Annotated in this window: 57 protein-coding genes, 2 tRNA genes and 1 CRISPR repeat array (1 of these 60 cut by a window edge); of the genes, 12 read left to right on the top strand and 47 right to left on the bottom strand. The window is 65.8% G+C overall.

Features of this window, described 5'->3' with window-relative positions; all coding sequences use genetic code 11:
• Positions 1–1,017, top strand: the 3' portion of a protein-coding gene (locus GGD90_RS04800; RefSeq protein WP_153114660.1) for a DHA2 family efflux MFS transporter permease subunit. 597 nt of this gene lie to the left of the window's left edge; 1,017 of the gene's 1,614 nt are visible here — the last part of the coding sequence; its start codon lies off the left edge, out of view; it ends in the stop codon at positions 1,015–1,017.
• Here GGD90_RS04800 and GGD90_RS04795 read toward each other — a convergent pair whose 3' ends face one another.
• From GGD90_RS04795 to fliD, 7 genes are all read right to left on the bottom strand, one after another.
• Complete coding sequence (locus tag GGD90_RS04795) at positions 1,018–2,295, bottom strand: TRAP transporter large permease (protein ID WP_153114659.1); 1,278 nt, start codon at positions 2,293–2,295, stop codon at positions 1,018–1,020. It lies immediately after the preceding gene.
• Between the two features lie 39 nt (positions 2,296–2,334).
• The gene (locus tag GGD90_RS04790; protein WP_153114658.1) at positions 2,335–2,829 is read right to left on the bottom strand and encodes a TRAP transporter small permease; all 495 of its coding nucleotides are present in this window, start codon (positions 2,827–2,829) and stop codon (positions 2,335–2,337) included.
• A gap of 68 nt (positions 2,830–2,897) precedes the next feature.
• Positions 2,898–3,875 (bottom strand): TRAP transporter substrate-binding protein, encoded by a 978-nt coding sequence (locus tag GGD90_RS04785; RefSeq protein ID WP_153114657.1) that lies wholly within the window; start codon positions 3,873–3,875, stop codon positions 2,898–2,900.
• A gap of 150 nt (positions 3,876–4,025) precedes the next feature.
• On the bottom strand, positions 4,026–4,913 hold the full coding sequence (locus GGD90_RS04780) for a ketopantoate reductase family protein (RefSeq protein ID WP_153114656.1): 888 nt from the start codon (positions 4,911–4,913) through the stop codon (positions 4,026–4,028).
• Positions 4,914–5,165: 252 nt separating this feature from the next.
• The gene (infA, locus tag GGD90_RS04775; RefSeq protein WP_153114655.1) at positions 5,166–5,432 is read right to left on the bottom strand and encodes a translation initiation factor IF-1; all 267 of its coding nucleotides are present in this window, start codon (positions 5,430–5,432) and stop codon (positions 5,166–5,168) included.
• 398 nt (positions 5,433–5,830) lie between these two features.
• Positions 5,831–5,906 (bottom strand) — tRNA-Lys (locus tag GGD90_RS04770).
• A 136-nt stretch (positions 5,907–6,042) separates the two neighbouring features.
• Complete coding sequence (gene fliD / locus GGD90_RS04765) at positions 6,043–6,828, bottom strand: flagellar filament capping protein FliD (RefSeq protein WP_184414930.1); 786 nt, start codon at positions 6,826–6,828, stop codon at positions 6,043–6,045.
• A 7-nt stretch (positions 6,829–6,835) separates the two neighbouring features.
• Here fliD and GGD90_RS04760 point away from each other — a divergent pair, with 7 nt between their 5' ends.
• Complete coding sequence (locus tag GGD90_RS04760) at positions 6,836–7,195, top strand: hypothetical protein (protein ID WP_184414928.1); 360 nt, start codon at positions 6,836–6,838, stop codon at positions 7,193–7,195.
• Positions 7,192–8,646: a type II toxin-antitoxin system HipA family toxin YjjJ gene (yjjJ, locus tag GGD90_RS04755; protein WP_221227656.1), complete on the top strand. Its 1,455-nt coding sequence runs from the start codon at positions 7,192–7,194 to the stop codon at positions 8,644–8,646. The genes GGD90_RS04760 and yjjJ overlap by 4 nt, the downstream gene beginning before the upstream one ends.
• A gap of 62 nt (positions 8,647–8,708) precedes the next feature.
• Here yjjJ and GGD90_RS04750 read toward each other — a convergent pair.
• Positions 8,709–8,784, bottom strand: a tRNA-Lys gene (locus GGD90_RS04750).
• Positions 8,785–9,063: 279 nt separating this feature from the next.
• Here GGD90_RS04750 and GGD90_RS04745 point away from each other — a divergent pair.
• On the top strand, positions 9,064–10,377 hold the full coding sequence (locus GGD90_RS04745; protein WP_153114653.1) for a phenylacetate--CoA ligase family protein: 1,314 nt from the start codon (positions 9,064–9,066) through the stop codon (positions 10,375–10,377).
• A 63-nt stretch (positions 10,378–10,440) separates the two neighbouring features.
• Here GGD90_RS04745 and queC read toward each other — a convergent pair whose 3' ends face one another.
• From queC to tolB, 6 genes are all read right to left on the bottom strand, one after another.
• On the bottom strand, positions 10,441–11,133 hold the full coding sequence (queC, locus tag GGD90_RS04740; RefSeq protein ID WP_153114652.1) for a 7-cyano-7-deazaguanine synthase QueC: 693 nt from the start codon (positions 11,131–11,133) through the stop codon (positions 10,441–10,443).
• A 66-nt stretch (positions 11,134–11,199) separates the two neighbouring features.
• Positions 11,200–11,562, bottom strand: coding sequence for a PilZ domain-containing protein (locus GGD90_RS04735; protein WP_153114651.1), 363 nt, complete (start codon positions 11,560–11,562; stop codon positions 11,200–11,202).
• Between the two features lie 17 nt (positions 11,563–11,579).
• Positions 11,580–12,266, bottom strand: coding sequence for a 7-carboxy-7-deazaguanine synthase QueE (gene queE, locus GGD90_RS04730; RefSeq protein WP_228273586.1), 687 nt, complete (start codon positions 12,264–12,266; stop codon positions 11,580–11,582).
• Positions 12,263–13,075: a tol-pal system protein YbgF gene (gene ybgF, locus GGD90_RS04725; RefSeq protein ID WP_153114650.1), complete on the bottom strand. Its 813-nt coding sequence runs from the start codon at positions 13,073–13,075 to the stop codon at positions 12,263–12,265. Before ybgF ends, queE begins: the two co-directional genes overlap by 4 nt.
• A 2-nt stretch (positions 13,076–13,077) precedes the next feature.
• Positions 13,078–13,623: a peptidoglycan-associated lipoprotein Pal gene (gene pal, locus GGD90_RS04720; RefSeq protein WP_153114649.1), complete on the bottom strand. Its 546-nt coding sequence runs from the start codon at positions 13,621–13,623 to the stop codon at positions 13,078–13,080.
• A 32-nt stretch (positions 13,624–13,655) separates the two neighbouring features.
• On the bottom strand, positions 13,656–14,969 hold the full coding sequence (tolB, locus tag GGD90_RS04715; protein ID WP_153114648.1) for a Tol-Pal system beta propeller repeat protein TolB: 1,314 nt from the start codon (positions 14,967–14,969) through the stop codon (positions 13,656–13,658).
• Positions 14,970–15,285: 316 nt separating this feature from the next.
• On the opposite strand from tolB, the gene GGD90_RS04710 reads away from it, so the two are divergent.
• The 6 genes from GGD90_RS04710 (at position 15,286) to GGD90_RS04685 (ending at position 22,685) form a co-directional block, all read left to right on the top strand.
• Positions 15,286–16,461, top strand: a complete 1,176-nt coding sequence (locus GGD90_RS04710) for a M20 aminoacylase family protein (protein WP_153114647.1) — start codon at positions 15,286–15,288, stop codon at positions 16,459–16,461.
• A 182-nt stretch (positions 16,462–16,643) separates the two neighbouring features.
• Entirely contained in the window at positions 16,644–18,476 is a 1,833-nt protein-coding gene (ycaO, locus tag GGD90_RS04705) for a 30S ribosomal protein S12 methylthiotransferase accessory factor YcaO (RefSeq protein ID WP_153114646.1), read from the top strand.
• A 29-nt stretch (positions 18,477–18,505) separates the two neighbouring features.
• Entirely contained in the window at positions 18,506–18,730 is a 225-nt protein-coding gene (locus GGD90_RS04700) for a hypothetical protein (protein WP_200385728.1), read from the top strand.
• A 182-nt stretch (positions 18,731–18,912) separates the two neighbouring features.
• Positions 18,913–20,175 (top strand): Coenzyme F420 hydrogenase/dehydrogenase, beta subunit C-terminal domain, encoded by a 1,263-nt coding sequence (locus tag GGD90_RS04695; RefSeq protein WP_221227655.1) that lies wholly within the window; start codon positions 18,913–18,915, stop codon positions 20,173–20,175.
• Positions 20,176–20,305: 130 nt separating this feature from the next.
• Positions 20,306–21,535, top strand: coding sequence for an ATP-grasp domain-containing protein (locus GGD90_RS04690; protein WP_153114645.1), 1,230 nt, complete (start codon positions 20,306–20,308; stop codon positions 21,533–21,535).
• 46 nt (positions 21,536–21,581) lie between these two features.
• Positions 21,582–22,685, top strand: coding sequence for a phosphoserine transaminase (locus GGD90_RS04685; RefSeq protein ID WP_153114644.1), 1,104 nt, complete (start codon positions 21,582–21,584; stop codon positions 22,683–22,685).
• A 33-nt stretch (positions 22,686–22,718) separates the two neighbouring features.
• On the opposite strand, the gene GGD90_RS04680 is transcribed toward GGD90_RS04685, so the two are convergent.
• The gene (locus tag GGD90_RS04680) at positions 22,719–23,273 is read right to left on the bottom strand and encodes a flavodoxin family protein (RefSeq protein ID WP_153114643.1); all 555 of its coding nucleotides are present in this window, start codon (positions 23,271–23,273) and stop codon (positions 22,719–22,721) included.
• Positions 23,274–23,306: 33 nt separating this feature from the next.
• Positions 23,307–24,008, bottom strand: a complete 702-nt coding sequence (locus GGD90_RS04675) for a pirin family protein (RefSeq protein ID WP_153114642.1) — start codon at positions 24,006–24,008, stop codon at positions 23,307–23,309.
• A 103-nt stretch (positions 24,009–24,111) separates the two neighbouring features.
• On the opposite strand from GGD90_RS04675, the gene GGD90_RS04670 reads away from it, so the two are divergent.
• Positions 24,112–25,071, top strand: coding sequence for a LysR substrate-binding domain-containing protein (locus GGD90_RS04670; protein WP_153114641.1), 960 nt, complete (start codon positions 24,112–24,114; stop codon positions 25,069–25,071).
• A gap of 127 nt (positions 25,072–25,198) precedes the next feature.
• On the opposite strand, the gene GGD90_RS04665 is transcribed toward GGD90_RS04670, so the two are convergent.
• The 10 genes from GGD90_RS04665 to GGD90_RS04620 form a co-directional block, all read right to left on the bottom strand.
• The gene (locus GGD90_RS04665) at positions 25,199–25,879 is read right to left on the bottom strand and encodes a DUF799 domain-containing protein (protein ID WP_153114640.1); all 681 of its coding nucleotides are present in this window, start codon (positions 25,877–25,879) and stop codon (positions 25,199–25,201) included.
• 13 nt (positions 25,880–25,892) lie between these two features.
• Positions 25,893–26,258, bottom strand: coding sequence for a DUF4810 domain-containing protein (locus GGD90_RS04660; RefSeq protein ID WP_153114639.1), 366 nt, complete (start codon positions 26,256–26,258; stop codon positions 25,893–25,895).
• A gap of 16 nt (positions 26,259–26,274) precedes the next feature.
• The gene (locus GGD90_RS04655) at positions 26,275–26,949 is read right to left on the bottom strand and encodes a CsgG/HfaB family protein (protein WP_153114638.1); all 675 of its coding nucleotides are present in this window, start codon (positions 26,947–26,949) and stop codon (positions 26,275–26,277) included.
• 135 nt (positions 26,950–27,084) lie between these two features.
• A complete protein-coding gene (locus GGD90_RS04650; protein WP_153114637.1) occupies positions 27,085–27,486 on the bottom strand; it encodes a carboxymuconolactone decarboxylase family protein in 402 nt (133 codons plus the stop codon).
• Positions 27,461–27,892 carry a MerR family transcriptional regulator gene (locus GGD90_RS04645; RefSeq protein ID WP_153114636.1) on the bottom strand — a complete coding sequence of 144 codons (432 nt, stop codon included), beginning with the start codon at positions 27,890–27,892 and terminating at the stop codon, positions 27,461–27,463. The genes GGD90_RS04650 and GGD90_RS04645 overlap by 26 nt, the downstream gene beginning before the upstream one ends.
• A 245-nt stretch (positions 27,893–28,137) precedes the next feature.
• A CRISPR array of direct repeats spans positions 28,138–31,466; the repeat unit is 28 nt; unit sequence CTTCTCAACCGCCTGCACGGCGGCAAAC.
• 97 nt (positions 31,467–31,563) lie between these two features.
• Positions 31,564–32,517, bottom strand: a complete 954-nt coding sequence (gene cas1f / locus GGD90_RS04640; protein ID WP_153114635.1) for a type I-F CRISPR-associated endonuclease Cas1f — start codon at positions 32,515–32,517, stop codon at positions 31,564–31,566.
• Positions 32,514–33,065, bottom strand: coding sequence for a type I-F CRISPR-associated endoribonuclease Cas6/Csy4 (locus GGD90_RS04635; RefSeq protein ID WP_153114634.1), 552 nt, complete (start codon positions 33,063–33,065; stop codon positions 32,514–32,516). Before GGD90_RS04635 ends, cas1f begins: the two co-directional genes overlap by 4 nt.
• Positions 33,062–34,138: a type I-F CRISPR-associated protein Csy3 gene (gene csy3 / locus GGD90_RS04630; protein ID WP_153114633.1), complete on the bottom strand. Its 1,077-nt coding sequence runs from the start codon at positions 34,136–34,138 to the stop codon at positions 33,062–33,064. The genes GGD90_RS04635 and csy3 overlap by 4 nt, the downstream gene beginning before the upstream one ends.
• A 12-nt stretch (positions 34,139–34,150) precedes the next feature.
• The gene (locus GGD90_RS04625) at positions 34,151–35,023 is read right to left on the bottom strand and encodes a type I-F CRISPR-associated protein Csy2 (RefSeq protein ID WP_184414926.1); all 873 of its coding nucleotides are present in this window, start codon (positions 35,021–35,023) and stop codon (positions 34,151–34,153) included.
• A complete protein-coding gene (locus tag GGD90_RS04620) occupies positions 35,020–36,117 on the bottom strand; it encodes a hypothetical protein (RefSeq protein WP_184414924.1) in 1,098 nt (365 codons plus the stop codon). The genes GGD90_RS04625 and GGD90_RS04620 overlap by 4 nt, the downstream gene beginning before the upstream one ends.
• 235 nt (positions 36,118–36,352) lie before the next feature.
• Between GGD90_RS04620 and GGD90_RS04615 the strand changes: the two genes are divergently transcribed.
• Positions 36,353–39,361 (top strand): P-loop NTPase family protein, encoded by a 3,009-nt coding sequence (locus GGD90_RS04615; RefSeq protein WP_153114631.1) that lies wholly within the window; start codon positions 36,353–36,355, stop codon positions 39,359–39,361.
• 161 nt (positions 39,362–39,522) lie between these two features.
• On the opposite strand, the gene GGD90_RS04610 is transcribed toward GGD90_RS04615, so the two are convergent.
• The 21 genes from GGD90_RS04610 to GGD90_RS04510 form a co-directional block, all read right to left on the bottom strand.
• The gene (locus tag GGD90_RS04610) at positions 39,523–39,933 is read right to left on the bottom strand and encodes a hypothetical protein (RefSeq protein ID WP_153114630.1); all 411 of its coding nucleotides are present in this window, start codon (positions 39,931–39,933) and stop codon (positions 39,523–39,525) included.
• 14 nt (positions 39,934–39,947) lie between these two features.
• Positions 39,948–40,934 (bottom strand): tail fiber protein, encoded by a 987-nt coding sequence (locus GGD90_RS04605; RefSeq protein WP_153114629.1) that lies wholly within the window; start codon positions 40,932–40,934, stop codon positions 39,948–39,950.
• Positions 40,935–41,537, bottom strand: coding sequence for a YmfQ family protein (locus tag GGD90_RS04600; protein WP_153114628.1), 603 nt, complete (start codon positions 41,535–41,537; stop codon positions 40,935–40,937).
• Entirely contained in the window at positions 41,528–42,598 is a 1,071-nt protein-coding gene (locus GGD90_RS04595; protein ID WP_153114627.1) for a baseplate J/gp47 family protein, read from the bottom strand. The genes GGD90_RS04600 and GGD90_RS04595 overlap by 10 nt, the downstream gene beginning before the upstream one ends.
• Position 42,599: 1 nt before the next feature.
• A complete protein-coding gene (locus GGD90_RS04590; RefSeq protein WP_153114626.1) occupies positions 42,600–43,052 on the bottom strand; it encodes a phage GP46 family protein in 453 nt (150 codons plus the stop codon).
• Positions 43,049–43,648, bottom strand: coding sequence for a phage baseplate assembly protein V (locus GGD90_RS04585; RefSeq protein ID WP_153114625.1), 600 nt, complete (start codon positions 43,646–43,648; stop codon positions 43,049–43,051). Before GGD90_RS04585 ends, GGD90_RS04590 begins: the two co-directional genes overlap by 4 nt.
• Positions 43,645–44,772 (bottom strand): phage baseplate assembly protein, encoded by a 1,128-nt coding sequence (locus tag GGD90_RS04580; RefSeq protein WP_153114624.1) that lies wholly within the window; start codon positions 44,770–44,772, stop codon positions 43,645–43,647. The genes GGD90_RS04585 and GGD90_RS04580 overlap by 4 nt, the downstream gene beginning before the upstream one ends.
• Positions 44,773–44,854: 82 nt before the next feature.
• Positions 44,855–46,123 carry a DNA circularization protein gene (locus GGD90_RS04575; protein ID WP_184414923.1) on the bottom strand — a complete coding sequence of 423 codons (1,269 nt, stop codon included), beginning with the start codon at positions 46,121–46,123 and terminating at the stop codon, positions 44,855–44,857.
• The gene (locus GGD90_RS04570; protein ID WP_153114622.1) at positions 46,120–47,907 is read right to left on the bottom strand and encodes a phage tail tape measure protein; all 1,788 of its coding nucleotides are present in this window, start codon (positions 47,905–47,907) and stop codon (positions 46,120–46,122) included. The genes GGD90_RS04575 and GGD90_RS04570 overlap by 4 nt, the downstream gene beginning before the upstream one ends.
• Before the next feature lie 124 nt (positions 47,908–48,031).
• Entirely contained in the window at positions 48,032–48,382 is a 351-nt protein-coding gene (locus GGD90_RS04565) for a phage tail assembly protein (protein ID WP_153114621.1), read from the bottom strand.
• Position 48,383: 1 nt separating this feature from the next.
• The gene (locus tag GGD90_RS04560) at positions 48,384–48,734 is read right to left on the bottom strand and encodes a phage tail tube protein (protein ID WP_153114620.1); all 351 of its coding nucleotides are present in this window, start codon (positions 48,732–48,734) and stop codon (positions 48,384–48,386) included.
• A gap of 17 nt (positions 48,735–48,751) precedes the next feature.
• Positions 48,752–50,230 carry a phage tail sheath subtilisin-like domain-containing protein gene (locus tag GGD90_RS04555; protein WP_153114619.1) on the bottom strand — a complete coding sequence of 493 codons (1,479 nt, stop codon included), beginning with the start codon at positions 50,228–50,230 and terminating at the stop codon, positions 48,752–48,754.
• Positions 50,231–50,245: 15 nt separating this feature from the next.
• Positions 50,246–50,443, bottom strand: a complete 198-nt coding sequence (locus tag GGD90_RS04550; RefSeq protein ID WP_153114618.1) for a DUF2635 domain-containing protein — start codon at positions 50,441–50,443, stop codon at positions 50,246–50,248.
• Positions 50,444–50,447: 4 nt separating this feature from the next.
• Positions 50,448–50,813, bottom strand: coding sequence for a Gp49 family protein (locus GGD90_RS04545; RefSeq protein ID WP_153114617.1), 366 nt, complete (start codon positions 50,811–50,813; stop codon positions 50,448–50,450).
• Positions 50,814–50,819: 6 nt separating this feature from the next.
• On the bottom strand, positions 50,820–51,431 hold the full coding sequence (locus GGD90_RS04540) for a phage protein Gp37 (protein ID WP_184414921.1): 612 nt from the start codon (positions 51,429–51,431) through the stop codon (positions 50,820–50,822).
• On the bottom strand, positions 51,421–51,924 hold the full coding sequence (locus GGD90_RS04535) for a phage virion morphogenesis protein (RefSeq protein WP_153114615.1): 504 nt from the start codon (positions 51,922–51,924) through the stop codon (positions 51,421–51,423). The genes GGD90_RS04540 and GGD90_RS04535 overlap by 11 nt, the downstream gene beginning before the upstream one ends.
• Positions 51,924–52,424, bottom strand: coding sequence for a gp436 family protein (locus tag GGD90_RS04530; RefSeq protein ID WP_153114614.1), 501 nt, complete (start codon positions 52,422–52,424; stop codon positions 51,924–51,926). The genes GGD90_RS04535 and GGD90_RS04530 overlap by 1 nt, the downstream gene beginning before the upstream one ends.
• Before the next feature lie 2 nt (positions 52,425–52,426).
• Positions 52,427–52,597, bottom strand: coding sequence for a hypothetical protein (locus tag GGD90_RS04525; protein WP_153114613.1), 171 nt, complete (start codon positions 52,595–52,597; stop codon positions 52,427–52,429).
• Positions 52,598–52,662: 65 nt separating this feature from the next.
• Positions 52,663–53,598 carry a major capsid protein gene (locus tag GGD90_RS04520; protein ID WP_153114612.1) on the bottom strand — a complete coding sequence of 312 codons (936 nt, stop codon included), beginning with the start codon at positions 53,596–53,598 and terminating at the stop codon, positions 52,663–52,665.
• A 40-nt stretch (positions 53,599–53,638) separates the two neighbouring features.
• Positions 53,639–54,055 carry a capsid cement protein gene (locus tag GGD90_RS04515; RefSeq protein ID WP_153114611.1) on the bottom strand — a complete coding sequence of 139 codons (417 nt, stop codon included), beginning with the start codon at positions 54,053–54,055 and terminating at the stop codon, positions 53,639–53,641.
• A 20-nt stretch (positions 54,056–54,075) separates the two neighbouring features.
• The gene (locus GGD90_RS04510; protein ID WP_153114610.1) at positions 54,076–55,236 is read right to left on the bottom strand and encodes a phage protease; all 1,161 of its coding nucleotides are present in this window, start codon (positions 55,234–55,236) and stop codon (positions 54,076–54,078) included.
• Positions 55,237–55,362 lie beyond the last annotated feature (126 nt).

The raw sequence follows: 55,362 nt of genomic DNA, 5'->3' as shown, positions 1-55,362 counted from the left end.
AACATACCGGTCGGGCTCGTCGCCGCCTGGGTGACCTGGCGCATCTACCGGCCGCGCGAGACGGCAACGCGCATCGTGCCGATCGACCGCGTCGGCCTCGTCCTGCTGGTGCTCTGGGTCGGCGCACTGCAGATCATGCTCGACAAGGGCAAGGAACTGGACTGGTTCAATTCGCCCGAAATCATCGCGCTGGCGCTGACTTCGGCGATCGCTTTCGTCTTCTTCATCGTCTGGGAGCTGACCGAGGCACACCCGATCGTCGATCTGTCGCTGTTCTCGCGGCGCAACTTCGTCACCGGCACGACGACCTTGAGCCTCGCCTACGGCTTGTTCTTCGGCGGCATCGTCATCATCCCGCTGTGGCTGCAGACGCAGATGGGCTACACGGCGACGCTGGCCGGGCTGACCACGGCGCCGGTCGGCATCCTCGCGTTGCTGCTCTCGCCGGTGATCGGCAAGTCGATGGGCAAGCTCGATCCGCGCTGGATCGCCAGCCTGTCGTTCTTCATCCTCGCCGGCGTTTCGTTCCTGCGCGCCGATTTCACCACCGGCGTCGACAACTGGACGGTGATCCTGCCGCAGCTGATCCTCGGCGCCGGCATGGCGACGCTGTTCCTGCCGCTCACCGCGATCCTGCTTTCCGGTCTGCCGCCAGCGAGCATTCCGGCGGCGTCGGGGCTGTCGAACTTCTGCCGCATCACCGCCGGCGCTTTCGGCACCTCGATCGCCGCGACCGTGTGGGACAGCCGCACGAACCTGCATCACGCGCAGCTGGTCGAGAACCTGACGCCCTACGATCCACTGACGACGCAGGCGCGCGACAGCCTCGCCGCCGCCGGTCTCAGCCCGGAACAGACGCTCGGCACGCTCGATCGCATGGTCACCGGCCAGGCGGCGGTACTGGCGGCCAACGATTTCTTCTGGGTGTCGGGTTTCCTCTTCCTCTCGCTGCTGGCCATCGTCTGGTTCGCCAAGCCGCGCGCCAAGGTCGCCGCGCTGCCCGGCGGCGACCACTGATCAGCGATAGACGAGGTCGCGCAGCGCCAGCGTGAGGTCGGGCACGTAGGTGATCAGCATCAGGCAGGCGACGACGACGCCGACGAAGGGCAGCAGCGGACGCACCAGCTGTTCGAGCGACACCTTGGCGATCGAGCAGGCGGCGAAGAGGTTTACGCCGAACGGCGGGGTGATCATGCCGAGCGCCAGGTTCACCACCATGATGATGCCGAAGTGCACCGGATCAACGCCGAAGGCCGTCGCCACCGGCAGCAGCAGCGGCGCCAGTACGACGATTGCGGCCGAGGTCTCGATGAACATGCCGATCAGGAACAGCGCGGCGTTCACTCCGAGAAGGAAAGTGAACTGGTCGGAGAACAGCGTGCCCAGCCACGCGCCGAGCGCGCCGGGGATGCCGGCACGGTTGAGCAGGAAGCTGAAGACGCCGGCGTTGGCGATGATGAACATGATCGCCGCCGTCGACACCACCGAGCGGCCGAGCGTCGCCGACAGCGTGGCGAAGGTGATGCTGCGGTAAATGATCATGCCCACCGCCAGCGCGTAGACGACCGCGACCACCGACGCCTCGGTCGGCGTGAACACGCCGCCGTAGATGCCGCCGAGGATGATCACCGGCATCAGCAGCGCCAGCCAGGCGCGGCGGCAGGCCGGCCACAGCGGCAGGCGGCCGTCGCCGTCCTGCTTGCCGTAGCCGTTGCGGCGCGCGTAGAACCAGACGTAGCCCATCAGTGCGACGCCGATGAGGATGCCGGGAACGACGCCGCCGATGAACAGCTCGCCGGTCGAGGTGTCGGTCGACACCGCGTAGAGGATCATCGGGATCGACGGCGGGATGATGACGCCGAGCTCCGCCGCCGACGCCTGCAGCGAGGCGGCGAAAGGCGCCGGGTAGCCGTGCCGCACCATCGCCGGGATGAGGATGGCGCCTACGGCGAAGGTGGTGGCAACGCTGGATCCGGCCACCGCCGCGAAGATCATGCAGGTGAGCACGCAGGTGACGGCAAGGCCGCCCTGCACGCCGCCGACCACGCTCTTGGCGAAGTCGACCATACGTTCGGAGATGCCGCCAGCTTCCATCAGGTTGCCGGCGAGGATGAAGAAGGGGATCGCCACCAGCGGATACTTGTCGAGCGCGGCGTAGAGCTGCTGCGCCACGACCAGCCAGGGCAGGTTCTCGCCGGCGGCGATGCCGGCCAGACTGGACAGCCCGATCGAGACCGAAATCGGTACCGTCAGGCCGAAGAAGACCAGCATCGAGAGGATCATCAACTGCGACATGGTGGGAGCGGAGGCGAAAGGATCGGGCGAGGGCGGGCGTCAGCCCTGGGCATCGCTGGGCGCGGCGGCTGGCGACGCGGCCCACAGGCGGGCGAGAACGCCGATGGCGGCGAGCGCGGCGCCGACCGGGATGGCGAGGTAGATCCAGGAGATCGAGATGTCGAGGCTGGGCACGGTCTGGAAGCGCACCCGCCAGGTCATCTGACCGCCGATCCAGGCGACGAAGAGCAGGAAACCGCCGCAGATCGCGGCGACGCCGATCTCGAGGAGGCGCTGCCGCGCGGGGGCGAGCAGCGAGTGCAGCAGCGTCACGCCCATCATGGCGCCGTGGCGGAAGGCCAGCGCTATGCCGAGAAACACGGTCCAGATGAGCAGGGCGCGTGTCAGCACTTCGCTCCAGTCGGTTGGCGACTCCAGCACGAAGCGCGCGATCACCTGATAGAAGGCGGCGACGACCGCGGCGACGAGGAGCACCTGCGCGACATAGGAAACGCCCTTGAACAGGGCATTCTCAAGACGGGAAAACAGCGACATGCACGAATCCGTGGGCAAGGGCGGCGGCAGGGCGGGCGCCGGTCGGCGCGCCCCGCCGCCGGCGGGCATTACTGCGTGTTGCGGATCGAATCGATGAGCGCCTTGCCGAACTTGCGCTCGAACTCGGGATAGGCCGGCGCGACCGCGGCCTCGAAGGACTTGCGGTCGACCGTGGTGACCTGCATGCCGTCCTTCTTCAGCTGCTCGACGCCGCTCTTCTCGACGTTGTCGACATAGGCGCGCATCGCAGCGGAACCGTTCAGCGCGGCCTGCTTGAACAGCTTGCGGTCGGCGTCGGAGAGGCTGCCGAACACCGACGGCGACACCAGGATTACCGTCGGTGCGTACACATGGCCGGTGAGCGACAGGTACTTCTGCATCTGCGAGAGCTTCGCCGAGGTGATCACCGACAGCGGGTTTTCCTGGCCGTCGATGGTGCCCTGCTGCAGCGCCGTCGCCACTTCCGGCCACGCCATCGGTGTTGGCAGGATGCCGATCTGGCGGAACGCAGCGATGTGCACGGGGTTTTCGGTGGTGCGGATTTTCAGGCCCTTGGCGTCGGCGGCGGTGACCACCGGGCGCTTGCTGTTGGTGAGGTGGCGGAAGCCCTGTTCGCCCCATGCCAGCGCGACGATGCCGCGCTTGGAAAATTCGCCGAGCATCGCCTGTCCGGACGGGCCGTCCATGACCTTGCGCGCGTGCTGCAGGTCGCGCATCAGGAAGGGAATGTCGAACACGCCGGTCTGCGGAACGAAGTTGAGCGTGGCGCCGGTCGACACGATGGCCAGATCAATGGTGCCGAGTTGCAGGCCCTCGAGCACCTCGCGCTCGCCGCCAAGCGCGCTGTTGGGGAACTGCTGCACCTTGAATTTACCGCTCTTTTCCAGCGTCTTGGCGAAGGCTTCGGCGCCGGCGCCATAGTGCGAGGATGACGACAGTGCATACGCCATCTTCAGCGGCGCCTGCGCGGCGGCCGGCTGCGCGAAGGTCAGACAGACAAGGCTGCCGACGGCGGCAACCACGGAGGCAAGACGGAACAGGCGCATCGGAGTGTCTCCTGAGGGGAAAAGGCGGGCGGCGGGATATGCCGAAAGAGGGACGATGCTACCCTCCTGCCGGGGCGGGATTCAAGCCTTGTGCACCAGAGCCGGGCGGGATGCACCGAATTCGGGCGCAATCGCCGCGGCCGGAAGCGTTCAGCGCGCTTCGAGCAGCCTGACGACGGTGTGCAGCACGCGGTTGGCGGGCGTGGCGATGCCCAGCGCTTCGCCGCGGCGGACGATGTGGCCGTTGAGGTGGTCGATTTCGCTCGGCTTGTGTCGCGCCAGATCCTGCGCCGTCGACGACAGCTGGCCCTGCATGGTGCGGCCGATGCGCCGGATGGCTTCGTGGATGTCGCCGGGGATGCTGATGCCCTCGGCGGCGGCGACTGCGAGGCATTCCTCGACGACGTCGCGCATCACGTCTTCAACGCCGGTGCCCTGTACCAGTCGGCCGTAGGGAAGTTGCGTGATCGCCGACAGCGCGTTGTAGGCGCAGTTGAGGATCAGTTTGGCCCACAGCGCGCCGCTGACATTATCCGAGATTTCCACCGGCACGCCGGCGGCGGCGAACATCTGCGCCAGTTCGTCGCTGACCGGCGACGGCCCGATCACCAGTTCGCCGCGCCCGTGGTGACGCACTTGTCCCGGTCCGGCCATTTCGGTGGCGACATAGACCACCGCCGGCGTCACCTCGCGCTGCAGCAGGTATTGCAGGCGCTCGGCGTTGTCGACACCGTTCTGCAGGCTGAGGATCGTCGCGTCGTCGGCGAGATGCGGCCCGATCTGGGCGGCGGCTTCGGTCGTGTCGGTCGATTTGACGCAGCAGAGCACCAGTCCGGCGCCGGCGACGGCGCTGGCGTCGGTACTCGCCGCCAGCGGCACGTGCGCCGTGAAGGTCTGCGTTTCCATCAGCAGTCCGTCGCGTCGCACCGCCTCGACGTGCTGCGCACGCCCGATCAGCACCACTTCATGGCCGGCCCGTGCCAGCATGCCACCGTAGTAACAGCCAACTGCACCGGCCCCCATCACCGCTATCTTCATGCGCCATTCCCCATCGCAGGCTTCAGATCGGGGAGGACTTTAGCATTGCCGCGCGGGCCGCGTCACCCGTGGCGCAGGCGTTCAGGCAGTCCGGTCTGCGGACAGTTACGGGGCCAGCCAGACGCCGTGATCGGCCGGTATTTTTCTGATGTCCGGACGAAAAAAAGCCCTTGCCGGGGCAGGCAAGGGCTCTTGTGCGGCAGCTGTTCACAGCGCGGAGCGGGCAGGCGCGCAGCCTGCCGCTGACTGCGCTCAGCGACGGTAAGGCGGCGGTGCGGCGGCGGCGCCGGACTGGCGGCCGGGCAGGTGGCGGAAGGTGATGCGACCCTTCGACAGATCGTAGGGCGACACTTCCAGCGAAACGGCGTCGCCGGCGATGATGCGGATGTGGTTCTTGCGCATCTTGCCGCCCGAGTAGGCGATCAGTTTGTGGCCGTTATCGAGGGTCACGCGGTAGCGGCCGTCGGGCAGCACTTCGGTGACGGAACCGTTCATTTCGATGAGTTCTTCTTTTGCCATTGCTGAAGCTCCTTTGCTGATGGCCGCTCCCGCCCGCGGTACGGACGGTAGCTGCGCCGGCTTGCCACCGCCCTGGCAAGCGCTGGCCGGTCGAGCGCCGGCGCGGTTGGCACACGGCGGGGACTGGCGAAATCGGCACCATGATTGGCGGGCCGAGCGGGTGTTGTCTTGATGGCGCCCCCGACGCCACAGGCGGCAGGGGTGGGCGGCGCGGTCGGTGACGGGTGCGCGCGTCGCGCTACGGGCGGTCGATGCGGCAAGACCGCGATGAAGTCCGGGCGGTCTGGCGACCGGCGAAGGACTGGCCGGAGGAGCCGCCGAAGGCAGAGGGCGGCTCGCAGCGCATGCTGGAAAGAAAAATGGCCAGTCCAGAGGACTGGCCATTTCCTTGATTTTCTTGGTGGGGCGTGAGTGATTCGAACACTCGACCTACGGATTAAGAGTCCGCTGCTCTACCAGCTGAGCTAACGCCCCGGAAACCGGTCTGTCCCTTGGCTTGGTGTGTCAGTCGGAGAAAAACTCGCTGCACAGCAGGTCTTTCGAACACCAATCCTGCGGGAAGGCGCGCATTATCAAGGCTTCTCGGCCGGTCGTCAAGCCAAACGTGGCTTCAATGCGACGAATCGGTTTTCCCGGACATCTGCTGATAGGCAGCCAGCGCTTGCGCGACGAGTCCGCTGGGTTTGGCGGCGTCGCCGAGGCCGAACTCCGCCTGCAGGGACGATTTGTTGTCCTCGATGTAGGCGATGGCGCGGCTCAGATTGTTCAGCCGCTTGGGGATGAAGTTGCCGTCGGAATTGAGCAGCTCAGCCGACTTGGCGAAGTTGGCGCTGAACTGCTGCACGGTATCGACGACGCCCTGCTTGTTGCTTGCCAGCACCGCATCAAGCCTGGTGCTGTCGAGCGTCGCGAGATTGCTGTACGGGTCAATGGTGAGGCCGAGGTCGCGCAGCCCGTGCAGACCATCGCTGGCACCATTGAACATGTTCTCGACGCTCTGCTCGAGTTCGTAACGCGACACCTGTGCTGCCTGCGTGTCGGCGAGCAGGCTGCCGCTCTGCATGTCGGCGTCGAAGCGCTTGACCCACGCGTTGTACTGGTCGGTGAAGGTCTGCAGGCTGGCGCGGATGCTGTCGTCGCTGCTCGTCAGGCTGATGCCACCGAGGCTCTGCGCGTCCTGCTGCATCTCGCTCAGCCAGGACTTCATCTGGCTCATTTCGGAGAACTGCGCCTTGTAGCTGACCTCGTCGTAGTTGATGACGCTCATCATCCGGTAAGCCGATTCGGGGTCGAACAGGGCGGTGTTGCGTCCGCTCGCCGAGAGGCCCTTGCTGGAACTGGTGTCGAGGACGTTGCCGAGCGCGTCCGAGCTGCTTCCTGTCGAGCTCGTGAGCACGTCGAAAATGCCCGCATCGTTGGCTGAGTCCTTGGCGGAATTGCCAGCGAAGGCAGCGTTCAGCAGCGAGGCGAAGTTCTGCGACTGGATCGTGGCAACGCGCAGCGTCAGCGACGCCGCGCTGCTATTCGCGCCGGAGGTGACGGCGTCCGCTCTGTTCTGGTTGAACTGGGCAAAATTGAAACCGATGTTCGTTAGCGCGCTGACTGACATGGCAACTCCGAGCGGCGATGAAGGCGTTGGCATCCTTCTTCTGTTCGCCACTCTGCAGGTACGCAAGAAACAGGCCGCGCGGGTCGGCATGCACTTGTGCGCCGCGGAAGGCAGTGTTCGCGCGGATGTCCCCCGCCGTGCCGGGCGGGAGTGAATGATTTCAGGGGCAAACGAGCCGCAGAAGCGGCAAATACTGCCGGCGCTTCTGCCCGATCGTTTCCTGAAATTGCCCACGATCCTGGTTTGAGTCGTATTATTCAGTATCTATTCATTATTCTATTCATCGCCATGCCGTCCCACACCGACTCGATCCGGCTTTGCCTGCTGCAAGGACCGAAGCAGGCTCGCCAGCTCGTTGAAAGCATTGGCATCAGTCAGCCGACGGCATCACGAGCGCTGGCGGCACTCGGGGATGAAATCCTGCGCATCGGCTCCGGTCGTGCGATTCAATACGCGCTGCGTGATCCCGGACGTGGACCGGGAAGCGTCCCCATATATCAAATCACGGCCGACGGCACGATCCGTCGGCTCGGCCTGCTCATTCCTGTCTGTCCGAACGGTTTTGTCATGCAACAGGAAGACGGCCGCAGTTTGCATAGCGAAAGCCTTCCCTGGTGGCTGGCGGACATGTGCCCGCAAGGTTTTCTCGGACGCGCCTATGCAGCGCACCATGCAGCTGCGCTCGGCTTGCCGGCGAGTCTGGTGGAATGGTCGGAAACACACATGCTGCGCGCGCTGATGGCGCATGGCGACAACCTGGTCGGCAACCTGCTGCTGGGCGACATCGCCCGCGAGCGTTTCATCGACTCCCCGCCGCCGTCCCCGGTCGATGAGTCGCAATATCCGGCCTTGGCCGAGGCTGCTGAACGCGGCGACGTTCCGGGGTCATCGGCCGGCGGGGAGCAGCCGAAATTCATCGCTTTCACCGGGCAGCATGTCCTCGTGAAGTTCACCGCTGTCGAAGACAATCCGGTGACGCAAAGGTGGCGTGACCTGCTGGCTGCCGAGCACCTCGCGGCAAAGGTGCTGCGCGCCGCGGGCGTTCCGGCGGTGTCATCACGCCTGCTCGATATCACCGGGCGACGCTTTCTCGAAGTCGGCCGATTTGACCGCGTTGGCCTGCTTGGGCGGCGTGCGCTGCATTCGCTCACCTCGCTTGAGGCGGAATTCATCGGCGACGCCCGGTCGCCCTGGCCGGTGCTGGCAGCAAGGCTGGCGGCGCAAGGCATCGTCACCGCCGAGGCGGCAGAGGGTGCCGCGCTACTCTTTGCCTTTGGCACCCTGATCGGCAATGCCGACATGCACAACGGCAATCTGTCTTTCGTCGCCGAAGCTGGCCGCCCGTATCAGCTTGCTCCCGCCTACGACATGCTGCCCATGGCGTTTGCCCCGCGCAGTGGCGGTGGGCTGCCGGTCGAATTGCCACCGGCGCGGCTGCATTCGAGCATCGAGGCCGCAACCTGGCGACAGGCGCTGGTTCTCGCTGATGAATTCGTCACCAGGATGCGGCAGGACGGCAACTTTTCCGCTAGCTGGGTCCAGTGTGCCGACGCCCTCGGCCGGCATCTTGAAGATGCTCGACTGAGAATCGCCCGACTGGGCTGATGATCGGGCTACGGAACAGCAGAAATGAAAACGGCTTCCATCTCTGGAAGCCGCTTGAATTCTGGTGGGTCGGGCGAGATTCGAACTCGCGACCAACGGATTAAAAGTCCGCTGCTCTACCGACTGAGCTACCGACCCAAAAATCGAAGATCGCGGATTGTAGATAAGCGCGGCAAGGGCGTCAATGCGGATCGGCCGGCAAGGCCCCGTCGCTGCGCGGCTTTCCCGGCTTTTCCAGGCTTGCTGCCGGCTCTTTCGCTGGTGTCGGCAGTGCTCTGGAATGCGCCGTTGTGGCGCTTGCCGCCTCTTCTGCGCGCAAATCAAGCTCCCGCCGCCGCGCCGTTGACCGCCGCGCTGCCAGTCGGGATACTGCCGGCCTCGCTTGAAAACCCGTGATTACGCGCGCAAAGGCTCGCCATGTTCTACGACGCCGTCGAAGGCATTTCCCGTGATTCGCTGGCCGCGTTGCAGACCGAGCGTCTGCGCCGCTCCGTTGCCACCTGCCTGGCGTCGCCGTTCTACGGCAAGCGTCTGCGCGCGCTGGGGCTCGGGCCGGAGAATTTCAATTCGCCCGACGACGTGCGCAAGCTGCCGTTCACGGTCAAGGACGACCTGCGCGCCGGCTATCCCGACGGATTCCTCTGTCAGCCGCGCGACGCCTTCATCCGCCTGCACGTCTCATCCGGCACGACCGGTGCGCCGACGGCGGTGTATTACACGGCCAACGACGTCGACTCGTGGTCGCATCTGGTCGCGCGCTGCATGCACGCGGTCGGTCTGCGCCGTGGCGACGTGTTCCAGAACATGAGCGGCTACGGCCTGTTCACCGGCGGCCTCGGCATCCACTACGGCGCCGAACGCCTCGGCTGCCTGACGGTGCCTGCCGGCGCCGGCAACTCCAAGCGCCAGCTGAAGCTGCTGCGCGACTTCGGCGTCGACGGCGTGCACATCATCCCCTCGTATGCGCTGCACTTCGGCCACTTCCTGCAGCAGGAAGGCATCGAGCCGGGCGATCTCAAGTGGCGTTTCGCGCTGATCGGCGCCGAGCCGCACACCGAGCGTGCGCGCCGGCGCATCGAGGAACTGCTTGGCCTGAAGGCCTTCAATTCCTATGGCCTGACCGAGATGAACGGCCCCGGCGTTGCCTTCGAGTGCGCGGCGCAGGCCGGCATGCATGTGTGGGAAGACGCCTACATCGCCGAGATCGTCGATCCGGTGAGCGGCGAAGCGCTGCCCGACGGCGAAGTCGGCGAGCTGGTGATGACCACGCTCTGTCGTGACGGCATGCCGCTGCTGCGCTACCGCACGCGCGACCTGACACGCTTCATCCCCGGCGAATGTGCCTGCGGGCGTACGCATCGCCGTCTCGACCGCATCACCGGCCGCACTGACGACATGATCATCATCAAGGGCTGCAACGTCTTCCCGATGCAGATCGAGCAGGCGCTGATGGCGATGCCGGAAGTGGCGCCGAACTACCTGATCGAGCTCTATCAGGAGAACGACATGGACCAGATCCGCGTCAAGGTCGAGATTCAGGACGAGGTATTTGCTGCCGACGACAGAACCCGCGCCGCGCTGCACAAGCGGCTGGTGGCGCGGCTGCGCGACGAAATCCTGGTGACGCCGGCGGTCGAGCTGGTGCGGCGCGGCAGCATCCCGCCGGCCGAAGGCAAGGCCGTGCGCGTCGACGACCGGCGAGTGCACGAGGACTGCCGCAGCGGCGCCTGAGGCTGCTCGCTTCCCGGTCCTGATGAGCCGGGCACAGCAGGCGCGAACGCGCCAGAAACTTCCTCAGCTAGCGTTGCGCATCGGCGTCGGGTCGGCCAGACCGGCGGCGATGAAGCCTTCGTGGCGCAGGCGGCACGAGTCGCAGACGCCGCAGGCGCGGCCCTCGGCGTCGGCCTGATAGCACGAGACGGTGAGCGAGTAATCTACGCCGAGTTCAGTGCCGCGGCGGATGATCTCGGCCTTGGACAGATCGATCAGCGGCGCGTGGATCGTCAACCGCTCACCCTCGACGCCGGCCTTGGTGGCGAGATTGGCCATCGTTTCGAAAGCCGCGATGTATTCCGGGCGACAGTCCGGATAACCCGAGTAATCAACCGCATTGACGCCGACGAAGATGTCGCGGCTGCCGAGCGTTTCCGCCCAGGCCAGCGCCAGCGACAGCATGATCGTGTTGCGCGCCGGCACGTAGGTGACGGGAATTCCCGGCTGCACGCCGTCGACCGGCACGGCGATGTTGTCATCAGTCAAGGCCGAGCCGCCGAACTGGCCGAGATCAAGCTTCAACACGCGATGCTCGGTAGCACCCAGCGCCGTGGCGACGCGCGCGGCGGCGACGAGTTCGGCGCGGTGGCGCTGGCCGTAGTCGAAGGACAGGCAGTAGCTGCGGAAACCGGCGGAGCGGGCGATGGCCAGCGTCGTCGCCGAATCGAGGCCGCCGGAAAGAAGGATGACGGCGGGGCGGGCAGAATCAGACATGGATGCGAACGGGAAATGAAGGCCGGCGGCGCGTGCCGCCGGCGGAAAAGACGCGGACTGCCGGAATCAGTCGTTGGCCAGCGCCGACAGCTCGCGTTCGAGCAGCGCCGGGTCGCCGAGATTGAGTTCGACCAGTCGGCGCAGATGGGTGACGCTGTCGAGGTCGATCGTGCGACAGACGATGCCGGCGTCGCCGCCGCCGACGTGGCGCACTTCGCCTTCCATGCGGATGGCGTCGCCGAGTTCGTCGAGGTGCACGTCGAGCGAACAGAGGCTGCCGATGGTGATTGGCGTCGCCGGATTCAGCGCCAGCAGCGCGCCCTTGAGCGAGATGTCGAGCACGCGCACGGCGAGGGTTTCACTGCCGACATTGAGCTGTGCCGGCGTGTGGAAGGCGATGCGGGTGTGATGGCGGCGGTCATCGGTCACGGCGGTCTCCTGGGCGCTTACTTGCCCCGCATGTTACCCCAAAGCTGCTTGTGCAATTGCAGCTGGAAGCGCGCCGGGATGCGGTCGGCGATCATCCAGCCGGCCAGCGTCGGCGGATCGAGGCGGTCAGCCACCGGCGACATCAGCAGCGGGCAGCGCTGATCAAGGCGGTGTTCGCGGATCTGCGCGCAGGCCCAGTCGTAATCGGCGCGGTCGGCGAGGACGAATTTCAGCTCGTCGTGCGCCGTGAGCAGTTCGATGTTCGGCCAGTGGTTGCGCGCTACCTCGCCGGAAGCCGGCGCTTTCAGGTCGACGATGCGCGAGACGCGCGCATCGACGCCGCCGATGTCGAGCGCGCCGGAAGTCTCCAACGACACGTCGCAGCCAGCGTCACACAGCGCCGTCAGCAGCGGCAGGCAGGCGGCCTGCGCCAACGGCTCGCCGCCGGTGACGCAGACGCGGCCAACGCCGAAAGCGAGCACCGCCGCGACCACCTCGGCCAGCGGCCGGCTGCTGCCGCCGGAGAACGCATACTCGGTATCGCACCAGACGCAGCGCAGCGGGCAACCAGTCAGGCGGACGAAGACGGTGAGCAGGCCGGCGCGCGAGGTCTCGCCCTGCAGCGAGAGAAAGATTTCGTTGATGCGCAGCGTGGCGCCCGGCGAGCGTGGCCCGCCGGAGCCGGTTGCTGGTGTCAGCTTCACCGGTTCTTCAGCCGCTGCTTGGCGGTGCTGGCAGCCGGGCTGTCCGGGTACTTGCTCTGCAGCGTTTCCAGCGTCTTCTTGGCGGCCTTGGCGTCGCCGAGTTCCTGCTGGCACGAGGCGATGTTGAGCAGCGCGTCGGAGGCCTTGGCGTGCTGCGGCCAGCGCGCGATCAGCGAATTGTGTGCGTCGATCGACTTCTTGCAGTCGCCGAGCGCGTACTGCGCGTTGCCGAACCAGTATTGCGCGTTCGGCGCCAGCGTGCTGTCCGGATGCGCCTTGACGAAGCCGCTGAAGGCGCTCGCCGCTTCCTTGAGTTTCTTGCCCTTGAACAGGTTCAGCGCCGCTTCGTACTCGTGCGCTTCGGCGTTCGGGTCGGCCGGCGGGCGCGGCGCCGTGGTCTTGCCATCGGCGGCGGGCGCTGCATCGGCAGGTTTGCCCTCGGCCAGGTGCGGATCGGCGCTGCTCGCCTGTGGCTCAAGCTTGCGCAGGCGAGCGTCGAGGTCGATGTAAAAATCCTGCTGCCGCTTGTTGGCGGCTTCCAGCTCGTAGGTGAGCGTTTCCACTTGGCCACGCAGGCGCGCGTTCTCTTCGCGCAGCGCCTGGATCTGGTTGGCCAGCTCGAATTGCGCCTTGCTCGTGGTTTCGAGGCGCTCGCTGGTTTTGGCGTTGAGGTCGGAAATCTGGCGACGCGCTTCTTCGTCGTCAAACAGACCGGCGTGGGCCGCGGGGGCCACGCCAAGTGCCAGCCAGAGACACAGCGCCGCCGGCGACAGCGCCGGCAGGGGGGCAGTCGGGCGGCGGCGCTGCATGCTTAGAACTCGCCGCTGTAGAGGATGTCGGCGCGACGGTTTTCCGCCCAGGCGGTGTCGTCGTGGCCTTCATTCTTCGGCTTTTCTTCGCCGAGGCTGACCGATTCAACCTGGTCTTCGCGGGCGCCGAGCAGAACCAGCATCTTCTTCAGCGCTTCGGCACGCTTCTGGCCGAGGGCAAGGTTGTATTCGCGGCTGCCGCGTTCGTCGGTATTGCCCTGGATCAGGATCTTGAACTGACGGTTGGCGGAGAGGAAGCGCGCGTGCGCGGCAACCAGATCCTTGAACTCGGCCTTCACTTCGAAGCTGTCGTAGTCGAAGTAAACGCTGCGCTTCGACAGGATGCTCTTCGGATCGGTGAGTTCGGCGGGCAGGCGGTTGCCTTGCACGTTGCCGGCGACGACTGGCGTCACGCCGGTGCGCGATTCAACCGGAGCGCCGGACTGCTCTGGGCCGGTGGGCGACGAGCTGCAGCCGGCGACGAGCGCGGCGAAAACGGCGGCGGTGAGCGTTGCGGGAAGGGTGGTGCGGACTTGCAGGCGATTCATTTTTTAACTCCTGTGACCCGTGCGCGGGCCATCTATTTGAGGAACGGACCCCACGCCGGTTCACGCACGTTGCCGGCGGGTATGGAAAGTCTTTGCCGGATGCGGCCGTCGATCGAAACCGCCGACAGAACACCCCTGCCGCCGACTTCCGTGGCGATCAGGATCATGCGGCCGTTCGGCGCGAAGCTCGGCGACTCGTCTTTCTGCGAATCGGTGAGCAACTGCGTCTGGCGGCTGGCCAGGTCCATCACCGCGAGACGGAAAGCGCCGTCGCGGCGGGTAATGAAAGCGAGCGAACGGCCGTCCGGCGAAACGCGCGGCGTCACGTTGTAGCTGCCCTCGAAGCTGACGCGCTGCGCGTCGCCGCCGCCGGCGTTGATGCGGTAGATCTGTGCGCTGCCGCCGCGGTCCGAGGTGAAGTAGATGAACTGGCCGTCGGGCGAGAACGAGGGTTCGGTGTCAATGCCCGACGAGCTGGCGAGGCGCTGCACGCCGGAGCCGTCGGCGTTGATCACGAACAGCTGCGAGCCGCCGTCCTTGGTCAGCACCACTGCCAGCCGGCGGCCGTCGGGCGCCCAGGCCGGTGCCGAGTTGGAGCCGCGGAAGTTGGCGATCGCCGTCCGCTTGCCGCTGGCCAGCGAGTGCACAAAGATCACCGGCTTCTTGTTCTCGAACGAGACGTAGGCCAGTCGCGTGCCGTCGGGCGACCACGCCGGCGAGATGATCGGTTCGCGCGAGATCAGCGCCGCCTGCGCGTTCTGGCCGTCGGCGTCGGCGACGTGCAGTTCGTAGCGGCCGCTGCCCTTGACCACGTAGGCGATGCGCGTCGAGAAGACGCCGGCTTCGCCGGTCAGCTTTTCGTAGATGACGTCGGCGATGCGGTGGCCGGCGGCGCGCAGCATCGGCGTCGAGGTGACGAAGGCGGCGCCGCCGAGGGCGGACTGGCGGTTGATGTCGTGCAGGCGGAAGCGCGCTTCCAGGCGGCCGTCGCCGGCGGCCGAGATGCTGCCGGCGGCGAGCGCGTCGGCACCCCTGCTGCGCCAGTCGGACCACGCCGGCTGCGAGCTTTCGCTGAGCGCGGCAGAGCCCGGATCGACCAGACGGAACATGCCGCTGCGTTCGAGGTCGCCGCGGATGACGGTGGTCAGCGCGCGCGCGACACCGGCTTCGCCGCCAAAATCGGCAATGGCAACAGGGATGCGATTGGCACCGGCGCCGGTGATCTCGATCGTCAGTTCGGCGTGGGCGGGGAGGGCGAGTTGCGCAGCAATCAGGGCGCCTGCGGCAATCAGGCTCAGGCGGCGCAGCACGGTCGGCAAAAGCCGTTCGGGCAGGGAACGAAGCATTGAGCGGAGAGGATCGCGACAGAAAAAGAAGACGCGATTATAGACCTGCACAAGCGGCGCGACTTGTAAGCAAGCGTAATTTCCCCTCTGGAACCGGGGCTTGCGCCGCATGTCGAAACGCAGCGCGCGGGGAGGGGCGTCTGCCTGCCGGTGTGCGAACGGCGTTAAACTCACCTTTTCCGGTGAGTCGCGCCGTGTCCGCAGCGCCCGGCGCTCGCCGACATTCCTCTCCCGCCTCGCCCTGAGCCGATTTCAGCCCCGTTTTCCTACCGTTTCCTGCGTTCGCGAATCTGTCAGCCGCGCATCGGAGTCTCCCATGAGCATCCTTGCCCTTCCTTTTCTTACCGAACTGGTCACCATCCGCCGTGACCTGCACGCCCATCCCGAACTGGCGTTCAACGAGTCACGTACCGCCGATGTCGTTGCCCGCGAACTGACGCGCTACGGCGTCGAAGTGCATCGCGGCATTGCCGGCACCGGCATTGTCGGCATCCTGCGCAAAGGCAGCGGCAGCCGCTCGATCGGTCTGCGCGCCGACATGGACGCGCTGCCGCTGCTCGAAAAGAACGAGTTTCCGCACCGCTCGCGCATCGAAGGCTGCATGCACGCCTGCGGTCACGACGGGCATACGGCAATGCTGCTCGGCGCCGCGCGCTACCTCGCCGACAACCTCGCACGCGTCAATTTCGACGGTGTCGTGCATTTCATTTTCCAGCCGGCCGAGGAGTCCGAAGGCGGCGCGCTGCGCATGATCGAGGATGGCCTGTTCGACCGCTTTCCGATGGACGCGGTGTACGGCATGCACAACTGGCCGGGTCTGCCGGCCGGCCAGATGGTCGTGCTCGACGGGCCGGTGATGGCTGGAACCTGTGCCTTCGAGATCAAGGTGCACGGCCGCGGCTGTCACGCCGGCATGCCGAACCAGGGCGTCGACACCATCCTCGCCGCCGCCACGCTGGTGCAGGCACTGCAGAGCGTGGTCGCGCGCAACCTGCATCCCTGCGATGCGGCGGTGGTCAGCGTCACGCAGTTCCACGCCGGCGAAGCCTGGAACATCATTCCCGACGATGTTGTTCTGCGCGGCACGCTGCGCAGCTTCAAGCCCGAGGTGCAGGAGCAGGTCGAACTCGCCATCGAGCGCATCGCCGGCGGCGTCGCTTCCACCTTCGGCGCGCAGATCAGCGTCAACTTCGATCACCGCTATCCGCCGACGATCAACAGCGTGCCCGAGGCGCGGCTGAGCCGCGAGGCCGCCGCGGCGACGCTCGGCGCCGCGGCCGTACGCAGCGACGAACTGCCGTCGATGGGCGCCGAGGATTTTTCCTACATGCTGCGCGAAAAGCCCGGTTGCTACGTCTGGCTGGGCAACGGCCCGGGCAGCGGCGGCTGCACGCTGCACAATCCGCACTACGACTTCAACGACGCGGTGCTGCCGCTCGGCATCAGCTACTGGGTCAGTCTGGTGAAGACGGCGCTCGCTGTTGACCACTGATCCGGCGGCGCGGCAGCGGCCGGCATCGCGTGTTGCTGCCGCTGCGCGCCTGACGCGGTCGGCCGCCTCTGCTCCTGCCTCCATCTCAGCCGCAAGCTGAATTTCCGCCTCCGCCGCGGCGTCTTTCGCGTGCCGCCCCCCGCTTTCCCCACCCACTGCCGACCTTTGCGCCGCCGAGGACCATGCCGACACTGACCACCATCGCGGGCAAGGATGCACCGCTGGAAACAACCATCGCCCGCTTGCAGGCGCGGCTTGCCGCACTCGGTTTCAATGTCGAGGAAAGCGCCTGGCTGAACCCGGTCGCCGGCGTGCATTCGGTCCATTTGCGCGACCGCGACTGTCCGCTGCTCTTCTCCAACGGCAAGGGTGCTTCGCCGCTCGCGGCGCGCGCCAGTGCGCTCGGCGAGTTCTGCGAACGCCTGTTCAGCCGCCATTTCTGGACGCACTACGCGCGCGGCAGGCACAGCGGCGTCGTCCATCACGCGCAGGAAAAGTGGTTTCCGCTCTCCGGCAAGCGCTGGCCGCGCGGCCTGCTGACGCCCGAACTGCGCCGCCTCTACGACCCGGAAGGCGCGCTGACGCCCGCCGAGCTGGTCGATTTCAACAGCGGCGACGCGGCGCGCGGCATCTGCGCCATTCCGGCGACGCGCCTGCGCGACGGCGAAACGGTCTGGTTTCCGGCCAACATCGTCGGCAATCTGTATCTCTCCAACGGCATCGCCGCCGGCAACACGCTCGCCGAGGCGCGCACGCAGGCCCTGTCCGAGGTGGTCGAGCGCCACGTCAAGTTCCGCGTGCTGCGCGAGGGGTTGTGCCTGCCCGAGGTGCCCGAGGCGATGATCGCGCGCCACCCGCATCTCGCCGCCGGCATTGCTGCGCTGCGCGCCGCCGGCTTCGGCATCCTGGTGCGCGACGCCTCGCTCGGCGGACGCTACCCGGTGGCCAACGTCACCCTGCTGCATCCGCAGGACCAGGGCTGTTTCGCCAGCTTCGGCGCGCATCCGCTCTTTGCCGTCGCCCTCGAACGCGCGCTGACCGAGTTGCTGCAGGGGCGCGCGCTCGAGGCGCTGGCTGGCTTCCCGCAGCCGGGCTTCGACGCCGACGAGATCGCCAGCGCGCCCAACATCGAAGCGCACTTCGTCGATTCGAGCGGCATCGTCGGCTGGTCCTTCCTTGCCGACCGCCCCGATTTCGAATTCTGCGACTGGAATTTCGCCGGCGACACCACCGCCGAAGCCTGCTTCCTCATCGACTGCCTGCACGCCGACGGCCACGAGGTCTATTGCGTCGACTACAGCCAGCCCGACTTCGCCGTCTGCCGCATGCTCGTTCCCGGCGTCTCCGAGGTCTATCCGATCGACGACCTGCGCTGGGAGAACAACCGCGTCGGCGCCGAACTGCGGCCGGCGATCCTGGCGCTGCCCGACCTCGCTGACGACGACTGCGCCGAACTGCTTGACGCGCTCAACGAGCATGGCTTCGACGACGCGCGCCCGATCGCTTCGCTGATCGGTCTTGCCGTCGACGCTGGCTCGTTCTGGGAAGACCTGCGCGTCGGCGAGCTGAAGACGCTGCTGGCGCTGGCCATCGGCGATGTCGCCGCGATCCGCGAGGGCTGCGACTGGGTCCGCCACTTCGGCCAGATCGACGCCGGCCGCCGCCACGTCTATCAGTGCATCGAAACGCTGCTCGGCCTCGCGCTCGGCGCGGTCGAGGAGGCAAGCAGCGTTGTTGAGGAAGATGGCGAATACGCCGAAAGTTATACGGAATTCGCGCTGCCGACGCCCGCAGACTGGGCGCCGTGGCGTGCCGCGCTGCTGCCGATGTTCGGCGCCGAAACGCTGGCGCAGGCCGAGTCGATGCTCGCCGGCGAGCGCCGCGCCTTCGGCATTGCCGCGCCGGGCGAGGACTTTGCCGGCTGTGCGCTGCACGCGCGCCTGCTGGCCGCAGGCCAACGTCTGGCGGCGGCCGAAACCGCCGCTGCCGGCAAGCCGGCGGCTATCGGCGCATAATTCCGCATCCCTTGCCGGAGTAACCCGCCATGACCAAGACCCGAACTCCAGAACGGCGCCTGCGCTTTGCCGCGCCACTCGCCCTGCTGCTCTTTGCCGGCACGCTCGCCGCCGCGCCGGCGCCCTGGTATCTGTGGTCGAGCACGCAGAGCGATGGTTTCATCTGCGCGCAGGTCCCGCCGGGAGATGGCTGGCAGCGTGTGCGCGGCCCGTTCCGTGATGCCGTCTGCAAGAAGCAGGGGCTGCCCGGCTGAGTTCGACAGCGGCGCGGGCGCTCGTCGCTGTTGCAGCGTCCGCGTTGCCGCGCGCCGGCACGGCTACCCGGCACCAGTGCCGCAAGCTGCCTGCGGCAGTCGCCACCAGCGTTTCAGGCTAAACTGCCGGCCGTTGCCGGAATGCCGTTTCGCCGCGCCGTTTTCCCCGAGGATGCGTGATCGTGAATTCAGAACACCCCGCCACCGTGCCGGCGGTTCCGCTGTTGTGGGCGCCGCGCCCCGCTCCCGCCGTGCCGCGCGCGCTGTGTACCGACTGCGGCGTCTCGCGCATGGCCGACCCCGGCCTGTGCAGCCGCGCCTGCCAGTTCATTGCTCCCGACTACGCCGCGCTGGAACGGCAGGTGCATGGCCGCGAACGCGATCCGGCGCGCGCCGAGGAACGCTTTTTCGGACCCTACCGGCGCATGCTGCGTGCGGCGATGAAGGAGCCGCGCGCCGGCGCGCAATGGACCGGCATCACCACGCGCATCGCCGAACGCCTGCTCGAAACCGGCGCCGTCGAGGCGGTGCTGGCGATGGCGCCGGACCCCGACGACCACTGGCGGCCGAAGCCGGTGATGGTCACCGCCGCTGCCGGCATGAGCCACTGTCGCGGCATGCGCATGGGCTACGCGCCGCTGCTCTCGCTGCTCGAACCGGCGCGCGAGCACGGTTACAAGCGAATCGCCGTCGTCGGCGTCCCGTGTCAGGTCCATGCGTTGCGTGCGCTCGAACGCGAACTCGATTTCGAGCGCATCGACGTCATCGGCATTCCGTGTTCCGACAACACCACCACCGAGAACTTCCACGAATTCCTCGGCCTGCTCGCCGACGACCCGACGACGATCACCTACCTCGAATTCTGCGCTGACTACCACGTCGAACTGCGCTACAAGAGCGGTGGCAAGCGGCGCATTCCCTTCCTGTTGCTGCCGCTGTCGAAGCTGCCGACCGATTTCTTCCCGCTCACCTGCCGCAGCTGCGTCGACTACACCAACACGCTCGCCGACATCACCGTCGGCTACATGGGCGGCGAGGGCGAACAGTGGGTGCTCACGCGCACGGCGCGCGGCGAGGAGCTGCTGGCGCTGCTCGGCGACGAGGTCAAGCTCGCCGAGCCCGGCAGCGCCGGCAAGCGCGAAGGCCCGGTGCGAGGCTTTCTGAAGAACGTCGAACGTGCCGCCGGCGGTCTGCCGGTGCGCGGCATGCCCGACTGGCTGCGGCCGCTGGTCGGCTGGCTGATGCCCAAGGTCGGCCCGCGCGGCATCGAATTCGCGCGTGCGCGTGTCGAGATGAAGGCGGTCGAAAGCGTGCTGCACCTGCGCCGCGAACAGCCGAAGCGGATGAAGCACATGATCCCGCCGCACGTCTGGTCGCTGGTCGAGCCCTACGGCCTGACGGCGCGGGACGGTGAGCGCAAGAGCGCGGCGGAAAATCGCGCCTGACTTTCCGGCGTCGATTTCGGCCGGCAGCGGCTGAAGAAAACCCGCACTTCACCCGAATTTACATGCGGCAGCACCGCAGGCCTGGCGTCGGCGTATAAGCTTTTCATCCCTTCGCTTGTGCCGCAGACAGATGACCGAACTGCTTTCCTCCGCTTTGCCCACGTTTTCCCGGCCCGCTGCCGGCCCGCTCGGTCTGGCGCCGCTGCTGCGCGCCAATCTGGCCGGACAGGATCTTGGCGCGCTCTGTCAGTCGCTGCTTGAACGCGCCGCGGCCGACGCCGACGACGCCTTTGCGCTGATCGACGCCGGGCTGATCCTGCAGTTTCACGGCAATCCCGAACTCGCCATGCAGCTGCAGCGGGAAGCGCTGCGCCTGCGCCGGCACTACGTCTTTCCCGCAAAACAGCCGGTGCGCCTGCGCGTGCTCGCCTTCATGGCGCCCGGCGACCTGATGGCCAACGTGCCGATCGAATGTCTGCTCGAAGATTCGGATATCGAGCTGCACCTGTACTACGCGATGCTCGACGACGTCGATTTCGCCGAGATTCCCGAGCACGACGTGCTCTTCGTCGCGCTCAGTGACACCGAGGCCAACCGGCCGATCCTCGACGCCTGGCTGCCGCTGCTCGCCGAGTGGCCGCGGCCGGTGCTGAACAAGCCGCAGCACATCGGCCGCGTCGGTCGCGATGTTGCCGCGCGCCTGCTCGCCGACCTGCCCGGCGTGGCGATGCCGCCGACGCTGCGCGTCGGCCGTGCGCTGCTCGAGCAGATCGCGGCGGCGCAGGTGCCGGCCGGGCAACTGCTCGCCGGCATCGACTTTCCGTTGCTGGTGCGCCCGGTCGATTCACACGCCGGCCACGATCTGCACAAGGTCGACAACGCCGCGGAACTCGCGCCGGCGCTGGCGACGATCGCCGGCGACGAACTCTTCGTCGCGCCCTTCATCGACTACTGCAGCGCCGACAGGCAGTTCCGCAAGTACCGCGTCGTTCTCGTCGACGGGCAGCCGTTTGCCGTGCACATGGGTATTTCCAGCCACTGGATGATCCATTACCTCAACGCCGGCATGGCCGACGACGCTGCCAAGCGCGCCGAGGAAGCTGAGTTCATGGCCGCTTTCGACACCGGCTTCGCCGTGCGTCACGCCGCCGCGCTGGCCGGCATCGGCGAGCGCATCGGCCTCGATTACCTCGGCATCGATTGCGCTGAAACTGCCGACGGCCGGCTGCTGGTGTTCGAAGTCGATCACGCCATGGTCGTGCACGCGATGGACCCGGTGGACGTCTATCCGTACAAGCCGCCGACGATGCACAAGCTGTTTGCCGCCTTTCGTGCCATGCTGCTCAAGGCCGCTGCCTGATATGCCGAAAGAGATAGAGGCGAAGCGGTTTGAAAGGACGGCAGTGATGCACACGACTGAGCTGAACAACCAGCTCAACTTCAGCGGCGGCCCCGGCGTGCTGCCGGAGTCGGTGCTCGCGGCAACGCGGCAGGCGATCGAGGCGGTTCCCGAAGTCGGGCTGTCACTGCTCGGCATCAGCCACCGCTCGCAATGGTTCGCCGAAGTGGTGGCCGAGGCCGAGCGCAACATCCGCACGCTGCTCGGCCTCTCCGACGACTTCGCCGTGCTCTTCCTGCAGGGCGGCGCGACGCTGCAGTTCTCGATGGTGCCGATGCTGCTGCTGCGCGGCAGTGGCAAGACCGCCGAATACCTGCGCACCGGCTACTGGAGCAGCAAGTCGATTCCCGATGCGCAGAACGAAGGCGCCGTGCGCGTGCTCTGGGACGGCGAAGCCGAAGGCTTCCGCCGCCTGCCGGCGCCGGCCGAACTGCAGCATTCGCCCGATGCCGCGTATCTGCACTATGTGTCGAACGAAACCGTCGAGGGCGTGCAGTTCAAGACCATTCCGGGGCTCGACAGCGTCACCCGCGTCTGCGACATGTCCTCGGATTTCCTCTCGCGCCCCTTCGACCCCGAGCGCTTTGACCTGATCTACGCGCACGCGCAGAAGAATCTCGGGCCGGCCGGCGTTACCGTCGTCCTCATTCGCCGCGCGCTGCTCGAACGCGTGCCGCCGGGGCTGCCGAGCATGCTCGACTATCGCTCGCACCTGCAGGCGCACTCGATCTACAACACGCCGCCGGTGTTCGCCATCTACGTCGTTCTGCTGGTCAGCCGCTGGCTGCTGAACGACATCGGCGGGCTGGCCAGCATGGCGGCGATCAACCAGCAGAAGGCCGCCGCGCTCTATGGCGCGATCGACGCCAGCGGCGGGTTTTACGAGGGCTGGGCGGCGCCTGCCGACCGCTCGCTGATGAACGTCGCCTTCCGCCTGCCGACGCCGGAACGCGAAGCCGCTTTCCTGCGCGAGTCGGCGGCCGCCGGTTTCAGTGGCCTCGCCGGGCACCGCTCGCTCGGCGGCATCCGCGCTTCGATCTACAACGCGATGACGCCGCAGGCGGTGGCGATGCTCTGCGACTTCATGCGCGAGTTTGCGCGCAAGGCCTGATCCGGCCAGAAGTGGATCAGGCCGCGAGCGGCATCAGCCGACGATCCGGCCCGCCACCTTGGCGACACGTTCGCCGAACAGCCGCGCGGTTTCCAGATCGCCGGGCGGGATTTCGTCGGGGCTGGCGTCGGACGGCGTCTGCGCCATGGCGCCGGCGAAGGAGCCGACGTAGTTCACGTCGTTGCGCTGCGCCGCCTTGCTGTTCGACGGCATCATGCCGGTGCCGACCCAGATTCCCGAGTGCTGCATCGCCAGCGTGAACAGGTAGTGCAGCGTCGACAGCTTGTCGCCGTTCATCGTCGCGCTGTTGGTGAAGCCGGCGAAGAGCTTGTCCTTCCACGCCTGCGCACCCCACACCTTGCTCGAAGCGTCGGCGAATTTCTTGAACTGCCAGCTGACGCTGCCCATGTAGGTCGGGCTGCCGAAGATGATGGCGTCGGCGGCGGCGAGCGTTTCCCAGCCGCCGGCGGGCAGATTGCCCTCGGCGTCGATCGGCACCAGCTCGGCGCCGGCGCCGCTGGCGACGGCTTGCGCAACGCGCAGGGTGTGGCCGTAGCCGGAGTGGAAGACAACTGCGATCTTTGCCATGGTGAAGCTCCTTCTGTTGGGTTCGGGGGTGAATCAGGCGGCGAGGTCGAAAACGAGCACTTCGGCGTCGCTGCCCTTGCTCAGTTGCAGGCTGCTTTCTTCGGCCAGCAGCGCGGCGTCGCCGGCGTGCAGCGTCTGTCCGTTGACGACGAGCGTGCCGCGCACCAGATGCACGTAGGCCTTGCGCGCCGGGTCTAGCGCCAGCGTTGCCGACTCGTCGCCGTCGAACAGGCCGGCGTAGAGCGTGGCGTCAGCGGTGATCGTCACCGAGTTGTCAGCGCCGTCGGGCGAGGCAACGCGGCGCAGGCGCCCGCGCTTGTCGGCGGCGGGAATCGTCTTCTGCTCGTAACCGGGCGAAATACCGAGGCGCGAGGGATCGATCCAGATCTGCAGCAGATGTGTCTCTGAATCGGTGGCGTGGTTGAACTCGCTGTGCATCACGCCGCGGCCGGCGCTCATGCGCTGCACGTCGCCGGGCGGGATGCTGGTGCCGTTGCCCATGCTGTCCTGGTGCGCCAGCTCGCCGCTGAGCACGTAGGTGACGATCTCCATGTCGCGGTGACCGTGCGTGCCGAAGCCCTTGCCGGCGGCGATCCAGTCTTCGTTGATCACGCGCAGGTTGCCCCAGCCCATGTGCGCGGGGTCGTAATAGCCGGCGAACGAGAACGAATGCTTGCTCTTCAACCAGCCGTGGTCGGCGTGGCCGCGTTCCTGCGATTTGCGAATGTTGATCATGGTGGCTCTCCTTTGCTGGACTCCACTATAGGAGTGCGCGCCACGCGTGCGGTGCAGCGGCTTTGCTGTCATCATGCAAAAAATTTGCACGATGGGTGAGCCAATGAGCAAAAACGCAGCCTCTCCGCGCGACGTGCTGACGCCGGATTCACTGGCCCTGCTGCAGGGGATTGCCGATGCCGGCAGCTTTGCCGCCGCCGCCCGCGCCGCCGGCATGGTGCCGAGCGCGCTCGGTTATCGCGTGCGCCAGATCGAAGACGCACTCGACGTGCTGCTCTTCGACCGCAGTTCGCGCCAGGCGAGCCTTACCGCCGCCGGCCACGAACTGCTGCGCGAGGGCGCGCGCCTGCTCGCCGAAGTCGACGCCATCGCCAACCGCGTGCGCCGCGTTGCCACCGGCTGGGAGTCGCAATTCACGCTGGCGCTCGACGGCATCATCGACCGCAGGACCGTGTTCGAACTGTGCGAACAGTTCTTCGCGCTGAAACCGCCGACGCGCCTGCGCCTGCGCGACGAAACGTTGTCCGGCACGCTCGCCGCGCTCAGCTCGGGCCAGGCCGATCTGGCGCTCGGCGTCGTCGCCGAGGCGAGCACGGTGGTCAGTCTGCAGACGCGCCCGCTCGGCAGCCTGCGCTTTGTCTTCGCCGTGGCGCCGCACCACCCGCTGGCACACGCGCCCGAACCGCTTTCGGACGATGTGCTCGGCCAGCACCGCGCCGTTGCCGTCGCCGACTCGGTGCCGCGCGGCGGCGGCCTCACGCTCGGCTTGCTCGCCGGGCAGGAAGTGCTCACCGTTCCAGGCATGCCGGACAAACTGCAGGCGCAGCTACGCGGCCTCGGCGCCGGCTTTTTGCCCGAATGCCTGGCGCGCCCGTACATCGAGAGCGGCCGGCTGGTGGAAAAGCGCGTTGAACGTGCCGAACGCGTCGTGCACGTCGCCTACGCTTGGCGCAAGACGCCCGAAGCCGTGCGCGGCAAGGCGCTGCAATGGTGGTTGCAGCAACTGGAAAGCAAGGTGACGCGGCAGGCTCTGGTCGGCGAACGCATCACACCGAGCCGGTGAGCGTTTTCGCGCGCCGCTAAGGGGGCTTCGGGACGCTGCGTTCGCGGCGCACGGCAAATGATAAAGGCAGCGCGTCGCGCTGCCTTTATCAAGAACGTCCGGAGTGTTTTACCGGAGTTTGTGCGGCTTACTGCGCCGGCACTCCCTCCTTGAGATACATCGGCGACCGCGGCCCGTACAGAATGCCATTCGGGCGACCGGCGCTGAGAAGACGAGCGCTGGTCTGCCCCGCGATGACATGACCCTGGTTGCTCACCGTCTCGGCAATCTGGCGGATCGCCGCCTTGACCAGCATGCCGACCAGACCGCCATTGTTGCTGTCGCCTTCGGCGCTCGACGCTGTTGCCATTCCTGACCATAGCGTCTTGCCAGTGCGCAGGTCGACGAGTTTGCCTTCCGCCGTGACACGCGTCTCGCTTGAAATGACGGCGTACGATGTTCCGTACTGTTTGACGTTGATGTAGAGCGCGGCGTCGGCCCCGAAAATCTGGCGCAGCTTGGTGGTGGGGATTTCATGAATGTCCGCAGGCGAGGTCATGCCGTTCTGCTTGAACGTTTCGTCGACCAGGGTCACCGGGAAAACGTAGTAGCCGGACTCGGCGAGAGGAGCGGTCGCCTGGGACATCATGCTGTACGTGGCCTTGATATCTGGCGAACTGTTCAGCGGCGGCAGGACGAGGATTGAGGCCGGGCGCGCTTCCTTGAATGCCGTGTAGTCATAGGACTTCGGGGTTGCGCAGCCGCCGAGGAGCAATGCGGCAGCAAGCGAGGCTGCGCTGAGCAGTGCATGGGTACGATTTGCTTTCATCGGGATCGCTTTTCTATTCGGGTTTCTTCGGTTTCAGCAGGAAATCGACATAGGCCGCGCTTTCCGGGAACTGCTGCCGTTCTCCCTGCAGGTTCTGCTCAAGCAGATCGGTCCTGCCGGTCTGCCCGTAGAGCAAGCCAAGATGCGCCTGCATCCCCGGCGGCACCGGCTTTCCCTTCGCTTTTGCTTCCTCGCGGATTTTTTCCAGACTCTGGATACCGTCTTCCGGCCCCTTATCGCCCTTGAAGTACGAATACTGCTGGGCCTCGAAATCGCCCCAGTGATAGAGAGCTTGCGACCGCGTTGCACAACCCGACAGTGTCGCCACGGCCAGGCCGGCGAGCAGCATCAGCCCACGCATTGAGTGTCTTTGCGACATGCTTATCCCTTGAAAATCAGTTGGCGGGACGCCATGCGCCAGCTTCTACGCCGGTCACCAGGCCGTCGACCGCTTGCCGGATGGCGAGGTCGAGCACCTTGCCGTTAAGCGTCGAGTCGTAACTGGCGGTGCCGCCAAAACCGATCACTTCGCGATTGGACAGCGAATACTCTCCGGCCCCTGCCGTCGAGTAGATGACTTCCGAAGTGTCGACATCGACAACATTCAAGGTCACCTTGGCGTAGGCGACCTGTTGCTTGCCGCGGCCGAGAATGCCGAACAGCTGATGGTCACCCACTTCCTTGCGACCGAACTCGGTCACATCGCCAGTGATCACGTAGCGCGCACCCTTCAGCGCTTGCTGCTTCTTGGCGATTGTTGCTTCCTGCTTGATTTCGCTCATGTTCTCGCGATCGAGCACGGAGAAGCGATTGGTCTGCTGCAGGTGGGAGACAAGGATGGTTTTGGCCTGACTGCCCAGACGGTCAACGCCATCGGTGAACACACCACGCATGAAACTGGAGCGGTTGTCGAACTTGCCGACAGAAATCGGCTGGCGGACACCCACGTACGGGCGAGCGGCAGAAACGGTCTGTTGCGGAGTGATGGTGCGCGAATCTTCTGTGGCACATCCGGCAAGTGTTGCTAGCAATACCGACAAACAGATGCCGCTGACTTTCTTCTTGTTCACGTTATCTCCATGTTCTGAGGATATGCATTGAATTATGCACGGCCTATGATTTTATCATCGCGGTTTGCGATCGCGCGCAGTTGCTACCAATCCGGGCTGGGCGCCTGTGCCGTGCAGGTCGCGCAGCAGGCAGCGTCAGGCAGCATCCCGCTCGGCAAATACCTCCTTCGCCGCAAACAGGCCGTTGAGCGCCGCCGGAAAGCCCGCGTAGATCGCCATCTGCATGATGATTTCGACGATTTCATCGCGCGTGCAGCCGACATTGAGCGCGCCGTGGATATGCACTTTCAGCTGCGGCGCGGCGTTGCCGAGCGCCGTCAGCGCGGCGACGACACCGATCTCTCTGGATTTGAGGTCGAGCTGCGGCCGCGAGTAGATGTCGCCGAAGGGAAACTCGATCAGGTAGCGCGCGAAGTCGGGTGAGATGTCGGCGAGCGACTCGATGACGCGCTCGCCGGCGTCGCCGTCGATCTCGCGCAGTTTGTCCCAGCCGCGGCGGTAGCGCGTCGATTCAAGGGGATTGTGGGTCGGTTGCATGGACTGCCTCGTCTGCTGGCGCCCCGCTCTCGGTGATCATCTTCCGGTAAATGCCGATCTTGTCGTCGAGAACGCTGGCGCATGTCGAAAGCTCTTCGATCCTGGTGGCCAAGCGTTCGCGATGGAGCTTGAGCATCGCCAGCCGCGCCTGCAACGTCGTCTCGCCTTGCGCCCTGAGCGCCGCGTACTGCCTGATCTCGGCCAGCGGCATCCCGGTCTGCTTGAGCCGGAGCACGAACTCAAGCCAGAGCACATCGGCCGGGTGGTACTGCCGATGCCCGCCCGAGTTGCGCCCGGCAGGCTGCAGGATGCCCTCGGCTTCGTAGAAGCGCAGGGTGTGCGTGGAAAGCCCGCTCAGGCGCGAAAGCTCTCCGATGGAGATGGCGTTGTTGGTCACGTCCGGCATGGTGGGGCTTTGAGTGCACTCGAAGTCAAGCGAAGTTCGCAGCTTCCGGCAAATGGTGCGGGCGGGCAAGGCTGTGAGGAAGCACTGGGAGCTTAACTACGTAAACAGCCCGCCCGAATATCTCTCGTTACTGACTGGCAAGCGCGCTGAAGCGGTGGTTGCTGATGGAGCGGGGTGGAACGATAGCCCTCTCAAAGCTACACGGCGGCAAACAGAAGACGAGCGCAAACCTTCAACTCCGCAGTCTTCTCAACCGCCTGCACGGCGGCAAACGCCGAGCTGGCCAAGCTGCGTGGCATCGCCGAACTTCTCAACCGCCTGCACGGCGGCAAACCGCCACATCCGCATGCATGCCTTGCGGTAGCTCTTCTCAACCGCCTGCACGGCGGCAAACAGCGCCAAGAAACAAGCCATCCTCGACGCATGCTTCTCAACCGCCCGCACGGCGGCAAACGAGCGAAAACTTTGATCCAGACGAGCCGGAAACTTCTCAACCGCCTGCACGGCGGCAAACTCACGCAGTCTGGCGGCAGCCGGTACGAGTCGCTTCTCAACCGCCTGCACGGCGGCAAACGGATACGGCAAGGCGCTGAAGGCTGCGCAGATCTTCTCAACCGCCTGCACGGCGGCAAACACCAGACGCTGCAGACGCGGCCATTCGCGCTTCTTCTCAACCGCCTACACGGCGGCAAACAGCTTCGGCGAGTTTTTCGGCGAGGCCAAGGACTTCTCAACCGCCTGCACGGCGGCAAACGGCCACCGACACGCTGCGCTCGCTGGCGGCGTCTTCTCAACCGCCTGCACGGCGGCAAACGCCAGCTATCGCTGGGAGATCGTCTGCGAGGACTTCTCAACCGCCTGCACGGCGGCAAACGACCGGGACGCATCAGCCCAGATCGGCGACGACTTCTCAACCGCCTGCACGGCGGCAAACTGGCCGCGATTCCGTTTTCCGTCTTCGACCAGCTTCTCAACCGCCTGCACGGCGGCAAACACGCCCAAGCGAAAACAACCGCTTGCGATAATCTTCTCAACCGCCTGCACGGCGGCAAACCCGACGATCACGCCGCCGGCCGGCTACATCAACTTCTCAACCGCCTGCACGGCGGCAAACCGATTCATGGCCGGCGCCGGCAGCGTGTCAGTCTTCTCAACCGCCTGCACGGCGGCAAACAAGGCGACCCAGAAGAAGACGCCCGCAGAATCCTTCTCAACCGCCTGCACGGCGGCAAACCGGCCGACGCAGCAGACGCCGCCGCTGCGCAACTTCTCAACCGCCTGCACGGCGGCAAACAACAACAGCTGCGCGGCTGGGCCGCCGCGCGCCTTCTCAACCGCCTGCACGGCGGCAAACGCGGCTACAACAACGGCCGCGCGGCCGACCGGCTTCTCAACCGCCTGCACGGCGGCAAACAGAATCTGTCCCTGGGCCTTACCTGTCAGGTACTTCTCAACCGCCTGCACGGCGGCAAACCTGTTCGGCAAGCGCAAGCGCGGCGCGGCCGACTTCTCAACCGCCTGCACGGCGGCAAACTGTGGTCGGCGTCGTCTTCGCGGCGCCGTCCTCTTCTCAACCGCCTGCACGGCGGCAAACTCGCCGTCGTCTCTGGCGATGTGTTGCTCATCCTTCTCAACCGCCTGCACGGCGGCAAACCGCCCGCCTCGACGTTGCCAGCGCCTCCAACTCTTCTCAACCGCCTGCACGGCGGCAAACCTGCTAACTTCTTCCTGCGTGATTCACATGCACTTCTCAACCGCCTGCACGGCGGCAAACAGCAGCTCGGCATGGCGCTTCGCCATCATCTCCTTCTCAACCGCCTGCACGGCGGCAAACGTAGCCGCTGGCCGTGACTTTCCTTCGCGGATCTTCTCAACCGCCTGCACGGCGGCAAACCCCGTGTGGGATCAGAGCCGCTTCCTGCGCATCTTCTCAACCGCCTGCACGGCGGCAAACAACACGTTCCTTGACTTCGCCTTCTGGCAAAACTTCTCAACCGCCTGCACGGCGGCAAACGACATCGACGATCTGGCGGGCAAGCTCGCCGACTTCTCAACCGCCTGCACGGCGGCAAACTCTTCTCGACGAGCGTGCAGACCACGCGCCACCTTCTCAACCGCCTGCACGGCGGCAAACCAGCGGCGGTCGCAGAAACGCCCGGTCAAATCCTTCTCAACCGCCTGCACGGCGGCAAACGGAGAGTTCGCTTCGAGCGAACATCTGCACGTCTTCTCAACCGCCTGCACGGCGGCAAACATGGTTCGTCGGATCGGGCAAAAGCTCCCGATCTTCTCAACCGCCTGCACGGCGGCAAACCAGCCCCGAAGGGGACCGGGTGAGGATTTCAGCTTCTCAACCGCCTGCACGGCGGCAAACGAAAAGGTCTGCGTCGGCAATGAAGGCGGTGACTTCTCAACCGCCTGCACGGCGGCAAACCACCAGGGACCTGAAGAACTCCGCCGCGCGCTCTTCTCAACCGCCTGCACGGCGGCAAACAGCGTCAGGGTTCCGTTGTCGTCATGCTTGAGCTTCTCAACCGCCTGCACGGCGGCAAACACGGCCTTGTCGATCACCTCCTGCCGGCGCGCCTTCTCAACCGCCTGCACGGCGGCAAACGACGCGCGCTTTACCCATCAGGAATACCGCAACTTCTCAACCGCCTGCACGGCGGCAAACAGCCGGGCGCACCGAGAACGAAAAACGCTACACTTCTCAACCGCCTGCACGGCGGCAAACTCGATCTACGCGCCCGACCTGCTGATGGGAATCTTCTCAACCGCCTGCACGGCGGCAAACTTTCTGTTGGTCGTGACGAGCTGATCCTGATCCTTCTCAACCGCCTGCACGGCGGCAAACAGTAGATCAGCAGGAAGAGTAGGGCAGCGATGCTTCTCAACCGCCTGCACGGCGGCAAACGCCTTCAATTTCGTGCATGACAAACAGCAACTCTTCTCAACCGCCTGCACGGCGGCAAACGTGAAAGCCGAATCAACCTGTAGATATCAAGCCTTCTCAACCGCCTGCACGGCGGCAAACTGGCCGTCGAAGAAGGCTGGTACGCGCGCGACCTTCTCAACCGCCTGCACGGCGGCAAACGACCTATGTAGAGCGTTCTCCCCTTGCCATTCCTTCTCAACCGCCTGCACGGCGGCAAACATCGGAGAATTCGGATTCTCGGCGCAGAACGACTTCTCAACCGCCTGCACGGCGGCAAACAATGGAAATCACCTATGACAAGTCCGTGAAGTCTTCTCAACCGCCTGCACGGCGGCAAACTTTTACCCCAACAGCAAGTCGCTTCTCTGCTCCTTCTCAACCGCCTGCACGGCGGCAAACCCTCGCTTCGCTGCGGTCCGCGCCGGCGACGCCTTCTCAACCGCCTGCACGGCGGCAAACGCTGTCACTGTTGCCGCTGTCATCAGCGGCGTCTTCTCAACCGCCTGCACGGCGGCAAACCCGATAAGGCACTCGACCTGTATTACACTCAACTTCTCAACCGCCTGCACGGCGGCAAACGAACTGATCGAAGTCGATCCGTTCACCGTTGTCTTCTCAACCGCCTGCACGGCGGCAAACTGGATGAATGGCCAGAAACCATTCATTTAAACAATGAGTTCCCCTGAGATTCGTGCTTCAGACTTCGTCGTTTCAGGGGGTTCTCAAAATATTGATATTAAAGAGTTTTTTCGCAGAGCCGTTTGACGAAGTCAAACAGGAAGTCAAGGGAGTCGCCGTCCTGGAGGGTCTCGATGAGCAGGGCGCGGAAGGCGTTGTCCTTGACGCGGGGGTTGGCGCCGCACGTGAAGGCCAGAGGCATCACATAGGCGTCCTTGATCAGGTCGGCGATGTCGAAAACCAGTGCGCCACGCCGGGTTTTGCCATGCAGCAGGGGAAAAGCGTAGCTGATGCCAAGACCGTTGAGGGCGACGGCGGCGAGGCCATAGGCGATGTAATTGCCATGATCGAGGAAGGAATTCACCCGCTCTTCTTTGCTGCCCTTGGCGCCGGCGCCCTCCTGGCGGGTGAAGTTGAGGCCGTGGCCGGCGGAGAGGCTGGCGTAGAGGGCGCGCGCCCATTCGGCTTCGGCCAGCAGCAGGGACTGCGTGTCGGGCACTCCAGCACTGCGCTGGCGGAATTTGTCGATGGCGACCGCAGGGATCTCGATCTTTCTTTGCAGCAGCTCGCTATTCCTGGCCCATGCCTTGCCGGTGAGCGCGATTCGTTCGGCGATCAGTGCTTTGGCCAGTTCCAGCCGCTGCGTTTCGTCCATCCAGTGGCGCACCCAGGCCTGCATGTACTCGGTCGGCCGGTATTCGCTCTGCGGGGTGAGGAATACCGGTTCGGTTGCGGCAAAGAGTGGTGAGCCGCCACTGCCGCAGAAACCCACCAGCACGTTCGACTCGGCCAGTCTTCGCATTGCAGCGTCGGTGATCGAGGTGCCCTTGCCAAGCAATAGCAGGGCAGTGTTGCGTTCCGGCAGGTTGAAGTACTGCTCTACATCCTCGCCGGTTTCGGTAAGCCAGACGATGCGTTCGTCTTTCTGGAGCACCCGCGCGTGCTCCAGGTAGAAGATGTTGGCCCTTTTTGAGAGCAGGATTTGCCGGGGTTTTGGCCGGCCCTTGTTCATGGCAGCCGGGGCAGGGCGAAGGGGCGGGATGCCGTGGCCAGTCCGTAAGCATCCGGTTCGCCGGGTCCCGCGTCCGAAGCGGGCTGCGCCTCGACATAGAGCCGCCAGGCCTGGCCGTTGCTCTGGCTGCGCAGCGCAAAGAAGGGCAATTCGGCCTCGTCGGCGGCCTGGATGCGGCGCAGGCGGAGACTGCCTTCGGGTTTGCGTTCCGCCTTGCGGCTGGGAATGCGGTAGCGGCGGTAGCTGACCCAAGGGCCGTTAAAGTCCTCGGGAACGGCCTTCGGGTAGGCAAAGCGGCCGATTCTGGCAGGCCCTTCGGCGAACCCGGGGTGTGTTTCAGTGGCAGTGACCAGCCGATCCAGGGCTTCCCGACTGGCGGCGAAGACCCGCAAGCGGGGAAAACTTCGCGGGTAGTCGGGCAGCGCCAGCGCGTATTGCCCCGTATAGAGCCCGAACACACCGTGCAGCACCTTCAGGGCGAGCGCCGCGGTGATCGGCGACGGGCGCGGCCCGAGCTGGAAATCCACGTAATGGCGCGGCTCCATCATTCCTTGCCCCCGGAGAAGACCCCGCCCCGGATCAGGCTGGCGATCATGAACATCCCTTCGGGGGACGCCGGGTCCAAGGTGTTGAGACGGCGAGCGAATTCGAAGGCAGAGGTTTTGCGGTCGCGGAAGAACTCCTGGGCTTCCAGGCTGGCACCGTTAGGTTCTACCGGTAGCGGGCGGCCATGCTCGGCGTAACTCGGATACCACGTGTCGATGGTGCGCAGGGCGTTGCCGATTTTCTGGTCGCGCAGGGCAGCGTGACCCATGGTGCGGGTGCTTTCGAACTCGATGCCGTTGCGGCTGCCGGCCCGTTCCGGAGAGCCCAGGCAATAGAGCGGGCGGGCGAAGCCGCGCGGCTTGTCCTCCACGTAGTTCTGGGAGGGGAAGACTTCCAGCGCGCCGCGCACACCGAAATCGAGACGCGCCTCGATGTCGAGCCCGGCATCGTCGTCGCCGCGCAGTCCGTCGGCAATGTAGGCCGCTACCTGGCGTTCAGCATCGGTGATGTTGTCGAAATGGTTGAGCGGGGTGGCCAAGGCATCGAAGCTGGCGAGAGGCGTGCCGTTAACGCTGACATGCACCTCGACCTGGCGCGCAATGGTGCGGTTGCGCCACAGCCAGCGGCCGTTGGCGATGTTGCGGGCGAAGCGCTGGGCAACTTCGTCCAGGCCGGGAGACGTCTTGGCGCGCTCGATGAAGCCGGTGACGCTGTCGCGGTAGTTACGGACGAGGTCGTTGGCGTCGGTGCTGGCGGGGGCGCAGGCAAACAGTACATCCTTCAGATCGAGGAAACGCAGACCGAAGCGCACGGCCAGGGCTTGGGCCTCTTCTTCCAGCTTGGCGGTATCGGTGGTCTGAATGTTGGAAACTTCCTGGCGCTTGGCGTTGGCTGCCGTGCTCTTTTCCGCGTCGCCGTCCTTGTTCACGTTCTGGGTGCCGCGGATGCCGTGGCGCACGACCATGACCGGAGTCTGGCTGTCCTTGAGCACGTTGAAGAAAAGCGCGTCGGTGATGACGAGGCCGCGCTGGAAGGCGAGGACGCCGGGCAGTTTCTTGAATTCGGGTGCATTCATGGGGATGCTCCTTTACAGGGAAGAAATGGAAGGGCTGATGGTTTGCGGCACTGCTTGGCTTTGGCGGATCACGAATACATCGTCCTGCAGCCAGCTGTGCTCCCACCAGGGAATCGGGCGCTGGCCGTAGTCACGCGTGGACACGTACTGCACCAAGCCAAGCAGTGGTTCGCAGAAAGCATGCAGTGGCGTTTCTCCCCGGTCGGTCTGGCGCGCGCCGGCGCGGGTTTCGAAGGGGGTGGTCATGGCGTAGCCGAGCACGCTGGCGGCCAGCCAGGATTCGGGCAGCGGCGGTGGTACGTCGCCGGCCTGGGCGCCGGTCGTTTCCGTTTTGGCGGGCCTGCGGCCGATGGCGGCGACCAGGGCGTCCACGGGCGAACCTTCGCTTTGGAGCAGGTCGCTGCGTTCGATCAGCCAGAAGCCCTTGGGCAGGTGCAGGTCGTCGAGGTCGTTCTCCGCTTCTATTTTGCCGTGGCTATCGATGTTGCCGCCGGCGATGCGGGCGGTACGCAGGAAGCTCTCGATACGCTGCACGTTGATGCTGCCCTGGACTTCGAACAACAGCGACAGCGTCAGGTGGCAGCTGGCCGTGGGCTGCAGGGAAAGCGCGTGCGGATTCTTCGACGAGTAATCGACGTTGTCGATGAAGGTGGCGCCCCGCCGCTGCTGGGGATGGAAGTCGTAGAAGCCGTCACTGCCGTATTCGCCGAGCAGCTGGGCGTCGTGGTGCACGATGGCAACGCGCTGGGGGCGACAACCAGTCTTGAGACCCAGATTGTGGCCAAACAGCACGCAGGCCATTAACTGGGCAGGGGTGATGGCGACGTTGCCGGCTAGGGCGTTGGCGGCGCGGATGCGCAGGCGGGGCAGCAGCAGGTAGCTCATCGCACCACCTCCTCGATCATGGCTTGCAGTTCGAAAATGTCCGCCTGCTCGAACTGGAATTCGTCCTTGCCATCGCCAAAACGGTAGTCGGCGATCAGCCTCGCCAGCCGCAAGGCGAAGGCACGCGGCCATTCCTTGTCGCGCAGCTCGGGATCGACCAGTCCCCGGGCCACCGGGTCGGCCTCGGCAGAAACCAGCGGCGAACCGCCAGCCGGAAGCACGTCCCGTTGCGCCAGCAGGCGTTGTCGCGCCGCGTCGCCCTGAGCGAGGATGCCCCGGGCGATAGCGCGGACATGGACGATTTCTTCGTCGCGGCTATCCATGTTGGTGGGAATCCGGCCGCCGTTGCGCCGCCGGCAGTCGGCGTACCAGTCGCGGAAGCCGCGCAGCAGCGGGCGCGGCAGGCGCATGCGGACTCCCTGGAAATGCAGGGCGAGGACGGCCTTCAACTGGCGGTTTTCCGTGGGGGCGAAGAAGACCAGCGGGCGCTGCATATCGCGCACCAGTGAGCCGACGTTCTGCGGGTTGGAACCGCCCAGCCCGAATATCGCCACGGGAATCCGCCGCAGGTTTTCGTCCGGAACTTCCCGCAAGTGCTCGTTGTGCTGACGTACCTTGGTCCGCAGCTTGCGATTGACTCCACCGGAAGTCAGCGGCGTAACCGACACGTAGCCGCCCTGCCGTGGCAGCAGCAATTGCCGGGCGCGCAGGGAAACCTTGTCGGTGCCGATCTGGGCCCCCTGTGCTGTCGCTGCGGCCAATGTTGCCAGGATGCGTGTGGCTTCGTTGGCCGGAGCCGTTGCGACGCCTTCCCGGAGCTGGTTCAACTGCTTGACCACGGTGGCCGTCTTGCCCGCGTTAGCCACGTAGTCGAGGGCCGGTACCTCGCCCGCGCCGAGCAGGGTGCGCGCAGACACGTAGGGCAGCTTCAGTCCCTGTTCCGGCGCCAGACGGATGCCGCCAGGCGGCGCGTTTGAATTGACGGTCTTGTGGGAAAAGGTGACGAGTTCGGCGCAGGTAGCCGCGTAGAGTTCTTGGGGCAGGGCGACCCACTCGGGCGGTTCGGCAGCGACGGTTATTTTGGGGCGTGCCACGTCATGCTCCTCGCTTATGACTATGATGTTGGCACGCTAAATCCGAGTGTGCTTCCTGTCAACAAAAAATTTTTACTATCACTATTAATAACTAGGAGTGTTATATAACCCCACTCCTCTATGTGCTGCAGTTACCCGCCTGCTCGGCGGCACACAATTACTATCGCTTCTAACAACTAACTCTCAACCACCTGCACGGTGGCGGTCGCAAGCCTAACACGGACCTGAACAAGCGATGCACATCACCCTGATTTCAGCCTGCGAGCGGCGGGCGGTGAAGCGGAGCCGGGCGATTCTCGATAGCTACGCGATCCGCACCGGCATCCGTTCCTGGGCGACGCCGATCACCCTCGAAGGAGTGCGGGAGCTGCGTGGTTTGCTCAAGGCGTCGGCGACACGGCAGACGGCAGTGGCCTGCTACCGCAACGAGGGGCGCGAGCGGATGCGCTTGCTGTGGGTGGTGGGGTCGCGCGACAGCTTCGGGCCGGAAGGGCATTTCCCGGCTGGCCATACCCGGCGCCGGCAGCCGCCGCCTTTCTGGCTGCGCATCGTTGGCCTGCTGGCGCACGCTGCAGGCCTAGGACACGATCTAGGCAAGTCCGGCAATTTCTTCGCCGGCAAACTGGCGCGGGCGGTGGCGGGCGGGCCGCCCGAGGCCGATCCGGTTCGCCACGAGTGGATTTCCATGCGTCTGTTGCAGGAGCGGCGCCGGGGAAATGAGTGGAGCCAAGCCTGGTTGTCGATTGCGAAAAAGAAGTCCCTCTGCGAACCGGGCGGCTTGGAAGATACGGGCATCGACGGCCCACTGCGGGCGCTCGATTATCTGATCGCCACCCATCACCGCCTATTCGGTCCGGCAAAAGGTACGTCGACCCCCACCAGTGAAAAGCATGTGGCAGAGGGTGAACGGGCTCGCGAACTGGTGCCGGCCGGCACGCTGCCCGATGAGTTACTGGAACTGCTCGAACGGGTCCAAGCACGCCTGATTCGCAAGGCCGGTGAGCGCAGCCCGGCCTTCTGGCGTGGTGCGGCGGTCCTCGCCCGGGCAGCGCTGATCCTCGCCGACCACGAGGTTTCCGCGCGACCATGGCCGGGGGGTGTGAAGGCTTGCGAGCTTTTCGCCAACACCAAGGACGGCGCTTTCGATCAACCGCTGGACTGGCACCTGCGCACGGTCGGCGGGCGGGCCGCCGACTTTGCCTGGCGCATGGCCGCCCTGCGTCTGCCCGGGCTGGCGACGGAAAGCGTCGAGCACATCCTGTCGCCGGCCGATGAGCGCGGGCGCTTCGCCTGGCAGAATCAGGCGGTGGCGGCGGTCGCCGCGCTGCGCGAGCGCTCTGAAGGTGGCCTGCTGATCTTCAACATCGCGGCGACCGGAGCGGGCAAGACCATCGCCAATGCCAAGTTGGCTTGTTCGGTGTCGTCGCGGCCGCGCTTTGCCATTGCGCTCAACCTGCGCACGCTGACCCTGCAGACCGGCGATGCCCTGGCCGACGATCTCGGTCTGGGCGAAGACGAGCTGGCGACGGTGATCGGCGACCGCATCGCCAGCCGGCTGCACGCGGCCGGCAAAGCTGACGATCCGGCACATGCCGGCACTTTCGAGACCGAAGGTCCGGCGACCGAATACGACGCCCGTGGCGGCGAGGTGGAGCTGCCGGAATGGATGAAAGTACTCACCGAGCGGCGGCCTGTGCTGCGCAGCGTGATCGGTGCGCCGGTGCTGGTTTCCACCATCGATTACCTGATCAATGCCGGCGAGCCCGGACGCCAGGGGCACCATGTTTCTGCGCTGATGCGCATGATCGACAGCGACCTGGTGCTGGACGAGGTGGATTCGTACGAGCCGGTTGCGCTGGTGGCCGTGCTGCGCCTCGTGCAGGTGGTGGGGCTGATGGGCCGCAGCGTCATCTGTTCGTCGGCGACCCTGCCGCAGCCGGTGGCCGAGGCGGTATTCCGGGCTTTCCGCTGCGGCGTCGAGATGCGCTGCGCGCTGGAGGAGCGCGAGGCGCGTTTCGGCATCGCCATCGTGGACGACCGGACTGCTCCGACCACTTTTGCCAGCGACGCGGATCTGCCCGGGCAGTTTGCTGAGCATGTTGGGCGCCTGCTGGCGGTGCCGCGGAAAGCGGTGCGCCGGGCCTGGGTGCAGCCGGTGAACGGACTTGGCGGCGAGGCCTTTCTGGCGGCGATCAGCGACGCAGTGAGGCGTTTGCATGAAGCGCATTCCTGGGTTGGTCCGGGCGGAAAACGGCTCTCGTTTGGCCTGGTTCGGGTGGCCAACATCGGTACGGCAATCCGCACTGCGCGCCAATTGGCGCGAGCCGTACCCCATGCCCGGGTGGCCTGCTATCACGCCCAGGAGTTCCGCATCCAGCGACATCTGAAGGAAAAGCGGCTGGACTTCCTGCTGAACCGTAAGCGTGGTGACGGGCACATCGTTCGGGACGAGGAAATCATTGAACTGATGGCTGCGAGTGCCGCGACAGACGTGCCGTTCATCGTCGTCGCAACGCCGGTCGAGGAAATCGGTCGCGACCACGATTTCGACTGGGGAGTGATCGAACCGTCGAGCGCCCACTCGATTGTCCAGACCGCCGGCCGCATCAACCGGCATCGCCTGCGTGAAGTGAGCGAGCCCAATGTGGCGATCCTGCAATACAACCGGCGCTGGCTGGAGGGGCGTCAAGGCGAGCCTTGCTTCGTCTGGCCTGGTCTGGAGTCGAAATCGCAGGCACACCGCTATTCGAGTCCCGACCTGCTCGCCCTGCTGGCCGACGCCGACCTTGAAGCGCTCGATGCCCGTTTGCGTCTGGGCCGGGGGTTGATGGCGAGGGACGAGGATCGCATCGTCAGGGAGCGTCTCGAGACGCCGCTGAGCATCGTCGAAGCCGATGAAGGCGCCCGATCTGAATGGATGACGCAGGCTTTTTATGCCAATTACGCCTTGCGCGACGGCGTGCAGCACGAAGCTTGGCGGGCCGAGCGGGTGAATGGCTTCTGGGTTTTCAAGCGTCAGGCGCGGCCAGGCGAGAAAGAGTCCTGGATGACGCGCAGCCTGGATGAGGAAGTTCGACGTCAGAGCAACGACTGGCTGACTTGGGATCTGGAAGAGCTGGTCACCACCTGCGTCGAGTTAGATGTTACCCCGGCGAGTGGCCTGGAATTACAGGTGCGGTACCAAGCCGAAGGAACTGGACTCAGCTGGGACCAATCGTTCGGCTTTTTTCTGAGTAAGCCGTAGCGACGCAGGCGGCTGTAGCGCCGCGCGAAATTTGGCAGCGTTTCGCGAGATATTTGAAAGATAAGAATTGTACCGGCCACTGAGAAATAATTGCGGCTAGCGCAATGACGGTGGCCCCAATCAATCCGGCTTGCGGGGGGCCTGATGCTCAATGATGCGCGTCATGCCAGCAGCCTCCACAGCTCGTCGCGTAGCGCTGCCGCTTCCGATTCGAGCGCTGTTAGCTTGCTCGCCGCGAATGCTGGCACCGCTTGGGCAGACGCGACCGCAGTGGCAATCTCGCGGGCCGGGCGAATGCTTTCGGAGTCGATGGCAAGCAGTCGCCCATATATCTCCGCTACACGGCTGTTTGCGGGAGTGGGGATCGGAGTCTGCTCCGGCATGTCTTCGCAGGTCCAATCATCTCCATGAGGACGATACCGTTTTCCTGGCTCGATTACCGCTGGAGGCTCGCGATCAATACAACCACCGGGGAGGAGGAATTTCCCCGGATCGCGGGGGCTTTCGTCAGCTGTCGCCGGACCACGAAAGTAGCCATCAGCATCGAGTTGAGAAACGATCTTCTGTGACATGGCTCCTCCTAGTCCTAGTATTTGATGCAAGCAAGCAAAGCGACGTTACGCGGACGCGTTTCTGATCCGCCCGCCGACAACGTGTAGTTGCCCGACGCAACAGACCCCGACGCTGCGTTGCCCGAGGTGTTTGCCCCATAAACTCCGCTGCCGTAGTCGGTATTGTTTGTCGTTTGCTGGTGCGAGTGAGACTTGAAATCGTCGCTTTGCGCACTCCCGAAAACGCGCCCAGAATCGACGCCGCGCCCGTCATCCCAGCCGCGTACGAACTCTCCGCGCAAGTCCGGTAGCGCGAATGTAGTCGCCCCGTCGCCCGCACCGTAAGTTGTTCCAATCGCTCCGAAGAGCTCCGAATATGTCGTGCGAGACAGTAACGCCCCGTTTGCCTTGAGATAGCCAGTAGGCGCTGAATTACGAGCGACGTGTATGACTGTCCCGACCGGAACGCCCGCACCACTCCCAGCATCGACGTCAACGAACAACTCCGTTGCATTCCGCGCGATGCCGACGAAGACCGCATTGGTCGGCGCCGTCGCCGTGATCGCCCCCGCCGTCGCGCCGTCGAGGTAATAGCGCGCGCCGGGCGTCAGCCCCGTGAACAGCACTGCGTCGCCGAACGCATAGACGTTGCCATTCGCCACATCGGCGAAACCGACGCAGCTTTGCTTTGCTGTCCCGTCAGCAAGCGCCAGGTCGAAGCGGCTGTTCCCGGCATCCCAATACACCGCCTTGCCCGTGCCGGTGACGGCGGCAGCGAAGGTGGCGTTACTGATGATGACCGCGCGCTGTCCGGACTGGATCATCTTGACGATTGCCTGGCGCAGCTGCGTGAGGTCGCCGGTCGCTGGCACGAAGCCTGCACCGATGATGACGGCTTCGATCTCGCGCTGCGGGTGCTCAATCGCCGCCGCCGGCACTGCGCTGCCTTCAATACCGCTGGCAGGCGCGGCATCAACGTACGCAGCCCCCGCCGCGGCACCGATGGGTTGGACGTATTTCATTTACGCTCCTTCGTAGGAAAAAATCAGCCGGGTGTGTGCCGGCTTGAGGCGTTTGAGCTTGCACTCCAGGTCGGCGGCGCGATCGATCTTGCCGAGCAGATCGCCGCACTGGCTGGCGCCGGCGCGAAAGGCGGTGAACCGCGGGCCGGTGACGCGAATTCGCCACTGATGGCGTACTGCAGCGCCACCGCCGAGGCGGTCGCCGCAGCGATTGACGCCGGTGAGGAATGGCCGGAACTCGTCGAGTTCGACGGTGTAGCCCATCGCCTCGGCCAACCCGAGAAAGTAGGACGGACTGGCGCCGCCAAGCGCGGTCAGCTTGGCGACGACGGCAGCGCGGCGTTCCTGCAGCGTCGTGGCCACGCCAGCGCCGCAGGTGTCGGGAAGACCGCAGACGCGCTCCCAGTCCGCGAGCAGCTCCAGCGCCGCGCGACCGTCGGCTTCGTCGAGCGCCGACCCGCCGCGCGCATCGACGCGCGCAAACTCCTCGGCCAGCGCATCGAGCAGCCGGGTGAGGGCCGCATTGGCCGCGCGCGGCCATGCCGCGCCGCTCGGCAGCAGCGCCTGCAGCTGGGCGCGGTAAGCGGCAGCGTTCAAGCCCATGCGATGCTCCCGAAGGTCGCGATCTGGCCGACGGCCAGCGTGATGTCGGCGACCGGTGAGAGCAGAACATGGTCGGTTTCGCCAGCAGCCAGGGAGATCGCTTCGCGGATGTGCGAGAGCGGAATCTTGCCTTCGTTGCCGCCGCCTTCCGGCTCGGCATCGCGGATCAGCAGATCGCGCAGGCTCGCCTCGACCGCCGCCTTTACGCTGGCCGTCGCTGGCGTGAGCTGGATCTGAAACGCGACCGGAACCGCGATCGGCGCGACGACGTAGAGCTGCATTCCAACTGGCCGCAGCGTGTCGATGTAGGCCTGCACCGCGGCCACCTCGGCTGCATCCGGGATCAGGCTCGCGTCGTCGTCCCGAACGAAGCGCACCGTCACCGTGCCGTCGCCCATCTCCAGCGGATAACACCAGGCGCGCGTCACGCCTGGAACCTCCAGCGCCCACGCCACGTAGTCATGCGCCGCGCCGCCGTGCGGCGTCTGCTGGATGCGGGCGAGCACGCGGGCGCGCAGGCTCTCGATGTCCTCGATGTCGGCGCCGCCGGAGAGCCCATCGCTGCCGACCGTCGCGGTGGCGTTAAGGCCGTCGATCGGAGACTCGATGCCCAGGGGCGCGCCTGCCGGCGTGTTGCCGGTCTGTCCCGGCTCCCTGGCCACCAGCGTCAGCACCGCAACACCGCCGGCGACCGTCGCTTCGCCCTCGCTCACGAAGGCCGCGCCGTCCTGCCGCTTGAAGACCGTGCCGGCCTCGATGACGGTACCGTTGCTCCCCGTTACCGTTGCCGCTCCCGCGGCGTATGAGGCCGGCACGCGGCCGGACGGCAGCCAGATCGCGGCGTGGCGCTCGAGGATGTCGTCGTCGCACTGGTCGACGAGAATCTGGCGGGCGATCCAGTCGAGATAGCCATACAGCCCATGCACGGCGCCGGCATGCACACGGGACAGCACGGTGAGATTCGAGCGGCGCAGGCGCGCATCGGCGCCGCGAAAGCGGCTCTCGATATCGGCGACGGCGCGCTCGATCAGGGTTGGCAGATCGGGGCGAACGAAAGGCATCTCACACCTGGTTCCAGAGGGTTTCGAAGCGGATCGGGGCAACGCTGCCGTCCGGCCGATGGATGCGGACGATCATCCCCATCACCTCGTCGCGGGCGACGAAGGTTTCCACCTCGACGCGCCGCGCCGCACCGTCGGCCACCAGCCACGCCAGCGCCTGCTCGGCGTATTCCTTCGCTGCCGTGAGCGACGCCTGCAGCTGCTTGGAGGCGCGCAGCAGCCACAGCCGCGAACCGATGCGATCGCCGGCGATCGGCGGATACGCGTCTCCCCACCAACCGCGGCGGTCGCTCTGCCCGAGCGGCAGCGTGTCGTCGTCGGCCGCGCGAGCGTCGGTGAACAGCGACAGGATGACTGCTGTCTCCAGCCCGTCGTCGGTGGCCAGCGCGAACTGCTCGAGCGCCAGATCGGCGCCGCGGTCCATGTCCACGAAAACGCTGCGCAGGTCGCTCATGACATCGCCTGCGACGGCTTGCTGGTGCTGCCGCCGACACCGTTTTCGTGATGGGTGTGGTCGTTGTAGGTGCCGCGCATGCCGGCCATGCTGCGCGTGCCGTGGTCGCTGATATCGCCCTGCGCAACGATGTTGCCGGCAACGGCAAGGTTGCCCGTCATGCTCACCAGCGGCGTGTCGATCGTCACCTGCGGCGTATTGAAGATTTTCACCGGCAGGCCGGCGCCGTCGATGACGATGCCCTCGCGCGTCAGATGCACGCGCTGGCCAAGATCGTCGTAGAGCGCGGCTTCACCCGGCGCGATCGCACGCAGGCGAAACTGGCGATCGGCGACGCAGATCATCACGCCGTGGTCGCGATCGCCGCCGACGGCGAAATACAGCCCCTCGCGCTGCCCCGGCGGAATCGAGGTCATGCCGTACTGCTGCAGGATCTCGACACCGTCGCGCACCTCGCCGTCGAGCAGCTTCACCTGCGCTGTCTGCACCTTGCCGCCGTCGTTGATGGAAGTGACCACGCCGCGCCCGACCATCAGGCGCAAGCGGCGGGCGAGCGGCGCCATCATGCGCGCGACCAGCGTCTGCGCGTCCATCATTGGTCGCTCCAGTCTTCGACCTTTTCTTTCCGGTCGCGCTGCTCTTTCGTCTTGAGCTTGCCGAAGAGGCGCGACTGGGTAACGCCTTCGAGCAGCTGGAATGCCTCCGGCTGCGAGATGGCCAGCTCGGTGAGGGTGCCGCCCTGGTCGTCGAGCGTGTAGGTGCAGCCGACGATCAGCATCTCGGCGGCGTCGAGCAAGAGCATCGACGACGTGACCGGAACGATGGTGTTCGGCTGCCAGATGTTGCCAGCCGGATCGACCCAGCCCTGCACGGTGACTGAGCCGCGCGCGCTGCGGCCGCGGCGGACGTTGCGCTCCCACTCGGCGCGATCCTTCAGCGTCGCATTCTTGCTGTGCGCCTCGGCCAGCACGATCAGCGGCCGTGGCCGCGTGATGATGTCGTCGGCGACCTTGGCCGACGGCGACGAATGCACCTGGTCGCCCTCGGCGCCGAGGCGTCCCTGGCCCTTCACCGTGTAACTGGAAAAGCGTTCCTTCCAGGAGAACTCGCCGCGCGCCGCCTTGATGTTGTCGCCCTCGACCAGCCCGTAGTCGAGCCGGTGCTTGCCGGCGCGGGTGATGACCAGGTCGCCATCCGGGTTGCTGGTGAGCAGCAGCGCCTTCAACCGCGCGGCACGCTCCAGGCACTCGAAAACGCTCTCGCCCTCCTGGATCGAAAACGAGTCGAGCGCGCTGCCGATGTCGACGCCGTCGTCGATGATGACCGCGATGTCGTAGGGCTTGAGCAGATCGCGCGCCAGCTGGTCGATCTTGACCTTGTGCCACTGGCCGGTCTTGTAGGCTGCCGAGCAATCGACCAGGTCGGCCGTCTTGTCGCGGCCGGACACGCGCAGCGTGTGACGGGTCGCGTCGAAATCCACCATCACGGTATCGACGTAGCCGGTGATGACCACATCGCCATCGAGCAGCAGCTGGCACGGCTGCCCGGGGCGGATTGGCCGGCGCCGCAGCGAACCCGGCCAGCGCTCGGTAATTTCCAACTCGTAGGTGCCGGCCAGCTGCTCGATCGAGCGCGTGACGCGCAGCGATTTCCAGCCGCCGTAATAGGCGCCGGCGATCCGGAGTTCCGCGATGCCTGAGAGTTTGTCTTGCGTAGCCATGCGGCGAGACTACGGTCGCGCGCGCGAGGCACCAATTAACCGACGTTACAACCGGCTCGCCGGCCGGATGCTGCCCGAAGACTTAGCGCGAGATGACTTCCAGCGCCTCGCCGCCCGGAACAAAGCCGGGGTGGCGGATCACGCGCAGATTGCGCGCGATCAGCTCATCCTCGCGCGTCGCATCGCCGTGGATGCGGTAGGCTGCCACCAGCGCCGGCAGCGTCGCCGGCAGCGTGGCGGTCGTCACGCGCGGGGCGTTGATCGAGCGCGCCGTCAGGTCGCGTACCAGGGCGACGCGCAGCGCGGTCAGCGCCTGATAGACAGGTTCCGATACCTCGACCACGGTCTGTGCCGGCGTGCCATTGCCGGTCGGCGCCGGCACGATGCCGGCCGCTTCGTCGTCAAGGCGTGCCGACAGATTCTCGCGCAGCGCGGCGCCCTCGTCGGAGGTCGCGATGCTCGCCCGGCTTGCCATGCGGGCGGCCTCGACCAACGCCGCTCGGCGCACCAGGTTGGACATTGCCGCCTGATTGGCCGCCTGGCGAACCCGTGACGGCGTCGTCGTCGGCACGCGTGATTGGCTGCTGCCGAAGTTGAACAGGCCGCGGTACGAATTGAGCGCGTTGAGCGGACTCTTCGCCAGCGCCTTGAGCGTGCCGATCGAGCCAAGGACGCTCTGCGCGAGCGCGGCCGGCGCACGGATCAGGCTGTTGAGGCTGCCGACTACGCCATTGGCTGCCGCCATCACGTCGGACAGCACCGACAAGTCGGGCACCAGCGAGCGGCGCGCGGCTTCCAGAGACTTCATTGCGTCCTTCGCTGCCTTGAGGCCGGCGGCGACCCCGAAATCAGGCAGGCCGTCGACGGAGAAGTCGCTCGCGAAATCGTCGGCGATCGCGTCATTGGCGTCGTCCGCCGCCGACTCGACGGCGGCCTGCGTATCCTGCCGCGCCGATGGCTCGGTGTTCTCGCCGGCGACGATGAAGTCGAGCGAGAAGCGGGCGACGCCGCCGTCCTCGGGAGATTCGGAGATCCGCGCCGGGCTGGCCAGCGTGACGGTACGCTCGCCGTAGTACGGATGAATCAGCGTGCCCGCGCCGCGCTGCTTCAGCGCCTCGATCAGCGCATCGCGTGCCTTGAAATAGTCCGGGCCGACGATGATCGCTTCGATTGTGAAGGCATCGGCCTTGAGGCCAAGGTCTTCGGGGTAGGCGTCATCGCGCTGCGGGTATTCATGGATCGCCACGCGCCGGCCGACTTGCGTCTGCGCACTCTTCACGCCGAACGGCACGCCGCGGAACGAACCCGGCTTGAGCGACTTGCGCCAGGGCGCGACGTAGCGCTGGCTCACGGCGTCACCATCGTGCGGCCGGCATCGACGTTCATCGGCACGCGCGGGTTGCTGGTGGTAGCCGCTACCGAACTCACGCGGCCGTCCTGGTCGACGCGGACGCGGATTTCGCCGCCGACCTTCGATTCCTCGCTGTGCATCCATTCATAGATCAAGGCGCCGAGCGATTGCTCCCCGGAGAGCTTCGAGGTGCCCCAGTTGAGCAGCTGATTGATCGCGCTGCCGATGCCATAGCCGGCGGCACCGGCGCCGACAACGCCCGTGCCGGCGGTGGCCAGCCCGGCCGCGCCCATGCTGCCCCATGCCGACAAGGGCAGACCACCCGCGAGAACGGCGAGCGACTTGGCGCGACTGGCGGCCTTTGCCGCCGCACCACCGGCGCCGGCACCTGCGGCCGCTCCAGCAATGTCGGCGGCACCGCCCATCGAGGCAGGCCAATTGACCACGAAGACCGGCGTCACACCCATGGCCGCTTCCAGTGCCTTGCCTTCTGCGACGCCGGCGGCCGTGCCGCCGAAGCGCTTGGCCAAGGCGCCGACCGCCTTGCCACCATAGCGGGCGGCGCCGAAGATGCCGGCAGCGCCGAGCGCGCCGCCGAGGATCATGTCCTTGCCGTCGATACCGAGTCCGCCGTTCTCTTTCTTGTCCAGGGCGAAACCGACCCACTTCTGATAGGTGTCGTTGAGCGGCCTTACAAAGTCGTCGGCGGCCAGGCGAAGGGCGGCCTTCAGGCGCCCGGTCTGGTCGATTGAGTTGCTGATTGCCTCCGGTAGATCACGCGAGATCGCTCCGCCAGCGGCGCCGATCGCGGCGCTGAACTCGCCAAACTTGCTCAGGCTGTTTCCTCCCAATAAGGTCTTGAGCCCCTTGATCGTGTCGAGATCGGCCTCGCCAAACGCGTTTTGCAGAAAGATTGCGCGGGCCTTATCCGTCTTCAGCGTGTCGTACTTTGCCTTGAGGTCGTTGAAGATGTCGGCAACGTTGCGGCGCTCACCCTTCGCGTCGAAGAATTTGACGCCCGTTGCCGAGGCTGCCGCCTTCATGTACTTGAGGTTTGTGAACAGGCGCAAGGTGCTGTCGGCGAGTGTGGAAAGACGCTCAGGCTGTTTTTCGACCTGCGACAGGGTCTCGATGAAGGCGAGCGTCTGATCGAATCCCATGCCTGCCGAGGCGGCGTTGACGCCGACCCGAGCGAAAATGTCGGAAAGGTTTTGCAGTTCGGCGTTTCCCTGGCGACCGGCGACAGTCATCTTGTCCAGGAGCAGCGCCGCCAGGCCGGGCTTGGATAGATCGAAATTGAATGCAGTCGACGCAACGGTCAGCCCGGATGTCAGCCGATCGGCGCTAGCGCCGGTTACCGCCATCGCCTTGTTGGTGGCGTCGATGACCGGCAGTGCTTCGCTGAACTTGAGACCGGCTTGAACGGCGTTATTAAAGCCGCCCTGCAGGTCATCGACATTCTGCCCAGTCTCGCCAGACATACGGAAAAGTTCGCTGCGCAGCTTCTCAACCTCGCCGCGAGACATTCCTGCCGTCTGTCCGATCTGCGTCAGGCTCTTGTCCATGCGCCCGCTCTGAGCAGCCGTGGCGACGGCGCCGACGCTGACGCCGAGCGTCGCCAGTTGCCCCTGCAGGCTGCTCATCGCGCCCTTGAGCGTATCGATCTCGCGCTTCGCGCCCTTCGCGAAGCGGCTGACACTTCCCCCTGCCTGCGTCAGCCCGGCGACAAAGCGCGCCGAGTCGGTGTAAAGGCGCAAGGCAAGGGAAAGGTCGCGATTGCTCATTGATCAGGGTTTCCCGCTTTGGCAGCGACGATAACGCTCAGGTAGTGATTGAACTCGGCCGGCGCCAGACTGAGAATCTCAGCCCGGCTCCAGCCGGTTTTCATGGCCAGTAGCAATACCTGGTTCAGGAGGCCGGCTCGCTGTCCGGCTCGTCTTCCCCCAGATCATCGATCTCCGACTGAGCAGCGCGCAGGATGCGCCAGTCGACCGGCTTCAGGCGACGGATCATGCCGACAGTGAAGGGGCCTTCGAAGCTGCCGACGCGCACCAGCTGGCGAACCATCAGCTGCGCGTTGAAGTTGAGCGGCTTGGTCACGTCGGCTTCGAGTTCGGCGTCGAGCAGATCATCTACGGTCGCCTCGCGCACCTCGAAATCACGATGCAGGACACCGTTGACCGACAGCCCGACTCGCAGCGTTCCGGACACGCGGCCGTCGGCGAAGGTGAAGCCCAGCGGGTGCTTTTTCTCGCTCATCTCACACCTCCTCGCAGCTCATGCCTTCGAAGCGCAAGGCCACTTCACCCTTGTCGAGCTCGAGCGCCTTCGCGCACCAGGCGTTGCGCAGCACGTAACTCTTTTTCGTGTCGGTATCGAACGACACCACCACGTCGACCATGTCCGCCAGCTCCTGCAGCGAGGTGTCGGCGCTGTGCGCGATCGAGCATTCAACGTAAGGCACGGTCGGCTTTTCCTTGTAGCCGAGCACGCCCGAATCGCCCAGTTCGGCGGTGCGCTCCGGGTTGCCGAAGCCGAGCTTGGCGCCTTCTTTCGACGCCATGCGTTTGCCGGCGACGGTGACGTAGGCGCGTCCGGTCAGTTGTCCCATTTTTGTTTACCTCACACTCACAGAATGAATTGAACGGCGGCCGCGAAGACGTCGAACTGATTGACGACGTTCGGCGGCAGCACGGCATTGACGCGGCACTCGTCGGCAACCGAACGGAGCACCTTCAGCTCGCGCTTGAAGCCGTCGAGGTCTTCGAGCAGCCCGACGTATTCCAACTGGGCGGCGGCGGCGATCAGCGTGTTGCGGATCAGCTTCGGCGTGGCGATCTTCTGCCCCGGGGCGATGCGCTCGAGCACGTCGTCGTCGGCCAGTTTGTGCGCCGGATAGTCGCGCGCGACCGCAAAGCGGAAGACGTAGCGCATGTAATCGACCGTCCACTTGACGTTCAGCTTGAGCAGGCTGCGGTCGTCCATGCTGAAGGTGTTGGTCTGGTAGGTGGTGATCACCTGCTCGACCATTGCCGCGCCCGACTCGTCGAAGATGATCGTGCTGATGCCATCGTGCAGGATCAGGTTGCGCTCGGTCTGGGTGAAACGCAGCGCCTCGGCCGGCGCCATCACTGCGGGCAGGGAGAGGCCGCGGAACGGGATCGCCGGATCGTTGCCGCCGGAGAACTCGACCGCAGCGGCGGCCTGTGCGGCAATCACCCAGGGCAGCGTCGGCGAGCCGTTGAGCCCGAAGACCGTGCTGTGCGGACTGTTGCGGGTGGAACCGAAGGTCGACAGCGTCGCCGCAGTGCCGGCCTTGAAGGCGAACACGTGGCCGGCGCGCATGTCCATGCCGCCCCAGCGGCTCTGCAGCTCGGTCTCCATCGCCACCAGGTTGGCGGTGTCGCTCCATGGCATGACGATGCTGTAGTAGGCGCCGGTACTCATGGCGGCAATCAGCGCGAGCACGTCGGGGTTGCCGCTACCGGCAACGCCGGCAGCGATGGCCATCGTGACGCCCTTCGGCATTGCCTCGCCGTCGTAGTAGTTCCAGCGCACGTCGATGGCGCCGGCGTCGGCGCCCTTGTGGCGGGCGGTCAGCGTTACCACGCCAGCGGCGGAGGTGGCCGTCACCGGCGAATCGAGGTCGGCATTGACGGCCGCGGCGATGGCCGTGGCAATGGCGGCAACGGCCTGCCCCGAGCTGATGCCGATGGCGATCCGCCGACCGCCGATGTAGAGATAGGCCGTTCCCGCCTCGGTGGGCGCGCCGGTGACGGTGATGGTATAGGTGGCCGCCACACCGGCCGGCAGGTCGTCAGCGGCCAGCGCCCACATTTCGGTGTAGGGATTGACCTGGTTGGCGGCGGCAATCATTTGCGCCAGCTGCGATCCGCGGCCGAAGTAATTGACGCCGTCGGTCGCACGCGTCACCCGGGTGAGCACGCCAGCGGCAACGGTGCCGGTGGCGAGGCGCTGGCCGAGGATGAGGATACGGCGCGCCATTCCCGGCAGGCCGCGGACCGCCTTGGTGTGGTCGATTTCGATGAACTGACCGGGCACCCGCCAATCAATGGGGATGGTCAGGAAGTTGATGTTGTCGGGCATGGTGGGCTCCGTTGATCAGGACTTGGCTTTAACGGCCGTTTCGGTGGCGGCCGCGGGCTGCTCAGGCACCGGGCCGAGCGTGGCATCGCCATCGCGCTCGCGGCGAAGCCAGTACGACGTGCGCTCGACGGCTTCGCCGGCGGGGTCGAGCGGCTTGCCGTTTTCGTGCCGGACGAGAACGCCGGGCTTCGGCGTGGCGAAGATTTTTTCCATTGAGTTACTCCTTGTTGGCGAGGCGGTCTTTGAGGCAGTAGCCCATCAGCGGCCAAATCTTGGCGATGGCGTTCTGGCGGGCGATCTTGCGGCCAATCTCGGCGTCGAAGTTTTCGGGAGAGGCGCATGCCGACTCGCCGGTGACGGTGAAGCCATTGCGCAGTACGAGGACGCAGAAAGTGAGCAAGCCGAGCGCCTTGAAGTTATCGATCCCCTCGATGTGTTGCACCCCAGAACCGCCTGCCGACAACAAGCCATCGGCGGCGGTGAAGTAGTGCTCGCTGGCGATGTTCGCCTCGATGTCCGCCGGCGTGATGCGCGGCGCCGTCAGACCTTTTGCCTGGATTTCATTCTCGATTTGGTCGGGCATCACTGCTTACTCCTGAAGTTTTAGGGTGTCGGTCAGTCCGGGTGCCGACGTGCTGTAATCCGGCGGCTCCTGGAGCCACTTGCTGTGCTCGGCCGCGCTGGCCTGCGCGTCGATGTCGGTGGCGGCGTGGAAGGTGCGAAAAGCGGCAAGGTCCGCTTCGTTGATCGGCAGCTGCAGGCGTACATCGGCGGATGCCTGGATCGGCACTACGCCGACGTAAAGGCCTTTCTTGGCGATCGCCTCGCTGGCGACCTGGTCGCACGAGAGCACCTCAAAGCCGGCTATGGCATCACCGGCGCCGACCGTGGCGCCGTCGACCAGCGTCATCACCGCGTCCAGCATTTCGTACAGGCCGATGGCGACCCCGTCGCCGTGGCGCGCTGCCTGCTGGCTGCGGCTGTTCTTGGCCACGCAAGCGATGCCGAACTTCGGCCGCGCATAGCCGCGGACGACCGGGAACGAGCCCATCGCCACATAGACCGCCGGCGCGTCGGTCGAAAAGCGGCCGAGCAGGCTGTCGCCGTCGAGGTCCGGCAGCGAATCGACCTGGCGCAAACGCGAGGCGAGCGGCGACGCACGCAGCAGCGCGACGAGGCCGGTTTCGAGTTCAACCAGCATGGGAGGCCCCTCCGATCGCGCCATTGATGCGCCGGGCGAGCGCGTCGAGGATGTCGTCGCGGTCGTCGGCATTGACGCCGAGGAACGGGCGCGCCGGCATCTTCACTGCCTTGACGACGGCAAAGCCGCCACCCGGCAGCCGGAACTTGAGCGCACCGCCGGACTTGGCGCGGATGGTGCCGCCGAACTGGTGAATCGCCGCGTAGATGCGATTGACGCCCCACTCGGCAAAGTCGGCGCCGGCGCGGCCGTTGATCGACCCGGACAAGTGGCCATCCTTCGTCAGCGTGCGGCCGCCGGCCAGCTGAGCGCGCAGGCTCGGCTGCCACTTCACGCCATCGGGGCCGGTTTGGCTGCGGAAGCGTGCGCGCGTGCTGTTCTCGCCAATGGCGGCAATGTCGCGCATTGCTGGCGAGGCATCGCGGCCGAGCGCGATCAGCCGGCGCAGCGCGCCGTTGATCTGCCCGTCTTCGATCTTGATCCAGGCGTCCATCAGATGAAGTCCGCCGACGCGCTGCGCCGCCACACGGCGGGCGCGCTGGTCATCTCGACATTGCCGCCGCTGGCGGCGGGCGTGTCGGCCGGATCGCCCAGCGAGACCTTGCCGGCTGCGACGTCGCGAAAGAAGGAGAGCGCCGCGTCGTAGCGCTTCTGGATGGTTTCGGACGCGTTATCGTCATGCAGGAAGTAACGCGCCAGGTCGCACGCCAGGCGCGTCACCGCCGCCGGCGGGTTGGCCATCGGCACGGCGTAGCGCGTGGCCAGATAGCCGTCGATGGTGCTGTCGGCATCGGCCAGCGCCTGCGCAATCAGCGCTTGCGCGCTGGCCACGGCGGCGCGCTCGGCGGCAGACCACGCCGCCAGGCTCTCGCCCGCCACCGCTGCCGTAAGCAGCTCCGGGCCAACCAGGCGCGGGGTCGACCGATCGACACGCTGGGCGATCTCCTCGGCCGCAAAGCGCGCGAGCAGGTCGGCGGCGGTGGCGTAGGACATGGCTACTTGCCTTTCTTGGCGTCGACCGGACCGCTCACGGCCTTGATGGCGAGCAGTTCAGCAGCCTCGGTGTCGGACAGTTCGAGCGAGCCGCCTTCGGGCACGACGACGATCTCCTTCGTCTCGGCGTTCGGCATGGTCTTGATCGGGGTGTTGGCGATGTAGGTTCCCACGGCAGTCTCCTGGCGCCCCCGGACGAACCGGGGGCTGATTGGTCAATGATTGATGGCGGCGGCGGTCAGGCCGGGTTCTGGATCAGATAGCCGGCGCTGATACCGGACAGCACCGGCGCACGCTCGTACGTCACCGGATAGATCCACGACTTGGAGTTGTCGTCGTAGTACGGCTGATCGGCGGCGGGGTTGCCCGTCATCGTGTAGGTGTAGCCATACGACGGCTCATCCGGATCGGAGAGCTGGCCCTCGGGAACGAAGGCGAGCACGGCGTTATTGCCCCAGATGTCGGTTGCGACGTTGGCGTCGTTCCAGTAGACGCCGGCGCCGACGATGACCTTCTTGACGTTGAAAAGCCCAGCCAGCATGTCCGGCGTGATCGACTGCGCGCTGGTGTACTGGAAGCGAGCGACGATGTTCGGATTGTTCTTGCAGGCGTTGAAGCCGACGGCCGAGAGCAGCAACACGTTCGGATAGACGCCGCACTGGCTGCGGATTGCCTCGCGGCCAGTGTCGATATCGGCCAGCGGAACGCCGGTGGAGACGCTCCATTTCGTGGCGCCGGCGAGCGTGATCTTGTTGCCTGCGCCGTAATTGGCGGCATTCGTTGCCAGCGCCGCTTGCTCGACTTCGACCGACAGCTTGAGCGCCTTCATCGTCTTGCGAACGGCGCCGCTGCCCAGATCGACGCCCGGCACCAGCGAGGCGTCGCGCTGATACTCGCGCGGCACCATGCCTTCCAGGGAGTGATTGAAGAGCGCGAAGGGCTTGCCGAGATAGCCGTACTGGACGCGACGGGTTGCCGAGCCCGGCGTGCGCGCCGAGGAATACAGACGGAAGGCCTCGCGGCCGAACTCCAGAATCTGGCCGCCGGAGACGGCGACGTAAGCGGTCGGAAAAAGCACGTTGCCGACCATTTCCTGATTGCTGTAGCCCTGGGCGACAGACGACAGGATCGGATCGATGACGCGGACCGACGAGGGAGAGAGAACGTTGGGCATGACGGTTCCTTGGGGTGATTAGCGAAGAGGGGGCGGCGGATCAGGCCATCGCGATTTCGATCAGGTCGCCCGCAGCAGCAGCGGCCTGCATGGCGTAGCCGACGATGTACTGGGGCGGATCTCCGCCAGCCACCGTGCCGGCGCCGTTGGCTGCCGCCGAAGTGACCGCCGTTGCGCCCGCTGCGATGGTGATCGCCGTCGCCGTAACGACGCGAGCAGTGGCATCAACCGCCAGAGCAGCGCCGACTGCGATCGCTGCACCGGCTTCGGCCACAGCGGTGCCCAAGCGGCATGCGCGCCCGTAGGCGCCGGAGGCCACACTGAATTCGGCGATGCCGAGCACCTTCTGACCAGCGACAGAGGCTTGCGCCCCGTTGAAGCCGACAGCGCGGTACTCCTGAACGGCGCTGCTGGCGAGAAACGGAAGGGAAAGAATGGAAATGGCTTGCTGACTCATGATGTCTCCCGGGGTGGATATCAGTGACCGCCGACGGCCTTCACCGCGACGAGGTAATCGACCTTGTGCTCGGCCTGGTACGTGAGCGCCGCCTGGTGGATCGCGAGCTGCGCGGGATCAACCTGCGCGCCGGCCGGAGCGGCAAAGTCGCCGCCACCGACAAGCGGTTTCGGCGGCACGCCGTTGGTCTGCGTGCTGAGCGGCGCGACAACCGGGGCGTCCTTGACGAAGCCCTTGAGGGCGACGACGTCGAGCGTCTTCGCCCACGCCTCCTGCGCCGGCAGCAACTTGCCGGCGGTCAGCGCCGCGGTGATCACCTCGGCCTTTTCTTGCTCGGCGGCGGCAGCCTTGAGCGCGGCGTTTTCGGCGCGGGCACTCGCCAGTTCGCCCTGGGCGGCGGTGAGCGCGGCGATCGGTACGAACTTGGCCGGATCGGGCGCGGCGCTCTTCAGCGCGGCAATCTCACGTCCCTGGTCGGCGAGGTACTGCGCCAGGTCGAACGAGGTTGCCGCCTGGGCCGGACCCGACTTGATCTGATCGATCAGCTTCTGCAGCTGGGCGGTGACTTCTTCGGCGGTGGCGCCGACGGGCAGGTTGAGCAGGTAACGCAGCTGCTCGAGGAGTTCATCCATTGGGTTCTCCTGAGGGGTGAAGGAAAGGGCGGCGGAATACTTCGCTGCAACGGCGGCGGTGAGCCCGGGCTGCAAATCGAGGGCAGGGAAATTGGTCAGCGCCACATGCAGCACGCGCACCGGCGCGCCGCTGGCGTCGTACTCGAACACCGGGCTGATGTAGCGGTACTCGTCGGACTCGATGAAGTTGGCGGCGCGCTCGGTCCACTTGGCGCCGACCACGTAGAGGCCATCGCCCTCGCGCCATTCGAGCGCCTTGAACCAGCCGGCGGCCGGCGCGGGCTGACCGTTCTTTTCTGCGAGAAGCGTCTGGTGCTCGTAGTCGATGACGAAGTCGACGCCCGTCGCCGCCACCTGATTGATCAGGGCGGCGGCGATGGTGGCGTCCATGCGCCAGGCGGGGATTTCGGCGGGGCGGCCGTCGCGCGCCCGGAACTCGCCGGCGGGGAGCAGGCGAAAGTCAGCCGCCGCGTTGACCTCGAAGGTGAGGACGGCAACGCGGCCGGCGGTGCTACGGCGAGAGGCGGAGGGCTTGGTTGGCTTCGACATGCGGCCACCTTAGGGGGTGGCGGTCGAGCCTTCCATTAACGTGAGTTAGAACCTGATGCGGGGCGCTCGCGGGCGCGCAGGGGCGCGTGATGGGCACAGAAGAGGACTCGCCAGCGAGCCCGAAAA

Source organism: Rhodocyclus tenuis (assembly GCF_014197755.1).
Classification (GTDB): Bacteria; Pseudomonadota; Gammaproteobacteria; order Burkholderiales; family Rhodocyclaceae; genus Rhodocyclus; species Rhodocyclus tenuis.
The sequence above is the reverse complement of the archived record's forward strand: the minus strand, read 5'-3'. Positions and strand labels throughout refer to the sequence as shown.

Coding starts and splice junctions, on each gene's coding strand:
- GGD90_RS04795 (WP_153114659.1), bottom strand. CDS start 2,295: ATGTCGCAGTTGATGATCCTCTCGATGCTGGTCTTCTTCGGCCTGACG.
- GGD90_RS04790 (WP_153114658.1), bottom strand. CDS start 2,829: ATGTCGCTGTTTTCCCGTCTTGAGAATGCCCTGTTCAAGGGCGTTTCC.
- GGD90_RS04785 (WP_153114657.1), bottom strand. CDS start 3,875: ATGCGCCTGTTCCGTCTTGCCTCCGTGGTTGCCGCCGTCGGCAGCCTT.
- GGD90_RS04780 (WP_153114656.1), bottom strand. CDS start 4,913: ATGAAGATAGCGGTGATGGGGGCCGGTGCAGTTGGCTGTTACTACGGT.
- infA (WP_153114655.1), bottom strand. CDS start 5,432: ATGGCAAAAGAAGAACTCATCGAAATGAACGGTTCCGTCACCGAAGTG.
- GGD90_RS04760 (WP_184414928.1), top strand. CDS start 6,836: ATGCCCGCATCGTTGGCTGAGTCCTTGGCGGAATTGCCAGCGAAGGCA.
- GGD90_RS04745 (WP_153114653.1), top strand. CDS start 9,064: ATGTTCTACGACGCCGTCGAAGGCATTTCCCGTGATTCGCTGGCCGCG.
- queC (WP_153114652.1), bottom strand. CDS start 11,133: ATGTCTGATTCTGCCCGCCCCGCCGTCATCCTTCTTTCCGGCGGCCTC.
- ybgF (WP_153114650.1), bottom strand. CDS start 13,075: ATGCAGCGCCGCCGCCCGACTGCCCCCCTGCCGGCGCTGTCGCCGGCG.
- pal (WP_153114649.1), bottom strand. CDS start 13,623: ATGAATCGCCTGCAAGTCCGCACCACCCTTCCCGCAACGCTCACCGCC.
- tolB (WP_153114648.1), bottom strand. CDS start 14,969: ATGCTTCGTTCCCTGCCCGAACGGCTTTTGCCGACCGTGCTGCGCCGC.
- GGD90_RS04710 (WP_153114647.1), top strand. CDS start 15,286: ATGAGCATCCTTGCCCTTCCTTTTCTTACCGAACTGGTCACCATCCGC.
- ycaO (WP_153114646.1), top strand. CDS start 16,644: ATGCCGACACTGACCACCATCGCGGGCAAGGATGCACCGCTGGAAACA.
- GGD90_RS04700 (WP_200385728.1), top strand. CDS start 18,506: ATGACCAAGACCCGAACTCCAGAACGGCGCCTGCGCTTTGCCGCGCCA.
- GGD90_RS04690 (WP_153114645.1), top strand. CDS start 20,306: ATGACCGAACTGCTTTCCTCCGCTTTGCCCACGTTTTCCCGGCCCGCT.
- GGD90_RS04685 (WP_153114644.1), top strand. CDS start 21,582: ATGCACACGACTGAGCTGAACAACCAGCTCAACTTCAGCGGCGGCCCC.
- GGD90_RS04680 (WP_153114643.1), bottom strand. CDS start 23,273: ATGGCAAAGATCGCAGTTGTCTTCCACTCCGGCTACGGCCACACCCTG.
- GGD90_RS04675 (WP_153114642.1), bottom strand. CDS start 24,008: ATGATCAACATTCGCAAATCGCAGGAACGCGGCCACGCCGACCACGGC.
- GGD90_RS04670 (WP_153114641.1), top strand. CDS start 24,112: ATGAGCAAAAACGCAGCCTCTCCGCGCGACGTGCTGACGCCGGATTCA.
- GGD90_RS04665 (WP_153114640.1), bottom strand. CDS start 25,879: ATGAAAGCAAATCGTACCCATGCACTGCTCAGCGCAGCCTCGCTTGCT.
- GGD90_RS04660 (WP_153114639.1), bottom strand. CDS start 26,258: ATGTCGCAAAGACACTCAATGCGTGGGCTGATGCTGCTCGCCGGCCTG.
- GGD90_RS04650 (WP_153114637.1), bottom strand. CDS start 27,486: ATGCAACCGACCCACAATCCCCTTGAATCGACGCGCTACCGCCGCGGC.
- GGD90_RS04645 (WP_153114636.1), bottom strand. CDS start 27,892: ATGCCGGACGTGACCAACAACGCCATCTCCATCGGAGAGCTTTCGCGC.
- cas1f (WP_153114635.1), bottom strand. CDS start 32,517: ATGAACAAGGGCCGGCCAAAACCCCGGCAAATCCTGCTCTCAAAAAGG.
- GGD90_RS04635 (WP_153114634.1), bottom strand. CDS start 33,065: ATGATGGAGCCGCGCCATTACGTGGATTTCCAGCTCGGGCCGCGCCCG.
- csy3 (WP_153114633.1), bottom strand. CDS start 34,138: ATGAATGCACCCGAATTCAAGAAACTGCCCGGCGTCCTCGCCTTCCAG.
- GGD90_RS04625 (WP_184414926.1), bottom strand. CDS start 35,023: ATGAGCTACCTGCTGCTGCCCCGCCTGCGCATCCGCGCCGCCAACGCC.
- GGD90_RS04615 (WP_153114631.1), top strand. CDS start 36,353: ATGCACATCACCCTGATTTCAGCCTGCGAGCGGCGGGCGGTGAAGCGG.
- GGD90_RS04610 (WP_153114630.1), bottom strand. CDS start 39,933: ATGTCACAGAAGATCGTTTCTCAACTCGATGCTGATGGCTACTTTCGT.
- GGD90_RS04605 (WP_153114629.1), bottom strand. CDS start 40,934: ATGAAATACGTCCAACCCATCGGTGCCGCGGCGGGGGCTGCGTACGTT.
- GGD90_RS04600 (WP_153114628.1), bottom strand. CDS start 41,537: ATGGGCTTGAACGCTGCCGCTTACCGCGCCCAGCTGCAGGCGCTGCTG.
- GGD90_RS04595 (WP_153114627.1), bottom strand. CDS start 42,598: ATGCCTTTCGTTCGCCCCGATCTGCCAACCCTGATCGAGCGCGCCGTC.
- GGD90_RS04590 (WP_153114626.1), bottom strand. CDS start 43,052: ATGAGCGACCTGCGCAGCGTTTTCGTGGACATGGACCGCGGCGCCGAT.
- GGD90_RS04585 (WP_153114625.1), bottom strand. CDS start 43,648: ATGATGGACGCGCAGACGCTGGTCGCGCGCATGATGGCGCCGCTCGCC.
- GGD90_RS04580 (WP_153114624.1), bottom strand. CDS start 44,772: ATGGCTACGCAAGACAAACTCTCAGGCATCGCGGAACTCCGGATCGCC.
- GGD90_RS04570 (WP_153114622.1), bottom strand. CDS start 47,907: ATGAGCAATCGCGACCTTTCCCTTGCCTTGCGCCTTTACACCGACTCG.
- GGD90_RS04565 (WP_153114621.1), bottom strand. CDS start 48,382: ATGAGCGAGAAAAAGCACCCGCTGGGCTTCACCTTCGCCGACGGCCGC.
- GGD90_RS04560 (WP_153114620.1), bottom strand. CDS start 48,734: ATGGGACAACTGACCGGACGCGCCTACGTCACCGTCGCCGGCAAACGC.
- GGD90_RS04555 (WP_153114619.1), bottom strand. CDS start 50,230: ATGCCCGACAACATCAACTTCCTGACCATCCCCATTGATTGGCGGGTG.
- GGD90_RS04550 (WP_153114618.1), bottom strand. CDS start 50,443: ATGGAAAAAATCTTCGCCACGCCGAAGCCCGGCGTTCTCGTCCGGCAC.
- GGD90_RS04545 (WP_153114617.1), bottom strand. CDS start 50,813: ATGCCCGACCAAATCGAGAATGAAATCCAGGCAAAAGGTCTGACGGCG.
- GGD90_RS04540 (WP_184414921.1), bottom strand. CDS start 51,431: ATGCTGGTTGAACTCGAAACCGGCCTCGTCGCGCTGCTGCGTGCGTCG.
- GGD90_RS04535 (WP_153114615.1), bottom strand. CDS start 51,924: ATGGACGCCTGGATCAAGATCGAAGACGGGCAGATCAACGGCGCGCTG.
- GGD90_RS04530 (WP_153114614.1), bottom strand. CDS start 52,424: ATGTCCTACGCCACCGCCGCCGACCTGCTCGCGCGCTTTGCGGCCGAG.
- GGD90_RS04520 (WP_153114612.1), bottom strand. CDS start 53,598: ATGCCCAACGTTCTCTCTCCCTCGTCGGTCCGCGTCATCGATCCGATC.
- GGD90_RS04515 (WP_153114611.1), bottom strand. CDS start 54,055: ATGAGTCAGCAAGCCATTTCCATTCTTTCCCTTCCGTTTCTCGCCAGC.
- GGD90_RS04510 (WP_153114610.1), bottom strand. CDS start 55,236: ATGTCGAAGCCAACCAAGCCCTCCGCCTCTCGCCGTAGCACCGCCGGC.